The 57671-nt window shown below is 72.1% G+C and carries 41 protein-coding genes, 9 tRNA genes, 2 pseudogenes and 1 riboswitch (1 of these 53 only partly in view); of the genes and pseudogenes, 23 read left to right on the top strand and 29 right to left on the bottom strand.

Going from position 1 to position 57671, the window contains the following annotated elements; all coding sequences use genetic code 11:
• Positions 1 to 418: 418 nt before the first annotated feature.
• Complete coding sequence (locus tag BA175_RS13105; protein ID WP_069172091.1) at positions 419 to 976, bottom strand: MarR family winged helix-turn-helix transcriptional regulator; 558 nt, start codon at positions 974 to 976, stop codon at positions 419 to 421.
• A gap of 142 nt (positions 977 to 1118) precedes the next feature.
• On the opposite strand from BA175_RS13105, the gene BA175_RS13110 reads away from it, so the two are divergent.
• Complete coding sequence (locus BA175_RS13110; protein ID WP_069171464.1) at positions 1119 to 2417, top strand: MFS transporter; 1299 nt, start codon at positions 1119 to 1121, stop codon at positions 2415 to 2417.
• Positions 2418 to 2436: 19 nt separating this feature from the next.
• Here the strand turns inward: BA175_RS13110 and BA175_RS13115 are convergent, their stop codons facing one another.
• Together BA175_RS13115 and BA175_RS13120 are read right to left on the bottom strand one after the other, a co-directional pair.
• A complete protein-coding gene (locus BA175_RS13115) occupies positions 2437 to 4089 on the bottom strand; it encodes an ATP-binding SpoIIE family protein phosphatase (RefSeq protein ID WP_069171465.1) in 1653 nt (550 codons plus the stop codon).
• A gap of 332 nt (positions 4090 to 4421) precedes the next feature.
• On the bottom strand, positions 4422 to 5912 hold the full coding sequence (locus BA175_RS13120; protein ID WP_254667860.1) for an NAD(P)/FAD-dependent oxidoreductase: 1491 nt from the start codon (positions 5910 to 5912) through the stop codon (positions 4422 to 4424).
• Between the two features lie 333 nt (positions 5913 to 6245).
• Here BA175_RS13120 and BA175_RS13125 point away from each other — a divergent pair, with 333 nt between their 5' ends.
• Together BA175_RS13125 and BA175_RS13130 are read left to right on the top strand one after the other, a co-directional pair.
• Entirely contained in the window at positions 6246 to 7046 is an 801-nt protein-coding gene (locus tag BA175_RS13125; RefSeq protein ID WP_069171466.1) for a TetR/AcrR family transcriptional regulator, read from the top strand.
• Positions 7047 to 7528: 482 nt separating this feature from the next.
• Positions 7529 to 9538 carry a sigma-70 family RNA polymerase sigma factor gene (locus BA175_RS13130; protein WP_069171467.1) on the top strand — a complete coding sequence of 670 codons (2010 nt, stop codon included), beginning with the start codon at positions 7529 to 7531 and terminating at the stop codon, positions 9536 to 9538.
• Between the two features lie 284 nt (positions 9539 to 9822).
• Here BA175_RS13130 and BA175_RS13135 read toward each other — a convergent pair whose 3' ends face one another.
• Positions 9823 to 11934 (bottom strand): asparagine synthase-related protein, encoded by a 2112-nt coding sequence (locus tag BA175_RS13135; protein WP_107407557.1) that lies wholly within the window; start codon positions 11932 to 11934, stop codon positions 9823 to 9825.
• A gap of 1097 nt (positions 11935 to 13031) precedes the next feature.
• Here BA175_RS13135 and BA175_RS13140 point away from each other — a divergent pair.
• The 4 genes from BA175_RS13140 to BA175_RS13155 all read left to right on the top strand — a co-directional run bounded on the left by BA175_RS13140 (position 13032) and on the right by BA175_RS13155 (position 18348).
• A complete protein-coding gene (locus BA175_RS13140; RefSeq protein ID WP_069171469.1) occupies positions 13032 to 14537 on the top strand; it encodes a sporulation protein in 1506 nt (501 codons plus the stop codon).
• Positions 14538 to 14658: 121 nt separating this feature from the next.
• Positions 14659 to 15915 (top strand): L-2-hydroxyglutarate oxidase, encoded by a 1257-nt coding sequence (lhgO, locus tag BA175_RS13145; protein WP_069171470.1) that lies wholly within the window; start codon positions 14659 to 14661, stop codon positions 15913 to 15915.
• Positions 15908 to 16741: a tRNA (guanosine(46)-N7)-methyltransferase TrmB gene (gene trmB, locus BA175_RS13150; protein WP_069171471.1), complete on the top strand. Its 834-nt coding sequence runs from the start codon at positions 15908 to 15910 to the stop codon at positions 16739 to 16741. The genes lhgO and trmB overlap by 8 nt, the downstream gene beginning before the upstream one ends.
• A 149-nt stretch (positions 16742 to 16890) precedes the next feature.
• Positions 16891 to 18348, top strand: a complete 1458-nt coding sequence (locus tag BA175_RS13155) for a PrsW family intramembrane metalloprotease (RefSeq protein WP_069171472.1) — start codon at positions 16891 to 16893, stop codon at positions 18346 to 18348.
• A gap of 435 nt (positions 18349 to 18783) precedes the next feature.
• Here the strand turns inward: BA175_RS13155 and BA175_RS13160 are convergent, their stop codons facing one another.
• From BA175_RS13160 to BA175_RS13175, 4 genes are all read right to left on the bottom strand, one after another.
• Entirely contained in the window at positions 18784 to 19824 is a 1041-nt protein-coding gene (locus BA175_RS13160) for a M23 family metallopeptidase (RefSeq protein ID WP_069171473.1), read from the bottom strand.
• Between the two features lie 11 nt (positions 19825 to 19835).
• Positions 19836 to 19988: riboswitch (cyclic di-AMP (ydaO/yuaA leader) on the bottom strand.
• Between the two features lie 234 nt (positions 19989 to 20222).
• Positions 20223 to 21380: a PP2C family protein-serine/threonine phosphatase gene (locus BA175_RS13165; RefSeq protein WP_069171474.1), complete on the bottom strand. Its 1158-nt coding sequence runs from the start codon at positions 21378 to 21380 to the stop codon at positions 20223 to 20225.
• Positions 21381 to 21514: 134 nt separating this feature from the next.
• Positions 21515 to 22261: a MerR family transcriptional regulator gene (locus tag BA175_RS13170; RefSeq protein ID WP_069171475.1), complete on the bottom strand. Its 747-nt coding sequence runs from the start codon at positions 22259 to 22261 to the stop codon at positions 21515 to 21517.
• A 132-nt stretch (positions 22262 to 22393) separates the two neighbouring features.
• Positions 22394 to 22467: transfer RNA gene (locus BA175_RS13175), tRNA-Met, on the bottom strand.
• Between the two features lie 645 nt (positions 22468 to 23112).
• Between BA175_RS13175 and BA175_RS31135 the strand changes: the two genes are divergently transcribed.
• The 3 genes from BA175_RS31135 to arr all read left to right on the top strand — a co-directional run bounded on the left by BA175_RS31135 (position 23113) and on the right by arr (position 24267).
• Positions 23113 to 23262 (top strand): hypothetical protein, encoded by a 150-nt coding sequence (locus BA175_RS31135; RefSeq protein ID WP_175420816.1) that lies wholly within the window; start codon positions 23113 to 23115, stop codon positions 23260 to 23262.
• A 164-nt stretch (positions 23263 to 23426) separates the two neighbouring features.
• Positions 23427 to 23648 (top strand): hypothetical protein, encoded by a 222-nt coding sequence (locus BA175_RS13180; protein ID WP_069171476.1) that lies wholly within the window; start codon positions 23427 to 23429, stop codon positions 23646 to 23648.
• Positions 23649 to 23856: 208 nt separating this feature from the next.
• Positions 23857 to 24267, top strand: coding sequence for an NAD(+)--rifampin ADP-ribosyltransferase (gene arr / locus BA175_RS13185; protein WP_069171477.1), 411 nt, complete (start codon positions 23857 to 23859; stop codon positions 24265 to 24267).
• Between the two features lie 98 nt (positions 24268 to 24365).
• Here the strand turns inward: arr and BA175_RS13190 are convergent.
• From BA175_RS13190 to BA175_RS13210, 4 genes are all read right to left on the bottom strand, one after another.
• Positions 24366 to 24439 (bottom strand) — tRNA-Lys (locus tag BA175_RS13190).
• A gap of 94 nt (positions 24440 to 24533) precedes the next feature.
• Entirely contained in the window at positions 24534 to 26072 is a 1539-nt protein-coding gene (locus BA175_RS13195; RefSeq protein ID WP_079159523.1) for an amino acid permease, read from the bottom strand.
• 102 nt (positions 26073 to 26174) lie between these two features.
• The gene (locus tag BA175_RS13200; RefSeq protein WP_175420817.1) at positions 26175 to 28400 is read right to left on the bottom strand and encodes a DEAD/DEAH box helicase; all 2226 of its coding nucleotides are present in this window, start codon (positions 28398 to 28400) and stop codon (positions 26175 to 26177) included.
• A 930-nt stretch (positions 28401 to 29330) separates the two neighbouring features.
• Positions 29331 to 29684 carry a metallopeptidase family protein gene (locus BA175_RS13210; RefSeq protein ID WP_069171480.1) on the bottom strand — a complete coding sequence of 118 codons (354 nt, stop codon included), beginning with the start codon at positions 29682 to 29684 and terminating at the stop codon, positions 29331 to 29333.
• 111 nt (positions 29685 to 29795) lie between these two features.
• On the opposite strand from BA175_RS13210, the gene BA175_RS13215 reads away from it, so the two are divergent.
• The 4 genes from BA175_RS13215 to BA175_RS13230 all read left to right on the top strand — a co-directional run bounded on the left by BA175_RS13215 (position 29796) and on the right by BA175_RS13230 (position 31703).
• A complete protein-coding gene (locus tag BA175_RS13215) occupies positions 29796 to 31337 on the top strand; it encodes a metallophosphoesterase family protein (RefSeq protein WP_069171481.1) in 1542 nt (513 codons plus the stop codon).
• Between the two features lie 80 nt (positions 31338 to 31417).
• A tRNA-Glu gene (locus BA175_RS13220) sits at positions 31418 to 31490 on the top strand.
• A 39-nt stretch (positions 31491 to 31529) separates the two neighbouring features.
• Positions 31530 to 31604: transfer RNA gene (locus tag BA175_RS13225), tRNA-Asp, on the top strand.
• Positions 31605 to 31626: 22 nt separating this feature from the next.
• A tRNA-Phe gene (locus BA175_RS13230) sits at positions 31627 to 31703 on the top strand.
• A gap of 37 nt (positions 31704 to 31740) precedes the next feature.
• Here BA175_RS13230 and BA175_RS13235 read toward each other — a convergent pair.
• Genes BA175_RS13235 through BA175_RS13245 form a run of 3 tightly spaced genes read right to left on the bottom strand, consistent with a single transcriptional unit; the run spans position 31741 to position 33805 of the window.
• Positions 31741 to 32637 (bottom strand): cytochrome c biogenesis CcdA family protein, encoded by an 897-nt coding sequence (locus BA175_RS13235; protein ID WP_069171482.1) that lies wholly within the window; start codon positions 32635 to 32637, stop codon positions 31741 to 31743.
• Positions 32634 to 33404, bottom strand: coding sequence for a thioredoxin domain-containing protein (locus BA175_RS13240; protein ID WP_069171483.1), 771 nt, complete (start codon positions 33402 to 33404; stop codon positions 32634 to 32636). Before BA175_RS13240 ends, BA175_RS13235 begins: the two co-directional genes overlap by 4 nt.
• A 56-nt stretch (positions 33405 to 33460) precedes the next feature.
• Positions 33461 to 33805, bottom strand: a complete 345-nt coding sequence (locus BA175_RS13245) for a hypothetical protein (RefSeq protein WP_069171484.1) — start codon at positions 33803 to 33805, stop codon at positions 33461 to 33463.
• Positions 33806 to 34276: 471 nt separating this feature from the next.
• Between BA175_RS13245 and hrpA the strand changes: the two genes are divergently transcribed.
• From hrpA to BA175_RS13260, 3 genes are all read left to right on the top strand, one after another.
• On the top strand, positions 34277 to 38224 hold the full coding sequence (hrpA, locus tag BA175_RS13250; RefSeq protein ID WP_069171485.1) for an ATP-dependent RNA helicase HrpA: 3948 nt from the start codon (positions 34277 to 34279) through the stop codon (positions 38222 to 38224).
• 205 nt (positions 38225 to 38429) lie between these two features.
• Positions 38430 to 38504 (top strand) — tRNA-Asp (locus BA175_RS13255).
• A 137-nt stretch (positions 38505 to 38641) separates the two neighbouring features.
• A complete protein-coding gene (locus BA175_RS13260) occupies positions 38642 to 39013 on the top strand; it encodes a DUF6274 family protein (RefSeq protein ID WP_069172094.1) in 372 nt (123 codons plus the stop codon).
• Positions 39014 to 39601: 588 nt separating this feature from the next.
• Here the strand turns inward: BA175_RS13260 and bldC are convergent.
• Positions 39602 to 39808 (bottom strand): developmental transcriptional regulator BldC, encoded by a 207-nt coding sequence (gene bldC, locus BA175_RS13265; RefSeq protein WP_003949541.1) that lies wholly within the window; start codon positions 39806 to 39808, stop codon positions 39602 to 39604.
• A gap of 875 nt (positions 39809 to 40683) precedes the next feature.
• The gene (locus BA175_RS13270; RefSeq protein WP_069171486.1) at positions 40684 to 41529 is read right to left on the bottom strand and encodes a hypothetical protein; all 846 of its coding nucleotides are present in this window, start codon (positions 41527 to 41529) and stop codon (positions 40684 to 40686) included.
• Between the two features lie 176 nt (positions 41530 to 41705).
• On the opposite strand from BA175_RS13270, the gene BA175_RS13275 reads away from it, so the two are divergent.
• Both BA175_RS13275 and BA175_RS13280 read left to right on the top strand, forming a co-directional pair.
• Positions 41706 to 42797 (top strand): Leu/Phe/Val dehydrogenase, encoded by a 1092-nt coding sequence (locus BA175_RS13275; protein ID WP_079159524.1) that lies wholly within the window; start codon positions 41706 to 41708, stop codon positions 42795 to 42797.
• A 446-nt stretch (positions 42798 to 43243) separates the two neighbouring features.
• Entirely contained in the window at positions 43244 to 43501 is a 258-nt protein-coding gene (locus BA175_RS13280) for a DUF3073 domain-containing protein (RefSeq protein WP_069171487.1), read from the top strand.
• Between the two features lie 134 nt (positions 43502 to 43635).
• Here BA175_RS13280 and purM read toward each other — a convergent pair whose 3' ends face one another.
• The 10 genes and pseudogenes from purM to purS form a co-directional block, all read right to left on the bottom strand.
• Positions 43636 to 44709 (bottom strand): phosphoribosylformylglycinamidine cyclo-ligase, encoded by a 1074-nt coding sequence (gene purM, locus BA175_RS13285; protein WP_069171488.1) that lies wholly within the window; start codon positions 44707 to 44709, stop codon positions 43636 to 43638.
• 60 nt (positions 44710 to 44769) lie between these two features.
• The gene (purF, locus tag BA175_RS13290; RefSeq protein ID WP_069171489.1) at positions 44770 to 46296 is read right to left on the bottom strand and encodes an amidophosphoribosyltransferase; all 1527 of its coding nucleotides are present in this window, start codon (positions 46294 to 46296) and stop codon (positions 44770 to 44772) included.
• A 761-nt stretch (positions 46297 to 47057) separates the two neighbouring features.
• Positions 47058 to 47894, bottom strand: a complete 837-nt coding sequence (locus tag BA175_RS13295; protein ID WP_069171490.1) for an META domain-containing protein — start codon at positions 47892 to 47894, stop codon at positions 47058 to 47060.
• A gap of 37 nt (positions 47895 to 47931) precedes the next feature.
• Positions 47932 to 48729: a maleylpyruvate isomerase family mycothiol-dependent enzyme gene (locus BA175_RS13300; protein ID WP_069171491.1), complete on the bottom strand. Its 798-nt coding sequence runs from the start codon at positions 48727 to 48729 to the stop codon at positions 47932 to 47934.
• Positions 48730 to 48952: 223 nt separating this feature from the next.
• Positions 48953 to 49291, bottom strand: a pseudogene (locus BA175_RS13305) (M23 family metallopeptidase); the annotation flags it as partial.
• Between the two features lie 162 nt (positions 49292 to 49453).
• A pseudogene (locus tag BA175_RS13310) lies at positions 49454 to 49941 on the bottom strand (M23 family peptidase); the annotation flags it as partial.
• Positions 49942 to 49981: 40 nt separating this feature from the next.
• The gene (locus BA175_RS13315; RefSeq protein WP_069171492.1) at positions 49982 to 50506 is read right to left on the bottom strand and encodes an ArsR/SmtB family transcription factor; all 525 of its coding nucleotides are present in this window, start codon (positions 50504 to 50506) and stop codon (positions 49982 to 49984) included.
• Positions 50507 to 50610: 104 nt separating this feature from the next.
• Complete coding sequence (purL, locus tag BA175_RS13320) at positions 50611 to 52860, bottom strand: phosphoribosylformylglycinamidine synthase subunit PurL (RefSeq protein WP_069171493.1); 2250 nt, start codon at positions 52858 to 52860, stop codon at positions 50611 to 50613.
• Positions 52857 to 53537 carry a phosphoribosylformylglycinamidine synthase subunit PurQ gene (gene purQ / locus BA175_RS13325; RefSeq protein ID WP_069171494.1) on the bottom strand — a complete coding sequence of 227 codons (681 nt, stop codon included), beginning with the start codon at positions 53535 to 53537 and terminating at the stop codon, positions 52857 to 52859. Before purQ ends, purL begins: the two co-directional genes overlap by 4 nt.
• Entirely contained in the window at positions 53534 to 53803 is a 270-nt protein-coding gene (gene purS, locus BA175_RS13330) for a phosphoribosylformylglycinamidine synthase subunit PurS (protein WP_069171495.1), read from the bottom strand. Before purS ends, purQ begins: the two co-directional genes overlap by 4 nt.
• Before the next feature lie 366 nt (positions 53804 to 54169).
• Between purS and BA175_RS13335 the strand changes: the two genes are divergently transcribed.
• The 4 genes from BA175_RS13335 to BA175_RS13350 all read left to right on the top strand — a co-directional run bounded on the left by BA175_RS13335 (position 54170) and on the right by BA175_RS13350 (position 55453).
• Complete coding sequence (locus BA175_RS13335) at positions 54170 to 54505, top strand: histone-like nucleoid-structuring protein Lsr2 (RefSeq protein ID WP_069171496.1); 336 nt, start codon at positions 54170 to 54172, stop codon at positions 54503 to 54505.
• A 152-nt stretch (positions 54506 to 54657) separates the two neighbouring features.
• Positions 54658 to 54729 (top strand) — tRNA-Gly (locus BA175_RS13340).
• Between the two features lie 79 nt (positions 54730 to 54808).
• Positions 54809 to 54881: transfer RNA gene (locus BA175_RS13345), tRNA-Gly, on the top strand.
• A 499-nt stretch (positions 54882 to 55380) separates the two neighbouring features.
• Positions 55381 to 55453, top strand: a tRNA-Gly gene (locus tag BA175_RS13350).
• 45 nt (positions 55454 to 55498) lie between these two features.
• Here BA175_RS13350 and BA175_RS13355 read toward each other — a convergent pair.
• Together BA175_RS13355 and BA175_RS13360 are read right to left on the bottom strand one after the other, a co-directional pair.
• Positions 55499 to 56428: a phosphoribosylaminoimidazolesuccinocarboxamide synthase gene (locus BA175_RS13355; protein WP_069172096.1), complete on the bottom strand. Its 930-nt coding sequence runs from the start codon at positions 56426 to 56428 to the stop codon at positions 55499 to 55501.
• Between the two features lie 107 nt (positions 56429 to 56535).
• On the bottom strand, positions 56536 to 57671 hold the 3' portion of the coding sequence (locus tag BA175_RS13360) for a N,N-dimethylformamidase beta subunit family domain-containing protein (RefSeq protein WP_069171497.1). The gene runs 328 nt beyond the window's last position; only the last 1136 of its 1464 coding nucleotides appear in the window; its start codon lies off the right edge, out of view — the gene reads right to left on this strand; its stop codon occupies positions 56536 to 56538.

Consider the following 57671-nt stretch of genomic DNA (forward strand, 5'->3'; position numbering starts at 1 on the left):
CCGGGCGCTTCCCTTCGTTCTTGCGTTTCCGACTCTATCAGACTCTTTCGTGTCCGATTCCCGGTCGAAGCGGGCTGCTTTCCAGTTCTTCGCTTTCGCGTTTCCCTTTCCGGCGATTCCGACTCTATCAGATCCTTTCGGGCCTGATTCCCAGTCAGCGGGTTTCGTCTTCCCGGCCGTTGGGCCGTTCCGACGCTCAAACTCTAGCGGATTCTCCCGGCGGCTCATAATCGGGCCTTCGAAATGAATTTCGGCATGCCGAAATTCTCTCCGGTGGGAGGTCGTGCAGAGTTTTGGTTGCCGCATGCGCGGCGGGATCGTTCGTCGCGGATGCGTACCGACTCCGTGACAACTCGAAGAACCTTACGGATCCGGGGAAGCGGTGTCAACTCAGCCTCTCGCCCCCATCTTCGGCCGGTCAGTCCAGGTCGGTGAGCCGGCCGCCGGCGTCCGGCTGTGCGTGCTCGACGCGGCGCAGGAGCCGGATCAGGATCTCGCCCAGAGCGCCGCGCTCGTCGCCCGTCAGGTCCTGGAGGAGGTCCCCCTCGAAGGCCGTGGCCATCCGCATGGCCTCGAGCCACTTCGTACGGCCGTCGTCGGTGAGTTCGACGATGACACGCACCCGGTTGTTCTCGTCCCGGTCCCGGGTGACCAGGCCCTCGCCCGCCATCCGGTCGATGCGGTGGGTCATCGCTGCCGGGGTGAGCCCAAGACGCTTCGCGAGCTCGCCGGGGCCCATGCGGTACGGAGCGCCGGCCAGCACCAGGGTCTTGAGGACCTCCCATTCGGTGTTGCTGATACCGAGGGCGGCGAGCTGCCTGCCGTACGCCACGTTCATCCGGCGGTTCAGCCGGCCCAGGGCCGAGACCACCTGCTCGACCTGGGGGTCGAGGTCCTGGAACTCGCGCTGGTAGGCCGCGATCTGCTCGTCCAGGCCCGGTTCCGGAAGCTCGGACTGCTCGGAGGTGTCAGACATGGCGGGCAGTATCGCACGCCACCCACGGGCATCGAAGTCCTTCAAGCTGTAGTTTTCACCTTCTAATTTTAGTGCTAAAGTCTACGAGTTCGTGTTCTTCAACGTTCTTCGAGTCTTGAGGTAGGTGAGTGTGACCAGGGAGATGGGCGCAGCGCTGCGGCGGATCCAGACGGGCAGCGCGTTGAGCGCGTTCGGGCTCGGGTTCACCGTTCCGTATCTGTACGTCTACGTGGCGCAGGTGCGGGATCTTGGTGCCGGTACGGCGGGTGTCGTACTGGCAGTCTTCGCCATGGCAGCTCTGGCCGTCCTGCCGTTCACCGGCCGGGCCATCGACCGGCGCGGGCCGCTGCCCGTGCTGATCGCGGCGTCGGCCGCGGCCGCCGCGGGTGCTGCCGCGCTGGGAGTGGCGAGCAGTGTGACGACCGCCGTCCTGTCGGCCGCGGTGCTCGGCGCGGGTACCGCGGTGATGCAGCCGGCCCTGGCGACGATGCTGGTGTGGTGTTCGAGCCCCACGACCCGGACGCGCGCCTTCGCCATGCAGTTCTTCCTGCAGAACCTGGGCCTCGGTATCGGTGGTCTGGTCGGCGGGCAGCTGGTCGATGTGGACCGTCCGTCGAGCTTCACGCTGCTGTTCCTGATCGAAGCGGCGATGTTCGTGGTGCTCGGCGTCGTCGCGGCGACCGTGCGCATGCCGCACTCCCCGTCCGTCACGGACGCCAGGCCCACGGGCGAGGCGGCACCGAAGGCGGGGCTGCAGACGCTGCTGTCCCACAAGGCCATGGTCCAGCTGTGTGTGCTGGGCTTCGTGATCTTCTTCGCCTGCTACGGGCAGTTCGAGTCGGGCCTCGCGGCCTACGGCACCGAGGCCGCCGGAATCGCCCCGTCGACCCTGGGTGTCGCGCTGGCCGCCAACACGGCGGTCATCGTCGCCGCGCAGTTCGTCGTGCTCCGTCTCGTGGAGCGGCGGCGGCGCAGCCGGGTCATCGCGTGGGTCGGTCTGATCTGGGCCGTCGCCTGGATCGTGGCCGGGTACGCGGGCCTCGGACACGGCAGCCGGACCATGGCCACCGCCGCGATGATCTCGACGTACGCGCTGTTCGGGCTGGGTGAGGCGATGTTGTCGCCGACGGTGGCGCCGCTCGTCGCCGATCTTGCACCGGATTCCATGGTCGGGCAGTACAACTCGGCCTTCGCGCTGGTGAAGCAGCTGGCGCTGGCGGTCGGGCCGGCCGTGGGCGGGCCCATGGGGGCCTCGCTCCACGGTCCGTACATCGTGACGTTCGTGCTCTTCTCGCTCGGCATCACCGCGCTGGCCCTCAAGCTGGGACGGCAGCTCACTCCCGTGCAGGACAAACCGTCGCTCGCGGCCGCACCCTCACGTGTGGTGGCCGTGTCCCTGCCGGAGAGCGAGCCGGTCACGGCGCCCGCCGCCGCTCACTGAGCCGGCACTGCCGCGCGGCTCAGTCCGGGAGGGCGAATTCGCACCAGACCGCCTTCCCGCCTCCCGGGGTGCGGCGGGAGCCCCAGGACGAGGCGATCGTCGCGACGATGGAGATACCGCGGCCCGCCTCGTCCACCGGTTCCGCGCGGCGGCGGCGCGGCAGGTGGTCGTCCCCGTCGGTCACCTCGATGATCAGCCGGCGGTCCGTGCGGCGCAGCCCCAGGCGCATCGGCGGGGTGCCGTGCTGCAGCGAGTTCGCCACGAGCTCGCTCGCGGCGAGTACACCCAGGTCGCAGAGCTCCATGGGGAAACGCCAGGAGGTCAGGACGCCGGTGGCGAAGGCGCGGGCGCGGGGGGCGGCCTCGATGCCGCCGAGCAGTTCGAGGGAGGCGTTGTGGAAGAGCTCCGCGCTCGTCCCGGTACGCGCCGGGTGCTGCACGACGAGCACGGCGACGTCGTCGTCGTGCTCCGCCGTCACTCCCAGGGAGCGGATGAGCCGGTCGCAGACCACCTGGGGCGACCCCTTGGCGCCCGACAGGGCGCGCTCCAAGGAGGCGACGCCCTCGTCGATGTCCTCGCTCCGCCGTTCGACCAGGCCGTCGGTGTAGAGGACGGCGGTGGAGCCGGGTGGCAGACCGATCGTCCCGGAGGTGTGGACCCAGCCGCCCGTGCCGAGCGGCGGCCCCGTCGGGTCCTCGGCCCGGTGGACCGTCCCGTCCTCGTGGCACACGAGGATCGGCAGGTGCCCCGCGGAGGCGTAGACGAGATGCCCCTCGTTGGGGTCGTGGACCGCGTAGACGCAGGTGGCGATCTGACTGGCGTCGATCTCGGCGGCGAGGACGTCCAGGAGCTGGAGGACCTCGTGGGGCGGCAGGTCGAGGCGGGCGTAGGCGCGGACCGCGGTGCGGAGTTGGCCCATGACCGCCGCCGCGCGCACACCGCGCCCCATCACGTCACCGATGACGAGCGCGGTGCGTCCGGCGCCCAGGGTGATGACGTCGTACCAGTCGCCGCCGACCGCCGCGTCCGTGCCGCCGGGCTGGTACGTCGCCGCGATCCGCAGGTCGTCGGGCTGTTCGAGGTCCTGCGGAAGGAGGGAACGCTGGAGGGTGACGGCCGTCTGCCTGTGGCGTCGTTCGCTGGTACGGAGCCGCTCCGCCGCTTCTGCGTGGTCGGTGACATCGGTGGCGTAGAGAAGCACGCCCGCCTCGCCGTCGCCGGTGGTCAGGGGGGTGCAGGTCACGGTGTACGAGTGACCGGCAGAGACCTTGCGGGACTTGACCGTACGAGGTCTGCCGCTGCGCAGGACCTGGTCCAGGAGGGGCAGCAGGCTCAGCTCGACGAGCTCGGGCATGGCCTCGGACGCGGGGACACCGCAGGGGCGGGGGCCGAAAGCCGTCTCGTAGGCGTCGTTGACGTAGGTGATGCGGTGCTCGGGGCCGTGGAGCAGCGCGATCGGGGCGGGAAGCCGGCCGAGGATCTCGCCGGCCGGAAGGGCGTCGAGGGAGGGGCCTGCCGCCGGGGCGGAGGTGCGCGTCCCGGCCGGTGGCGTGGACGCGGTCTTCGGCCGTACGGACTCCGCGCGGGCTGCGGGTACGGAACCCTGGTCGTCCCGCGCGGCGGCTCGACGCTGTGTTCCGGGAAGGCGGGCGCTCCAGCGCGTGAAGTTCACGGAATTTCTGGCCTCGTGTGTCGGTATGGTCCGCTCGGGCGAGCTGCTTCGTCCTGCTGGCGTCGTGCCGGTCCCCCGCCGGTACTCCTGCCGGGCCGGGGCACCAGGGCTGGGTCCCGGGGAGGCGCTGTGGTCGTCGCTGCCGGTCACTGTAGGTGACCGGCGGCCGGGTGACTCTGTGCAGGTGTGGCCACACCAATGGTCACACGCCCAGTGTCGCCGACCGTACTGACAGGTGCCGTACGGGATCCGTACGGCCGTCGGCATCCAGCCGTCGTTCCGGAGGACGTGTGCGGGGGCGGGCGGCGGACGCAGACGCGCCTGGCGGCGGATCAGCCCGAGGATCTCGGCGGGCCCTCCCCCGGTGGGTTGTCCTCCGGGTGCGCCCGGTGCTCCTCGCCCCCGGTACGCCCCGGAGGCTGCTCGCTCCTGGGGCGCCCCACGGGGGCGTGGCCGCCGGCGGCGAGGGCGAACTCGGCGCGCGGGTGTTCGAGCGAGCCGAGGGAGACGATCTCCCGTTTGAACAGCCCGGCCAGGGTCCACTCGGCAAGGACTCGCGCCTTCCGGTTGAACGTCGGTACCCGGCTGAGGTGGTAGACGCGGTGCATGAGCCAGGCCGGGTATCCCTTGAGCTTGCGGCCGTAGACGTGGGCGACTCCCTTGTGCAGTCCCAGCGAGGCGACCGACCCGGCGTGGGAGTACCGGTAGTCCTCGGTCGGCCGTCCGGCGAGCGCGCGGACGATGTTCTCCGCGAGGACCTTGGCCTGACGCACCGCGTGCTGGGCGTTCGGGGCGGTTTCCGTGCCCGGCTCGGAGGAGCTGAGGTCGGGTACGGACGCGGCGTCCCCCGCGGCCCAGGCGTGCTCGGCGCCGTCCACGGAGAGCGCGGCCGTGCAGCGGATCCGGCCGCGCTCGGTGAGGGGCAGGTCGGTGGCGGCGAGGAGCGGCGCGGGTCTGACGCCCGCGGTCCACACCAGGGTCCGGGTCGGGAAGCGGGAGCCGTCGCTGAGTACGGCGATCCGGCCCTCGCAGCTCTCCAGCCGGGTGTCGAGCCGTACGTCGATGTTGCGGCCCCGCAGTTCCCTGACGGCGTACTTCCCCATGGTCTCCCCGACTTCGGGCAGGATGCGGCCCGTCGCCTCGACCAGGATCCATCGCAGGTCCGCGGGCTTGATGTTGTGGTAGTACCGCGACGTGTAGCGCGCCATGTCCTCGAGTTCGGCGAGGGCCTCGACCCCCGCGTAGCCCCCGCCGACGAAGACGAAGGTGAGGGCGGCGTCGCGGATGGCGGGGTCGCGGGTGGCGGACGCGATGTCCATCTGCTCGATGACGTGGTTGCGCAGGCCGATGGCCTCCTCGACGGTCTTGAAGCCGATGCCGAAGTCGGCGAGGCCGGGGACCGGAAGGGTGCGCGAGACGGACCCGGGCGCGACGACGATCTCGTCGTACGGGATCTCGAGGGCGCCCGTGCCGTCCTCGCCGGTGGCCAGCGTCGTGACCGTGGCGGTGCGCTTGGCGTGGTCGACGCGTTCCGCCTCGCCGATGACGATCGTGCAGTGCTTGAGGACCCGGCGCAGCGGTACGACCACGTGCCGCGGGGAGAGGGAGCCGGCGGCCGCTTCGGGGAGGAACGGCTGGTACGTCATGTACGGCTCCGGCGTGACGACCACGACCTCGGCCTCGCCGCTCCTGAGTCTGTGCCCCAGTCTCCGCTGGAGTCGCAGCGCGGTGTACATCCCGACGTAGCCGCCGCCGACGACGAGAATGCGCACCTTCGGCCGGGTGCCGGGGGCCGTCCCCCGGGAATCTGGAGCCATCACCATCCCATGACGCAACGGAGTCCGGTGTTTGTCCACAGGCCCGGCAAATTGTGTGACCGGAGCTCGTCGACGGGGCGCGGCGGCCGGATCGCCGCGGAGCGCGACAGCGGCGCAGGTCAGGTGCGGCGGGAGAGGGTGGCGCCGGGGGGCGAATCGGGGTCCAACCGGTCCTTGCTCCGATCGGGGGGCGCTCCGTGCGGAACTACCCTCTTCTGAATTGAGCCGGGCTCAACTATGTTCGTACCCCGTCGGGGTGTCGGATTCGGACGAAGATCCGCACACCGACTGACACGGCGGGGAAGTCTCCGGGGGGAGACGCCATAACCGGGGGAAGTTATGCACATTCAGGATTTGCATGGGCAGAACGCTGTGACCTCTGTTCCGGAGGGACACGGGCGGTTGGGTCCCGTGGGACTGGCCGGGGCGGTCGCCCCGGGGGGCAGCGGGGTGCGCTCGGCGCCGCTCCGTGTGGACGCGCAGCGCAATCTGGAACACGTCCTGCGCGCCGCGCGTGAGGTGTTCGGCGAGCTGGGGTACGGCGCGCCGATGGAGGACGTGGCCCGCCGCGCCCGGGTCGGGGTCGGCACCGTCTACCGCCGGTTCCCGAGCAAGGACGTACTGGTGCGTCGGATAGCCGATGAGGAGACCTCCCGGCTCACGGATCAGGCGCGTGCGGCCCTGGGACAGGAGGACGAGCCCTGGTCGGCTCTCTCCCGCTTCCTGCGGACCTCCGTGGCGTCGGGGGCGGGCCGTCTGCTGCCGCCGCAGGTGCTCCGGGTCGGGGCCGACCCGGAGGAGCAGGCCGTCGCGGCGGGTTCCTCCGAGGATGACGGCGGGACACGGGTCCCGCATCAGCGGCAGGCCGGGGAGCCGGAGTTGCGGTCGGTCGAGCAGCGTGCGGGCACCGGTGAGGTGCCTGCCGACGATCCCGGTGCGGCCGAACTGCTGGAGGTCGTGGGGCGGCTGGTCGACCGGGCGCGCGAGTCGGGGGAGTTGCGGGGCGACGTGACGGTGGCCGATGTGCTGCTGGTCATCGCCACGGCGGCACCGGCGCTGCCGGACCCCGCTCACCATGCCGCCGCTTCGGCACGCCTGCTGGACATCCTGCTGGAGGGTCTGCGCTCCCGGCCCGTGTAGGCGGGCGCCGGCCGGCCGGGGCGGGATCCACCCGGCGGCCCGGCCCGGCCCCGCCCCGGTCACGGTCAAACGTCGCAGGCCGTCGTTCACCGTCGGAGCGACGGGAACCGCCCGGGACGGCGGCTGCATCGCGTCGGTACCGCGCCGCGGTTGCCGTACCGTCCCGGCGCCGCCGCTCTCGCCCTGGCTCGGCGTGCACGGGCCGGTGCCGGCCTGTGCCGGCCTACGGGTGGGACCGTGGCCGGCCGCGTGCCGGCGGGCCGGTGGGGCCGTGGCCGAGCGCGTCATCGGCTCCCGGCCGCGACGCGGGTTCGCTCCCGGCCGCGACACGGGTTGATTCCCCGATGGAGTGACGACAAGCACCGCTGGTACAGGAAAACCCCCGGACGAGTGGTTGCCCGGCCGGAAGGTCCGCTGTCGGGAGGCTCTGTGGCACTCTTGGCCGGTATTCGGGTCCGAGGGTGCACACGGGGGCTTCCGCGATGAGCGGTGACGCGCAGCAGGGAGAACCGGCCGACGGTACCGCTGCCGCGGGCGGAGCCACGGAGACAGGCGTGCCGGCCCCGGGCCGGCGGCCCACGTCGGCGGACGGCGGACGGCCGGAGGTCCCCGCCGAGGGCGGCACCGTGCTTCCGGGCCCCTGGCCGGCGCCGGTGGAGGACCGCGCCCGCGAGGCCGACGACGGAACCGTGGAGACCGGCATCGCGTACGCCGTGCCTCTCCAGCGGGAAGGGCGCCGGGGATCCGCCGATACCGCCCCGTCCGACGCCCAGTTGATCCAGAGGATGCGTGCCGGCGACGACCGGGCGTACGAGGAGTTGTTCCGGCGCCACTCGGACGCGGTGCGCCGCTATGCCCGTACCTGTTGCCGCGACGCGCACACGGCCGACGACCTGACGGCCGAGGTCTTCGCACGGACGTTGCAGGCCGTGCGGGGCGGGAAGGGGCCCGAGGAAGCCGTCCGGGCGTACCTCATGACCGCTCTGCGGCATGTCGCCGCCGCGTGGACAAGGAGTGCCAGGCGCGAGCATCTCGTCGACGACTTCGCCGTGTTCGCCACACAGGCCACGCGTACAGCCGAGCTCTCGGAGGCCGACACCGTCGATCTCGGCGCAGATGTCCGGGCGATGCGGGAGGCGGACCGGTCGATGGCCATGCAGGCGTTCCGCAGCCTCCCGGAGCGCTGGCAGGCCGTGTTGTGGCACACCACCGTCGAGGAGGAGTCGCCGAGCGAGGTCGCGCCGCTCTTCGGCCTGACGCCCAACGCGACGGCCGTCCTGGCCGTCCGGGCCCGGGAAGGCCTCAAGCAGGCCTATCTCCAGGCCCATGTGAGCCGGGCGCTGACCTCCGGCGGTGAATGCGCCCGGTATGCCGACCGGCTCGGCGCCCACGCCAGGGGCGGTCTCCGGAGCCGGGCCGAGCGCGGACTGCGCAAACATCTCGACGCGTGCGCGAAGTGCCGTATCGCCGCCGGAGAGCTGGCCGGAGTGAACGCCGGGATCCCGGCCCTGCTCCCGGTCGCCGTCATCGGCTGGTTCGCCGCGGGCCACGCCGTCAAGGCGGCCGGCATCGCAGCCGGGGGCGCGGCCGGTGCGGCAGGTGCCGGAGCGGCCTCGGCGGCCACGGGCAGTGCCTCCTCCGGGAGCACGGCCGGTGGGGCCGCCGCCGAAGGACTCGGCGCCCCCGTGAAGGCGGGGATCGCCGCCGCGGTGGCCGTCGCGGTCGCGGCCGGGCTGGCGTGGGCCCTGGTGGGCGACGACCGCCCCGCCCCGGAGGCGAAGCCGTCGACCGTGCCATCGGTGGTGGCACCCGCCGTACCGTCGCCGGCCGCCCCGCCTGAGGAGAAGCCGCGACGCCCCGCACCGCCCGCCGCCCCGACGCCGGAACCCCCGTCCGAACCGGCCGCCGCCCCGACCCCCCGCCCCACATCACCGGCGCCGGAGCCGACCCCCGCGCCGACACGGTCCGAACCGCCCGCACCGGCCCCTCCGCCGGAACCGCGGCCCACGCCGGCTCAGCCCGCGCCTCCCGCGCCTCCCGCGCCTCCCGCGCCGGACATTTTCCAGGTGAGCGAGCTGGCGTACTCGGTCGCCGGGGACCACACCGGGCCCGAAGTGGTGCTCGGCGAGAGCACGGGCGTGTTCTGGCAGCGCTCCGGGTTGTCGATCGGCTCCACGACGTACGCGCACGGCGTGAGCACCCACGCCCGCTCGTCGGTCACCATCCGGCTCAACCGTCCGTGCACCCGGTACCGCGCGATGGTCGGAGTCGACGACATGACGAAAGGGCTCGGTGCGGTGCGCTTCTCCGTGGTCGACGGGGACGGTGCGCGGCTCTGGGGGTCCCCCGTGGTGCGGGGCGGCGACCCCGCGGTGCCGGTGGACATCTCCATCGACGGCCGCTCCTCCGTCCGGCTCGTCGTGGAGCCGGCGGAACCGTTCGGCGGGGTCGCCCTCGCCGACTGGGCCGACTCGGTGATCAGCTGTCGCTGAGCCGCGCGGTGAGGCGGGCCGGAGGCTCGCGACCGGCCTCCGTCTCGGGGCCCTGTCCCCAGGGTCGGCCCCCTGCCACCCCCGTGGTCGGCGCGGGCATCGGTCGGGCAGGCCCCGGCAGCCTCACTCGGCACCCCGCGGGCGGCCAGGCCCCGACAGCCCCCTCGGCACCACGTGCGGGTGGGACGGGGCATGCCCGGCCTGAGGGGAACGGCAAGGATTGCGTCTCGAGGATGCCCCCGAGTACCCGTGAGCGGCGCTGTGAGCGGGGCGGTGACCGGTCGTCAGGGCTGCAGCGTCCGGCGGGCCGGGACCACTCCGCCGGCTACCGCCCGTTGGCGCGGCGCCGCGGTGCCCGTCCAGCAGGTGCCCCGGCGGGTGACCAGGCGGCGGAGCCACAGCTCGGTGGAGGCCAGTTCGGCCAGTCCGTCCAAGGGGAGGGGTTCACCCTCGGAGGCCGCGCGCAGGGCCTTGCGTACGACGCGCGCCTCGATCAGGCCCGCGTCGGCCAGCAGCGGGGCGTCGAAGAGCGCCATCAGCTCCGGGAGCGCGGCCCGCAGCCCGATGCGGCCCGCCGCGGTCGAGGTGGCCTGGGAGGGGGTCCCCCAGCCGGACGGCAGGTCGTGGATCCCCGCCCCCGCGAGCACCCGGCGCAGGATCGCCGCCCTGGCCCCCGGCTGGACCCGCAGGGATTCGGGAAGGGCCCGGGCGGCCCGCACGACCTGGTTGTCGAGGAACGGGGCGTGCAGCCGCTGACTGCGGATCTCCGCCGCCTGCTCGAGGATCCGCTGGCCGGCCGCGTGCCGGGCCAGGGCCGCGCGGGCGCGGGCCTCCCCCGGCCGCTGTACGGAGGCGGGCCGGAACGCCGCCTCCTGAAGGCGGGCCGATACTTCCGCGAGTGCCTCCCCGGTGAGCCAGCGCGCGGCCGGCCCGGGGCGTGACCAGGCCAGGGAGGCGAGCGAGGCGTCCGCGGGGGTGGCCAGGTCGGGTGCGTAGCGGTTGGCGTCGGGCAGCAGACCCGCCGCCGTCTCGAGTCCGGAGCGGTAGGACGTACGGGCCAGCCTGCGGGCGGCGCGGTACACGGCGAGCGGGACGAACAGGGAGTGTGCGGAGGGCCCTTCGGCGCGGGCCAGCGCGGCGACGGGCCGCAGGAGGTGGCGTCTGCGCCGGTCCATGAGGAGGTCGGCCAGACGTGCGGGGTGCGCGTCGAGCACCTGGCGCGCGCCGTGGCCGACGAAGTGGTCGGCGCTCCCGGCGGCCAACCGGCGGCGGTGGCGTTCGGCGACGACCAGGGAGGGAGCGGGTTCGTCGGTGAGCGGGCCGTTCTCCAGTGACGCGTACGGCAGCGCCTCCTCGCCCGCCGCCACGACCACGTGGTGGAGGCGGGGATTGGACGCGATGACGCGGGCGCGCTCCATCTCGTCCTCGAGGCCCTGCGCGGTCAGGTCGTTGAAGGTGACGGCGAGCAGCCGCTCGCCGGCCCCGGTGCCGTGGCCCAGGACGGTGCCGGGCAGTCCAGGGAGCCCGGCGGCCAGCAGCGCGAGCGTGGCGGACGCGCTGCCGCCGGAGAGGTCGGCCCCGATGCCGGGTACGGGCGCTCCACGGGCCGCGCGGCGGTCGGCGGGGCCCATGCCGGGGACGGGCCCGGGGTCGGGCGGCAGGGTCTCCGGGGCGTGGCGCGGGGCGGTGAGCCGGGCCCGTACGGCTTCGACCAAGGCGTCGCGCACACCCTCCACGGCGCTCACCGGGTCGGTCTGGGGGGCCGCGACGGCGAGCGAGGCCACCGCCTCGTATCCGGTGACCTCGCGCGAGCCCTCCCGGAGGATCAGCGCGTGGCCCGGCGGGACCCGCTTCACCCCCTCGTACGGGGTGCCGTCGCCGAGGGCCTCCGGGGTCTCGGGGCAGGCGAGGAGCGCGGCGAGGTGCCCGATGTCCAGCTGGGCCTCGATGAGGTCGGCGAGCGGGAGGGCTGCGGTGGCGTACGCGGTGCCGTTGGCCCACGGGGTGTGGAAGACGGGGCGGGCTCCGGCGAGGTCCCCGGTGACGGTGATGCGGCGTCCGATCTGGACGACGGCCGTGTAACTGCCCGCCCAGGCCGTGAGATGCCGCAGCGCTCCGCCCCGCGCGGCCAGCAGGCCTACGCGGAGCTGTTCGTCGGTGGCACCGCAGCAGCCGAGGACGGCGAGCCGGGCGGTGGGCGCGCCTTCCGGCGTGGCGGCCGAGATGATGCGGATCTCGTCCGGCCGCCAGTCACCCACGGCCCAGAGCGGATCCGGGTCGCCCCACAGGAGTTGGGAGCCCACGGGGTGGACGGTGCGCTCCTCCCCGTGCCGCCCGACCGAGCCGACGGTGCCGAAGCGCGCGGCGATACTGCTCCACCCCACCAACCAACGCATCGCCGCCTCCACAGGCTGTGGACGAACCGGCGTGCCAGGACACGGGAACGCCGCTGCGGGACATGCTGCCACGACAGCGGCGCCCAGGAGGGGGTACGGGCGGCGCACACCGGATGTGCATGCGCCCCTGGCACAGACCCGGGTGCCGCACTCCGGATCTCCCGGCAAGAGGGCCGCCGGGTCGAGGAGTTGCTCCACAGTGGCCGTTCGCCGGGCCCGTCGTCGCCCGTGCTGGGGAACCGACGTAATCCGGCCATAGTCGGCCACGTTCCCGGAGCCCCGGCCGACCGACGCGATTCGGCCATTCTTCGCCCGGCCGATGACCGCGCGTTTCGCCCCGGACGGTCCGTGCGACCCCGGAAAGATCCGGCGGTCCCGCAGCTGACCACGAGGCCGGCAGGACCTCCGAGGACCCCGGCACGTCCGCCGGAGCAGGGAGCCGGGACCCTCGCGCCCCGCCCCGTGGCGGGCCGGACACGGTGGTGGCCGGCGCGTCCCCCCGGTGCGCCGGCCACCACGTCCGCCCCCTGAGCTGCCCTTCCGCGCACGGTCCGGGAGGTGTTCGTCACCTCCCGGACCGGTTCGCCGCCCGCGGGGATGGGGCGGCGATCTCCCCCAGCCCGCTGAGTCCAGTGCAGCGGGCCGACCCACGCGTCATCCATGGAAGCCGCCGCCCACCGGCCGGGGCAGAGCGCACGGCCGGGCGCACGGCCACACACCAGGTGCACGACGCCGCAGGTCGGCACGGTGGGCCTCCGGCTCCGTGCCGCGGGCGCCCGCGCCGTGCTCCCGCGCGCGACTTCGCGACCGCTGCCGCGGACGCCGCCGTGGGCCTTCCGTCGCGGCGGCCGGCGCCGAGGGCGCACTCCGCCCAGGTTGACGACTTTCCCGCCATACGGACGTCTGCCCCTTAACGGTAAGGATGCGGCGAACTACGCTGTGTTGACTGATGTTCTCAGCGGTGCGGCATATTCCACGGGGCTCGGCCAAATGCGTGTGCGGCCGGAGTGCCGGGGACCGTACCGGGGGAGAACACGGTACGAATGCCGCGCGCCTCACGGTGACGCGGCGGCCGTCTGTGTGTCGAGGGGTGACGCATGTCCAGGGAGCAACGCGGGCCGAACGAGAAGCTCGGCACGGTTCTCGCCCTCGCGGGAATCAGCAACGCCGGCCTCGCCCGGCGGGTCAACGACCTCGGAGCGCAGCGCGGCCTGACTCTTCGGTACGACAAGACGTCGGTGGCCCGCTGGGTCGCCAAGGGGATGGTGCCGCAAGGCGCGGCGCCCCACCTCATCGCCGCCGCGATAGGGGCGAAACTCGGCCGTCCGGTGCCGCTGCACGAGATCGGGCTCGCCGACGCCGATCCCGCGCCCGAGGTGGGCCTCGCCTTCCCCCGCGATGTGGGCGAGGCCGTACGGTCGGCGACCGATCTCTACCGGCTGGACCTGGCCGGACGCCGGGGAGGTGGCGGGATCTGGCAGTCGCTGGCGGGCTCCTTCTCGGTGAGCGCGTACGCCACCCCGGCCTCCCGGTGGCTCATCACGTCCGCCGACGCGTCCGTCGCACGGGACTCGACGGCCGCGCGGGCCGCGCTCCTGGGCGGCCAGGGCGCATCCGGGGCGCACGGGGGGATGCCTGGCGTACCCCTCCAGCCGGGCCCGGAGACGGTGTCCGACGCCTCGCTCCTGCGGGTCGGCCACAGCGACGTGGCCAAACTGCGCGAGGCCGCCCAGGACGCGCGCCGCTGGGACTCGAAGTACGGCGGCGGGGACTGGCGCTCCTCCATGGTCCCGGAGTGCTTACGCGTCGACGCCGCACCGCTGCTGCTGGGCTCGTACAGCGACGAGGTGGGCCGGGCCCTGTTCGGGGCCTCGGCCGAACTGACCCGGCTCGCCGGCTGGATGGCGTTCGACACCGGCCAGCAGGAAGCCGCCCAGCGCTACTACATCCAGGCGCTGCGCCTGGCCCGTGCCGCCGCCGACGTCCCGCTCGGCGGCTACGTCCTGGCGTCGATGTCCCTGCAGGCCACCTACCGGGGCTTCGCCGACGAGGGCGTGGACCTCGCCCAGGCGGCCGTCGAGCGCAACCGGGGCCTGGCCACCGCACGGACCATGAGCTTCTTCCGGCTCGTGGAGGCGCGCGCCCACGCGAAGGCGTCCGACGCAGCGGCCGCCGGTGCCGCGCTCCGGGCGGCCGAGAGCTGGCTGGAGCGCTCCCGGGCCGGGGACAGCGACCCGTCCTGGCTCGGCTTCTACTCGTACGACCGGTTCGCCGCCGACGCCGCCGAGTGCTACCGCGACCTGAAGGCCCCCCGCCAGGTGCGGCGCTTCACCGAGCAGGCGCTGTCCAGGCCCACCGAGGAGTTCGTCCGCTCGCACGGACTGCGGCTCGTCGTGTCGGCGGTCGCGGAGCTCGAGTCGGGCAACCTCGACGCGGCCTGCGCGGCGGGGACGCGCGCGGTCGAGGTGGCGGGACGCATCTCCTCGGCGCGCACCACCGAGTACGTACGCGACCTGCTCCACCGTCTCGAACCGTACGGGGACGAGCCCCGCGTGGCGGAGCTGAGGGAACGGGCGCGTCCGCTCCTGGTCTCCCCCGCGTAGCAGGAGCCGCTACGCCCCGATATGCCCGAACGGGGCGGTGGACAGGCCGCCACGCCCCGCTCCTCCGGGTTTGAGCCCGCTGTCAGTGGGTCAGTGCACTATCGGGGTGGGAGGTGGCGTGATGATGACGCACGCGGCGTACGACTGCGACGTTCTGGTGATCGGTGGCGGGATCGTCGGTCTGTCGACCGCGTACGCCGTCACGCGCTCCGCGCCGGGCACCCGGGTCACGGTCCTGGAGAAGGAGTGGGGCCCCGCCCGCCACCAGACCGGACGCAACAGCGGAGTGGTGCACAGCGGCATCTACTACCCCCCGGGTTCGCTCAAGGCGCGGTATGCCACGCGCGGCGGTGCCGAGCTGGCCGGCTTCTGTGCGGAGCACGGCATCCCGTACGCCGTGACGGGCAAGCTGATCGTGGCCACGGAGAGCGGCGAGCTGCACCGGCTGCACGCCCTGGCGCAGCGCGGCCGGGCGCACGGCCTGCCGGTCCGGGAGCTCGGTCCCGTCCAGATCGCGGGGTACGAACCGCGGGTGCGCGGCCGTGCGGCGATCCGGGTCGCTACGACCGGGGTGTGCGACTTCCCGGCGGTGGCCGCCCGGCTGGCCGCCGAGGTGGGTGAGGCCGGCGGCGAGGTGCGGTACGGCGCGGAGGTCGTCGCCGTGGACCGGCGCGCCTGGGGCGTGGCGGTGCGGACGGCCGACGGCCGGGTGGTCCGTGCCCGGGTCCTGGTGAACTGCGCGGGGCTGCACTGCGACCGGGTGGCACGACTCGCGGGTGACGACCCGGGCGTGCGGATCGTGCCGTTCCGCGGCGAGTACTACGAGCTGGCCCGCCCCGAGCTGGTGCGGGGGCTGGTCTATCCGGTGCCGGATCCGGCCTTCCCCTTCCTCGGGGTGCACCTGACCCGGGGTGTCGACGGCACGGTCCACGTCGGGCCGAACGCGGTGCCGGCGCTGGCCCGCGAGGGGTACAGCTGGCCGGTCGTCCACCCACGGGAGCTGGCCGCGACGGTGAGCTGGCCCGGTTCCTGGCGGATCGCCCGGCGCCACTGGCGGTACGCGGCGGACGAGATGCGCAGATCTCTCTCGAAGCGGGCGTTCACCCGGGCCGTCCAGCGGCTGCTTCCCGAGGTCACGGAGGACGATCTGCGGCCGTCCCCGGCGGGTGTCAGGGCGCAGGCGGTGCTGAGCGACGGCACGCTCGTGGACGACTTCCTGATCCGGGAGGCCACGCACACCGTGCACGTGCTGAACGCCCCGTCGCCCGCTGCCACCGCTTCGCTGCCCATCGGGAGGGAGGTGGCGCGACGGGCCCTGCAGCGGGCGCGCGCGACGGGATGGACGCCGCCCGCCGTAGAATCGGGGCATTGTGTCTGATCCCTTGAACCCCACGCCCGAGACGCCCGAGACGCCCGGCCCCGCAGGCACCGACGCCGACGCCCTGCGCGAAGCCTCGTTCGAGCGTCAGCGCAGGCTGCGCCAGGAGCCGCGCTTCCCGGGCGGGCCCGCCGCCGACCCGGCGGGCTCCCACCACGAGCGCCGGATCCGCAGCTTCCAGCCGCGCCGCAGCCGGGTGACCGCCGGCCAGGAGGACGCCCTGCAGCGGCTGTGGCCTCTCTGGGGCCTGGACATCGACGGCCGCGGTGTCCTGGACCTGCCCGCCCTGTTCGACGGCCTTCCGGTGATCCTGGAGATCGGCTTCGGCATGGGCGAGGCCACCGCGCTGATGGCGGCCGACGATCCCGCAACCGGCATTCTGGCCGTCGACGTGCACACCCCCGGTCAGGGCAATCTCCTCGGCCTCGCGGAGCGTGCGGGGCTGTCCAACATCCGTGTCGCCAACGGTGACGCGATCATCCTGCTCCGCGAGATGCTGGAGCCGGCGTCGCTGGACGGGCTGCGGGTGTACTTCCCCGACCCCTGGCCCAAGAAGCGGCACCACAAGCGACGGCTGATCCAGCCGGAGTTCCTCGACCTGGTGGCGCGGCGGCTGAAGCCGGGGGCGGTCATCCACTGCGCGACGGACTGGGAGCCGTACGCGGAGCAGATGCTCGAGGTCCTGACCGCGCACCCGCTGTTCGAGAACACCCATGCGGACGGCGGCTACGCGCCCCGGCCCGCCTTCCGGCCCCTGACCCGTTTCGAGGGCCAGGGTCTGGACAAGGGCCACGTCGTGCGCGACGTCCTGTTCCGCCGCCTCTGACTCCCGCCCGGCATCCGCCCGGATCTCGCCCGGCACCCGGTCGCAGGACCTTCGCCCGGCTCGTTCCGGGCATCCCCGACCAGCCACCGACCGGCGCCCGGCCGGCACACGCATGGCCGGGTGTCAGTCCCTCTCGCTAGGGTCATCAGGTGTCCGAACAGCACCAGCAGCCGGACGTCCCTGTGCTCGAGGAGCAGCGGCTCGACGAGTTCCTGGGCGCCGTACCCGAGCGAGGCCAATGGCGTTACCGGCCCCGGCGCGTCGGCATGGTCTGGCGCAGCAGGACGTTCCGCGCCGGCGCGGTGATCACCGTGCTCGCACTGTGCGGGCTGATGATCCTGGCGTTGGTCCGCGAACAGACCGGCACCCAGGGCTTCGTGGTGGGGCTCGGCCTGGCCGTGCTGCCCGTCCCCGTGCTCATGTCGGCTTTCCGCTGGCTGGACCGGGTGGAGCCGGGGCCCTGGCGGAACCTGCTGTTCGCCTTCGCCTGGGGCGCGTGCGCGGCCGCCCTCGTCGCGATCACCGCGAACACGTTCGCGACCCGCTGGATAGCGACGGCCACCGCCGACCCGGCGAGCGCGGACACCCTGGGCGCCACCGTCATCGCCCCGGTCGTCGAGGAGAGCGCCAAGGCCGCCGCAGTCCTGCTGATCTTCCTCTTCCGGAGACGGGAATTCGGCGGCGTCGTCGACGGGATCGTGGTCGCCGGGTTCGCCGCTACCGGGTTCGCGTTCACCGAGAACATCCTCTACCTGGGCAACGCCTTCGGCGAGGACCAGCAGCTGGGGACCACGGGGTTCCCCTCGGTGACGGCCGGGACCTTCTTCGTACGGGCGGTCATGTCACCGTTCGCGCACCCCCTGTTCACGGTGCTGACCGGCATCGGCTTCGGGATCGCCGCCGTCGGCGGCAGGCGGCACCCGGTGCGCCGGATCGTGCTGCCGGTGCTCGGGCTCCTCCTCGCCATGGGCCTGCACGCCCTGTGGAACGGCTCGTCGGCCCTCGGCGCGTACGGCTTCTACGTGGTGTACGGCGCGGTCATGGTCCCGGCCTTCGGCCTGGTGACCTGGCTGGCGATCTGGTCACGCCAGCGGGAGCTCCGTACGCTCGCCGGCGAGTTGCCCGTCTACGCGGCGGCGGGCTGGCTCACCCCCGCCGAGCCGGTCGCCCTGGCGTCGATGCGGGCGCGGGGCATGGCCCGTGACATGGCCAGGCACTGGAACAGCCACCCGGACCGTGCCCGGGGCAGGGCCGCGGCCCGCGCGGTCGCCGAGTACGAGCTGTTCGCGACCTCGCTGGCGATGCTGCGCCGCAGGGCCCGCCACGACGGGGCGGGCCATGAGTTCGCCGCACGGGAGCAGGAGTTGCTGCACCATCTGTGGCAGCGCCGGGAGGTCGCGGGCCCGGCCCTGACGTACGCGGCCCATGCGACGGGCCGGATACGCGCCCACCGGATGCCTCCGCCCGGCCCGTTTCCCCACCAACGGCCCTCCGCCGGGACGTATCCGCAGCAGCTCCCGCCGCCGCACCGGCACTACGGCGGCCACAACCCCTATCTGCAGACCGGCGGTCAGCGGCCGGAGGGTGAGCACCCGCCGCCCCGGTAGGCCTGGCGGAGTCCCCGGCCCGCACAAGGCTGACGCGGCCGCACACCCGGCAGACGCCGGGCCGGCACCCGCGGCCCCGAACCGGCGGACGGGCACCCCCACGGGCGGATCGACGGTGGCGCGGACCGGCGGAAGCCGAGCCGGCACCCGCGGCTCCGGACCGGTCGGCACCCGCGCGGCCGCACACCCGGCAGACGCCGGGCCGGCACCCGCGGCCCCGAACCGGCGGGCGGGCACCCCCACGGGCGGGTCGACGCAGGCGCGGACCGGCGCAGGCGCGGACCGGCGGACGCCGAGCCGGCACCTGCGGCCCCCGGACCGACCGACCTGCCGGCAGCCGCGCGGCCGCGCCGTACGCAGACCGGCGGCCCTGACGTCGGGGGGTGTGCGTCAGGGCCGCCGGGGTTCGGGTGCGCCGTACGCCGGCGCGTGCGGTCAGATCGACAGGCCCTTGCTGCGCAGCCAGCTCATGGGGTCGATGCCCGAGCCGTCCGCGGTGTGGACCTCGAGGTGGAGGTGCGGGCCCGTCACGTTGCCGGTGGCGCCGACGCGTCCGATGGTGTCGCCGGTGTTGACCGTCTGACCGGCCGTGACGTCCATCGAGGACTGGTGGCAGTACCAGACCTCCGTACCGTCCTCGAGCTCGAGGACCGTGCGGTAGCCGTACGAGCCGGACCAGCCGGCCGACTTCACCGTTCCGCCGTGGACCGCCTTGACCGGCGTACCGGTCGGTGCGGCGAAGTCCAGCCCGGTGTGGTAGCCGGAGGACCACATCGAACCGGCCTGACCGTAGGTCGACGTGATCGTGTACGAGGAGGTGGGGATGGCGTAACTGGCGGCGAGCTTGGCGAGGCGCTCGGCCTCGGCCTTCTTCCTCGCAGCCTCCTCCGCGGCCTTCTTCTCGGCCGCGGCCTCGGCCTCGGCCTTGCTCTGCTGCTTCGCGGCCTGGGCTGCGGCCTCCTCGGCTGCGGCCTTCTCCTCCGCGGCCCGTGCCTCGGCATCGGCTCCGGCCTGCTGCTGCTCGGCCTGCTGGAGGATGCGCGCCCGCAGGGCTTCACCCGCGTCGGTGGTTCCCCCCTCGGCCTCGGCTGCGGTGATGCCGGCCGTGGTCAGCGGGGCCGACGCGGCCACGGTCTCGTGGTCCGCCTCGGCCTCGTCGGACATGAAAGCGCCCATGCCGGGAAGGGACTTGGCATCGGGAAGCTTGTCCGCGAGGGAATCGGGAAGAGAGATGGAGACGGGCGGCTTGCTCTGCGCGGTGGCCATGCCACCCGCGCCGACGGCCGCGATGACACCGACGCCGAGGACGGTGGAGCTACGGGCGAGACCTCGCTGCTTGGCTACGCGGTGCCTGCCGCGCACGGGGCGGACGGACTCCTCGGTGGGATTCCACTCGCCCCACGTCCTCTCCTCGCCACCGGACGAGGCGGTCATGAAGGGTGACGGGGCCTCGGGGGCAGGGTGATTCGACGCCACGTGGGCGCACTCCTTTCCTTCCTTCTCGCCTACCGGGTTAGCTGACGGGTTCGGAGCAGGAAGGTCTCCTACGGGTCCCTTCGTCTCTCACGAGACGCAGGTGCCCGATTCACCCCATGTAGGTGGTTCCCCGGTTCCCTTGCGGAATTCGGCGCTCGCGCACGGTGCCGCCTCTGGCGACGACTGGGACAACCGCGCTGCGTTATCGAACGTTAATAGAGACCAGGGCCCGATTCCAAGCCGTTCCAAGTGATCATTCACGCCTCCGGCCTGCACGTTCATGGGTGAAACGGTCGCAAACGGGCGAGTTGAGCACCCTCTCACGGGTAGGCAATTTCTGACGGTGTGTCAAATGTTATGCGGAGCGGCGTCCTTCGGTCACGGACAGTCGCAGGCGGTCATCCCTCGCCCCTGCCCACGATCTTCACCGTGGTCCGCCGCTCCGGCTGCCCCCGGGCGGGACGCCCGACCGCCAGGAGCGCCATGTCGTCCGTCGACCGGCCCCCGGTGTGCAGCCGTACGTCATCGGTGAGCGCGGAGAGCAACTCGTCGGGTCCGGGGAAGATCCGGCCGCGCAGCCGTTCCGCGGGGTCGTAGAAGGCACCGTCCGCGTTCCGGGCCTCGGAGAGCCCGTCCGTGAACACCAGGAGCGTCGCCCCGGGGGGCATGGCCCACTCGTCCGACCGGTCCGGCCACACGCCCAGCCCCATCCCGATCGGCAGCGCGGGAGCACTGGGCGACAGCACGTCGAGCGCCCCGTCGCCGTGGAGCAGGATCGGCTCGGGGTGACCGCGGTTGACGATGCGCACCGTGTCCGCACCTGCCGGGATCTCGGCGAGTACGGCGGTGACGAACCCCTCCATCGAGTCCAGCCCGCCACGCCGCGTGCCCTCCCGCGCCAGCGCACGCTCCAGCCTCTGGGCCACGCCCTCCAGCGACAGCTCCTGCTCGGCCGCCTCCCGGAACGCCCCGATCACCACGGCCACCGCCCCCACGGCCTCCAGCCCCTTGCCACGCACATCCCCCACGACCAGCCGGACCCCGTGCGGCGTGTCCGCGACGGCGAACAGGTCGCCGCCGACGAACTCGTCCGCCTGGGCCGCCTCGTACCGCGCCGCGACCAGCAGCCCGCCGATGCGGTCGTCCGGCGCCGGGAGCACCGCACGCATCGCGGTGGCCGCGATGACGCGGGCCGAGGCCAGCTGTTCGTTGCTGCGCCGCACGACGGCGTTGATGACGAGGGCGAGCCCGGAGACGGTGATCAGGGTGAGCAGGTCGGTGAGCGGCACGACCCTGGCGAGCGTGCCGTCGGAGAGCCGGATGGCGAGGACGACGAGGACCGCGGCGACCCCGGTGCGGACCGTGCTGGCCATCGAGAAGAAGGGGGCGGCGAGAAGCGGGGCGGCGGCGAAGAACGGGACGGCCGTGACCGCGGCCGGCGTCACGGTGTCGAAGACGACCCCGACCACGATCATCAGGGTCGGCAGCCAGCGCACGAGCCGTCGCGCCCGGGGTGTACCGAACGCCGCCCCGGCCCGCTTTTCCCGCTTCCCCACCTGTGTACTCCTGCCCGGTCCGCCCACGGCTGCGGACGGTACCGCGCCCCACCCGGGCCGGCCGGAGCCGCGCCGTGCGGCACGCAGCCGTCGGCCGAAGGGAGGAGCACGCCGGAGCCCCGGCCCTCCGGAGGTCAGTCGGAGAGCCGGTGCCACGCGTACATCGTCAGTGCATCCCGTACGAGGACGGCGGTACCGTCCCCGTAGCGATCGTAGTTCTTTCCGAAGCGCGCGTCGGCGACATACATCTCCCCGATGCCGATGACGTACGACCGGGTGACCGCCGTCGACAGCGAGAGCCACTCGACGTGCCGCCGGGCGATGTCCTGCACCACCTCGCTGCCCGCGTCCGCCCCGGCCGCGCGGGCTTGTCCGTAGTCCCGGGCGATGGTGTCGTGCGCGTCCTGGAATCCGGTCCGGTCGGCGGGGCTGAGCCCGCGCCACCACCGGGCGCTCCGCTCGTACGCCTCCCGGCCCCAGCGCCGGGTGACCTCCGCCTCGTGCACCGTGTGGTCGAAGCCGTCGAACACTTCCTCGGCCATGAGTTCCTTCCCCTCCTCGGTCCTGCGGAGAGTGGTCCGCACCGAGGCGATCTGCCGCCCGATGCGCTCCCGTTCCTCCTCCAGCAGGCGCAGATGGGCCCTGAGCGCCACCGCGGTGTCCCGCTGCCCCTCCAGTACGTCCCTGATGGCGGGCAGCGACAGCCCGAGCTCCCGCAGCAGCAAGATGCGCTGCAGCCGGACGAGGGCGTCCTGGTCGTAGTACCGGTAGCCGTTGGACCCGATCCGGCTGGGCGTGAGGAGACCGAGATCTCCGTAGTGCCGGAGGGTGCGGCTCGTGGTGCCGGCTCTTCCGGCGATTTCCTGGATGGACCACTCCATGCCGGAAACGCTAGATCTTCACGTAGCGTCAAGGTCCAGCGCGCCGGGCAGAATCTCTTGCCGCCGAGCAGGTGCTTACAGGCAGACGACGGAGGCCCGGATCCTTGGAAGGATCCGGGCCTCCGTCTTCAGTAGCGGGGACAGGATTTGAACCTGCGACCTCTGGGTTATGAGCCCAGCGAGCTACCGAGCTGCTCCACCCCGCGTCGTTGTGATGACAACTCTACGGCATCCGCGAGGCTCTGCCGACCACGTACGGCCGCCACTCCGTCGAACGACCTGCCGTCCGGACCTCCGCCCGCCAGGCGTTTCGCCCCAACACCGCATATATAAAAGGCCGTTGATGTGCGCGGGAGGTATTCAAGGGCGGGTGCAGCTTCTCCCACGATCGTGCACGAGGCCTGTCGTGGGAGCCCTCGGGACGAACCCACCGCTCGGACCCGCCCCCTCCCCCGCGTCCCCCTTCGCCTCTGCGGATCGCTCTCGCGGGCGGAGCGTTCGGCGCGGTGAGGGACGGGCCGCCCACCTGGTCAGCGCCGCGCCGACGCGGCCTCGGGAGACCGAGCAGACGTACGATCCGCACGACCTCTTCCACGCGATCCCGCGCGTCGAACCCGCCCCACCGCACCGACCTTCGGGCCGGGCGGCGTAATACCGGGGGAAAGCCGTGCTGGGAGGGTTACAGTCTGCATGCACCGCATGATGATCCGGCCGCCCGCGAGGCGGCGCGGCACCGGTTGCGGCACATCGTCGCCGTACCGGTCGGGACCCTTCCGGTCATTCCACCGGCGGCCCGGTCGCGGGGCTCTTCACCACACCTACCTACGTCACACCTACGTACAGGACACTCGATGACCGACATGCCCGCATCCACGACGCAGCGGCACACCGACGGCTCGGCCGCGGCCACGGAGACGGGCGCGGCCCCGCTTCCCACGCCCCAGTACGCGGGGCTGTTCGTCGAGCCCGACCTGCCGCCGTTCACCGACGAGACGGAGTGACCGGGGACGTGCGACCGGCGGTCGGCGCGCGGCCTGCGGGCGCGTCACCCGGAGACCTGTGACGGGGGACGTGTGACCGGCCCGGGGGCGACGGGCGCGTCGCCGGCCCCGGACCAGCCGGCCCCCACGGGTGACCGGGCGGCCCGCACGGTCGTTGGAAGGCCATGCGCATCCGTATCGGCGTGGTCGTCCTCGCAGTGGCCCTGCTCGTCGCCGCCTTCCTGTCCAGCATCCCGAGCGAGGCCGAGACGGAAGAGGCCTGCCGGCGGGCACTCGACAACACCTCGACGGTCACCGACCGGCCCGACGCCTGCCAGGACGTGTCGGCACGGACGTACCGCACGTTCCTCCTCATGTACGAGCTGAGGGAGGAGGGCCTGGACTGAGGGTCGGCCGCATTTCCCGCTGGATCAGCGCGCGGCGTCAGCCACGGGTACGGGACACGCGGGAGGCCGGTGGCCACGCCCGGCGCACTCGCCGTGCCCTGTACGGCACCCGGCAGGACGACCTGCTCCTGCGGTGGGGTGCGGTCACCGCGTTCCCACCGTCCTGGACTGCCCACCGTCAGGACTGCGCGGTGGGTAACCTGACCTGATGGACAAGGCGTTGGACGACGGGCCGTTCTTCCACGGCACCAAGGCCGAGCTGCGGGCCGGAGATCACCTCACTGCGGGTTTCCGGTCCAACTACCGGCCCGACATCGTGATGAACCACATCTACTTCACCGCGTTGCGCGACGGCGCGGGCCTGGCCGCCGAACTCGCCGCCGGCGACGGCACCCCCCGCGTGTATCTCGTCGAACCGACCGGAAGCTTCGAGAACGACCCCAACGTCACCGACAAGAAGTTCCCCGGCAATCCCACCCGCTCCTACCGCAGCAGGGAACCGCTCCGGATCGTCGGCGAGGTCACCGACTGGACGCGGCAGACACCCGAAGCACTCCAGGCGTGGCGCGACCGGCTGGCCGCCATGCGTCTCGACGGCCGGGCCGAGATCATCAACTGAGGCTGCCGCCCCTCCCGAACGACGGAGCGCCCCTTCCGGCCGAAACAGGAAAGGGCGCTCAGTACCAGGTCGGCGGGGGTGCGTCCCGCCGTGATCGGTAGGCCGTGTGGGACTCGAACCCACAACCAACGGATTAAAAGTCCGCTGCTCTGACCAATTGAGCTAACGGCCCCTGATGGATCACCCCCCGAGCATAGCTGCCCCGAGCCCGGCAGCCGATCGGGTATCGGGTGCCGGGCCGTGGCGCGCCGGGGCCGGGGCGGGTCTCAGGAGGTGGACGGGCGGTCCGGGGTGTCCGGTTTCAGGAACCAGTGGCGGGCCGACGCCAGCCACCAGGTGGCGGCGAAGCCGAGGACGACCAGGACGGCCAGCGGGGCGTAGTTGAACGTCTCCCAGGTGACGGGGGCCACCTGAGGCAGCATGAACAGGACCGTGATCACCGCGACCCAGGTCACCGCGACGATGCCGATGGGCCGGGACCAGCGGCCCAGGTGCCAGGGGCCCGGGGTGAAGTCGTCGCCCCGCAGCAGCCGGAGCAGGGTGGGGATGACGTAGGCGATGTAGAGGCCGATGACGGCGATGGACGTGACGGCGGCGTACGCGGTGACGTTGATCAGGTACGGCAGGCCCAGCGCCAGTGCGCCGAGTGCGGCCAGCCAGACCGCCGCGACGGGGGTGCGGGTACGGGGGCTGACCGTGTGCCAGATACGGGAGAACGGCAGGGCGCCGTCGCGGGAGAAGGCGTAGATCATGCGGCTGTTGGCCGTCACCGACGCCATACCGCAGAACAGCTGGGCGCCGATGACGACGAGCAGCAGCAGTGTGCCCGTCGTGGCGCCGAGCGCGTCCAGCAGGATCTGGGCGGGCGGGGCCCCGGTCGGGGAGGCGAGGGCGCCCTCGTAGGACTGGATGGCGAAGGTGAAACCGAGGAGCAGGACGAAGCCGGCGATCCAGGAGGTCCAGATGGACCGCACGATCCCGCGCGGGCCCGCCACGGCCGCGTCGTGGGTCTCCTCCGTCATGTGGGCGGAGGCGTCGTACCCGGTGAAGGTGTACTGCGCCATCAGCAGGCCGATCATCACCACGTAGAAGCCGCTGCCCCAGCCCGTGTTGTTGACGAACTCGGTGAAGACGAACGACGCCGACCGGTGCGAGTCGGGCACGAAGGTCAGCGCGCCGACGATGACCGCGACACCGACGACGTGCCACCACACGCTGACGTTGTTGAGCACGGCGACGATGCCGACGCCGAAGGTGTTCAGCAGGCCGTGCAGCACCAGGATCGCCGCGAAGAGCAGGATCGTACGGCCCGGAGTGACCTCGAAGCCGAACTGGAGGTTCAGGTACGCCCCGAGGAAGGACGCCGCCCCGAAGTCGATCCCCGCGGTGACGGCCACCTGACCGAGCACGTTGAACCAGCCGGCGAACCAGGCCCACGCCGCCGCCGAGCGCGGTGGGGCGAGGCGGTGGGCCCAGAAGTACAGTCCGGCGGACGTCGGGTACGCCGAACAGATCTCCGCCATCGCCAGGCCGACGAACAGCGTCATCAGGCCCACGCCGACCCATCCCCAGGTGATGAGGACCGGACCGCCGGTGTTCATGCCGAACAGATACAGCGTCAGGCAGCCCGAGAGCACCGAGATGATCGTGAACGAGACCGCGTAGTTGGAGAACGCGGACATCCGGCGTGCGAGGACCTGGGTGTAACCGAGCTGCGCCAGCCGCTCCTCGTCGGAGGTGGGTACGGGTGAGCCCCGGAGGGCATCGGGCGGAGGGTCCGCCGCCACGGCTTCGTCGTTTGTCATGCCCCCAGCGATGCCCGGGCAGGGACGCCGGAAACGCCGCGGGGCCCGCACGCCACCGAAGTGTCGTACGGGCCCCGCGGGCCGACCGGCGGTCAGCCGGTCTCAGCCGTTGCGCTTCCAGCGCGGCTTGTCGTCGCGACGGCCGAAGGTACCGGTGCCGGTACCCGTGCCGGTGCCACCGCGGTGGTCGTCACGACGGCCGGTGGGACGGTCGCCGCCACCGGAGCGGAAGCCGCCCGTGGGGCGGTCGTCGCGGCGGTCACGGTTGAACGGGCGGTCACTGCCGCCGGAGCGGAAGCCACCGGACGGACGGTCGTCGCGGCGGTCACGGTTGAACGCCGGGCGGTCGTTGTCACGGCGCTCGAACGAACGGCCACCGCGGTCGTCACGACGGTCGCCACCACCGGGACGGAAGCCACCGGACGGACGGTCGTCGCGGCGGTCACGGTTGAACGCCGGGCGGTCGTTGTCACGGCGCTCGAACGAACGGCCACCGCGGTCGTCACGACGGTCGCCACCACCGGAGCGGAAGCCACCGGACGGACGGTCGTTGCTGCTGCGGAACGACGGGCGGTCGTTGCTGCCGCGGTAACCCGAGCCACCGGACGGACGGCCGCTGCGCTCGCCGACCCGGTCGTTGCCACCGCGGTAACCCCCGCGGTCGCCGCCACGGTCGTCCCGGCGGTTGAAGTTGCCCCGGTCGTCACGGCGGTCGTCGCGCGCGGCGGGCTGCTCCGGGACGGACACCGCGGCGATGAGCGCGGCCTCGGCCTCGGCGGTGACCTCGGCCACCGCCGCCTCCGGGTCGTCGCCCCGCTCGCGGGCGGCACGGGCGACCAGGCGGTCGGCCTCCTCGCGCAGCTCGACGGCACGGCGCTGGACGCGCTCCAGCTGCTTGGTGAGGTCGGCCGCCTCGCGCTCGGCCTGCTTGGCCGCGTTGTTCGCGGAGTCGGCCTGGACCTCGGTCAGCGAGCGGGCACCGGTGATCTCGGCGACCTCCGGCTCGAAGACGCCCGCGCCCTGCACGATGTGACGCGAGGCGTCGACGCCCGCGTCCTCCATGAGACGGAAGATCTGACGGCGCTGGTGCGGCAGCGCGAGGGAGACGACGACACCGGACTTGCCGGCGCGGGCGGTACGGCCCGAGCGGTGCAGGTAGTCCTTGTGGTCGCCGGCCGGGTCCACGTTCAGGACGAGGTCGATGCCGTCGACGTGGATGCCGCGCGCGGCGACGTCGGTGGCGACCAGGGCGTTGACGTAGCCCTTCTTGAAGTCCTCGAGCACCCGGGTACGGGCGCCCTGCGTCATGCCGCCGTGCAGCGCGTCCGCCTTCACGCCGGACTCGATGAGCTGCTCGGCGATACGGTCGGCGCCCAGCTGGGTGCGGACGAAGATGATCGTGCGGCCCTTGCGGGCGGCGATCGCGGCCGTGACCGGCGCCTTGTCCTTCGGCTTCACGACGAGGACGTGGTGCGACATGGTCGTGACGTTGCCCTGGGCACTGTCGACCTCGTGGGTCACCGGGTTGTGCAGGTACCGCTTGACGAGCGTGCCGATCTCGTTCTCCATGGTGGCGGAGAAGAGCATGCGCTGGCCGCCGCCGGGGATCTGGTCGAGCAGCTCGGTGACCTCGGGCAGGAAGCCCAGGTCGGACATCTGGTCAGCCTCGTCGAGGACCGCGACCTGGACGTTCTCCAGGGAGCAGGCGCCCCGGTTGATGATGTCGCGCAGCCGGCCCGGCGTGGCGACGAGGACGTCGACACCGCGCTCCAGCGCGTAGATCTGGTTGCCCATCGACGTACCGCCGCAGACGACCTTCATCTTCAGGCCGAGCACGTCGCCGTAGGGCTGCAGGGCGTCCGCGACCTGCATCGCGAGCTCACGCGTCGGGGTGAGGATGATCGCGCGGGGCTTCTTCTTCTCGGTGTGGCCGCCGGCCAGCGTGGCCAGTGTCGGCAGACCGAAGGAGAGCGTCTTGCCGGAGCCGGTACGGCCGCGGCCCAGGATGTCCTTGCCGGCCAGGGCGTCCGGGATGGTCGCCGCCTGGATCGGGAAGGGGGCGGTCACACCGTTCTGCGCGAGCTTGCGGACGATGCCCTCGGGCAGTCCGAGCGAGGCGAACGTGAGGGTCGGCTCGGCGTCCTCGGCCTCGGGGGCCTCGGTGCCGACGGCGTCACCGGTGCTGCCGGCGCTCTCGGCGGCGAGGGTCTCCGCGACCGTCTCGGGGGCGGCGGCCGCGACGGCCTCGGCGATCTCGATGACGGCGCTCGTCTCGGCGGCCTCGACGTTCTCGGGCAGGACGGTGTGGTCAGAACTGGAAATTGACATGCGAAATGCGAAACCTTCCGGAGTCTCGGCACGCGCCCATAACTCCGTGTTTTCGCAATGTCGACCGCCTCAATGCGGTCCAGCCACGGCAAGGGAGAGTACGCGCCACACGGCGCTCTTCTGTGTCGGCGCCGGGCAATGGGATCAAACGATCTACTACCATACGCACTCTCCCCCCGTTCGTGCAAACCGGGTCCGCCGGGACGCGCCTCACACCGGCGCGACCTGCGGCGATGCCGCGGGAGTCGCCCACGCCTCGACCCGCTCCGAGGACCCCGCCGCATCACCGCGGAACTGCGCGGCCGGCGAGGCCGAGGGCGGCTCGGGAGGCGGCTGCGAGGGCTCCGGGGAGACCGGCGGCGGGGACGGGGGCGGCTCGGGGGACGACGGCGGGGGCGGCGGCTCGCCGGGACCCGGGACGCTCGGTTCCGGGAGGGGCGGCTGTCCGCCCCGGGTCTCCTCCGGCTGCCCCGGGGCGGGCGGAGGGAGGCTGCCCGCCGGAGTGGCCGGGGGGCCGTCGTGGGACGCGGTCGGCTCCGGTCGGCGCGGGGCGTCACGCTCCGACTGCGCCTCCGCGCGGCCGCCGCCGGACCCGGCCCGCCCGGGACCGCGCACGGTCGCGCCGTCCGGGTGGGCGGACTCACCCCGGGGCCCGGAGGGACGGGGCGGGGCCGGCTGCCCGGCGTCGTGCCCGACACTCATGCAGCCGGTGGACACGGCGATCGTCAGCGCGGTGACGGCTGCCCGGCGGACGCGGGCGGACAAGTGGCGCACGGAACGGCACCTCCGGGGGCGGGGAGACTGCGGAACGAGGGAGAGAGCGATGTGTCCAACTCCCGCGCACCCGCGGGGGACACGCCCCGGCACAACTCCCGCACATGCCTGCGGTCCGTCAGGCCCTCGGTCGCGCGACCCGCCGTCCCGGTCGCCTCAGCCGTACCCCAGCGCGTGCAGACGCTCGTCGTCGATGCCGAAGTGGTGGGCGATCTCGTGCACGACGGTGATCTCGGTCTCGGCGACCACGTCCTCCCGCGTCTCACACATACGCAGGGTCGGCCCCCGGTAGATCGTGATCCGGTCCGGCAGCACCCCGGCGTACCACTCGCCGCGCTCGGTGAGCGGCGTCCCTTCGTAGAGTCCCAGCAGTTCCCGGTCCTCCGCGTCCTCCGGTTCCTCCTCGACGAACACCGCGACGTTGTCCATCAGCCGCATCAGCTCCGGCGGGACCCGGTCGAGGGCCAGGCTCACCAGCTCTTCGAACTCCTCGCGCGTCATCTCCAGCACTCCGCCATTGTCCCGTACGCGACGCCTGAGCGAGTGGCCGTACGTGCCACCCCCGGCTCACGCCTTCCCGAACGTCCGCATGGCCCCCGCCCGGGTGGGCATACGCGCCCAATGGCCCGCGATCCGATCCGCGCCGCACGCGTCCGCGTCCGGCACCTCCACCGCTCCGGCCCCCGCTCCGGCGCGCCGGGCGGCTCCCTCGCCGCCGCCCCCGCGCACCCGTACGCACGCGCGCTCGGCCTGCTCGCGGTCGTCGTGCTGGGGGCGTGGCTGGGCCTGCTGGCCGTCGGCAGCGTGCGTACGCCGGTGGGGCCCATGGACACCACGATGACCCTGCGGCCCTCGCTGACCGGCGGCACCAAGATCAACGTGGCCCCTCTCGGCGCGCTCCAACTGGACTCCCACACCGCCCCCGTCCGGCTCGACGTGGACGTCGACCAGCTGGATCCCGAGCGCTCGCAGGCCCTGGTCAAGCACCCCGAACGGCTCTCCGGGCTCCAGGGCGAGGTGACGGGCGACGTCGCCTCCGGCACCCGCGAACTCGCCGTGCGCTCCTGTGTGGCCGTCGTCTCCGGCGCCACCGCCCTGGGACTCGCCGTCTACCGCCGCCCGCGCCGCGCCCTGGCGGCCGGCGGGCTCGCACTGGCCCTCCTGGCCGCCTCGGGCGTCAGCGCGTACGCCACCTGGAACCCGAAGTCCGTCCTGGAGCCGAAGTTCTCCGGGCTGCTCTCCAGCGCCCCCTCGGTCGTCGGCGACGCGCGCTCGATCGTCACCGACTTCGACGTCTACCAGCAGGAGCTGGCGCGGCTCGTCACCAACGTCACCAAGCTGTACGACGCCACGTCCACGCTCCCCGTGTACCGGCCCGACCCGGCGACCATCCGGGTCCTGCACGTCTCCGACATCCATCTCAACCCGGCTTCCTGGCACATCATCAGCTCGCTCGTGAAGCAGTACGAGATCGACGTGATCATCGACTCCGGCGACACGATGGACCACGGCACGGCCGCCGAGAACGGCTTCCTGGACCCCGTGCAGGACCTCGGCGCCCCCTACGTGTGGGTGCGGGGCAACCACGACTCCGAGGTCACCCAGGCCTATCTGGACGAGCTCGGCAACGTGCACGTCCTCGACCGGGGAAGCGCGGTGGACGTCGCCGGGCTGCGCATCGCCGGCACCGGTGACCCGCAGTTCACCCCGGACCGTTCGCGCACCCCGGGAGGGAAGGCCTCCGAGCAACTGGCGGGCATGCGCCTCGCGTCCGCGCTGCGTGACCAGAAGCGGGCCGGCACCCCGGTCGACATAGCGGTGGCCCACGACCCGGACGCCGCCCGCGAGACGGACGGAACGGTTCCCCTCGTCCTGTCCGGCCACGTGCACCACCGGGTGAACGAGCTGCTGAAGTTCGGTACGCGGCTGAAGGTCGAGGGCTCCACCGGCGGTGGAGGCCTGCGTGCCGTGCAGAACGAGAAGCCGGAGAAGGTGCGGGCCTCGGTCCTCTACCTGGACCGCTCCACCCGGCGCCTGCAGGCCTGGGACGAGATCACCCTGGGCGGTCTCGGACTGACGACCGCCGAGGTCGGCCGCCATCTGCCGGAGGAGAAGCCGACGGGCCGCTCCCCCTCGCCGACCGGCTCCCCGACCTCCCCGTAAACCGTTTTGGCGATACCTCCTGCCATCACATATGCTTCTCACGTCCCCGACGCGCTGGAAAGCGCGCAGGTGGGCCCTTAGCCCTCATCGTCTAGTGGCCCAGGACGCCGCCCTTTCAAGGCGGTAGCACGGGTTCGAATCCCGTTGGGGGCACGCTTTACCGTGTGCGAGACTTGTCTCGCACATTAGCTTGGTCCTGTGGAGCAGTTTGGAGTGCTCGCCACCCTGTCAAGGTGGAGGCCGCGGGTTCAAATCCCGTCAGGACCGCTGCAGCCCTTGTGAGCTGCGTGGCTGGGTAGCTCAGTTGGTACGAGCGATCGCCTGAAAAGCGATAGGTCGCCGGTTCGATCCCGGCCCCAGCCACCACCCGAAGGCCCCGTCCACGGACGGGGCCTTCGCCGTGTCAGGCCACTTCCTCCTCCCGCTCCTCCTGTGCGCGAGCCGTCGTCCCCGCCCCGTCCTCCCGAGCGCGGAGCCCGCCGGACCTACGCCGCCATTCCTGCGCCCCGAGGCCCAGGAGCACCACGGCCACCACAGCCGTGAGCGCGACCGCGTCCGGTACCCGCGCGCCGATCCGCTGGGCCCACTGCTCGACGGCGAACGACGCGTCGACGTCCAGCAGTCCGGGCAGCGCCGTGGTCCCGTCGTACGCGAGGAAGAGCGCCCCGAGCCCGACGAAGAGAAGGCCGGAGAGCAGCGACGTGGTGTGGAGCTCGAAGCGGCCGGCCCGCAGGGTCCGGCCGCGCAGCCAGGCCCGGCGGCCGAGGTCGAAGCGCTCCCAGAGCAGGGCGAGCACGAACAGCGGCAGGGCCATGCCCAGGGCGTAGACGGCGAGCAGCAGGCCGCCGTAGACCGGACTGCCGCTGACGGCCGCCACCGTGAGGACGCTGCCGAGGATGGGGCCCGCGCAGAAGCCGGCCAGTCCGTAGACGGCGCCCAGAGCGTAGACGGAGAGAGCGGTCGTGGGGCGGATCCGGCCGCTGAGGGCCGCCATCCGGCGGGAGGCGAAACCCCTTCCCGCGATCTGGGCGAGACCGAGCCCGATGATCAGCCAGCCGGCGCCGAGGACGAGGGCGTCGCGGTGCCCGTAGAAGATCCGTCCGGCGTACGAGCCCGCCGCACCCAGCGGGACGAGGGTGGTGGCGAGGCCGGCGTAGAAGACGCCGGTGCGGGCCAGCAGCCGGGAGGCGGAGTCGACGGAGTACGCGAAGAAGGCCGGGAGCAGGAGGGCGCTGCACGGGCTGACCAGGGCGAGCAGGCCGCCGAGCAGGGCCGCGACGTAGCCGATGTCGGGCGTCACCGCGCCTCCTCGCCCGCGCTGCCCACGTTGGCCGCCTCGGCCGCGGCCGCCTCGATGGCCTGGGTGAAGACGGCCGTGGGCTGGGCCCCGGCCAGGGGGCGTCCGTTGACGAGGAACGACGGGGTGGAGGTGGCGCCGATCCCGTACGCCTGCTCCTGGTCGCGGCCGATCGCTTCCGCGGCCTGAGGGCTTTCCGTGTCGCGTGCGAAGCGGTCGAGGTCCTTGACCCCGGCCTCCTTCGCGAGGGCCCTGAGCCGGGCCTCGCCGAAGCCCTTCTCCTTGGCGCCGTCGGCGTAGGCGGCCCGGTGGAAGGCCCAGAAGCGGTCCTGCTGTCCGGCGGCCCAGGAGGCACGGGCGGCGGCCTCCGACTCCTCGCCGAAGAGGGGGAAGTTACGCCACTCGATGCGCAGGGTGCCGTTCCGGACGTACTTCTCGACGAGCGCGGGTTCGGTGTCCCGGGCGAACTTCCCGCAGTAACCGCACTGGAAGTCGGCGTACTCGATGAGGACGACGGGGGCGTCCGTGCGGCCCTGGGCCAGCTTGTCCCCGGCCTCGCGCCTGGCGAGCTTCGCCAGTTCCGGGTAGACGTCGTCGTCCGGCGCGGCGGACCCGGCGACGGCGGCGGGTGTGTCGGACGCCGGGACGTCGGGGGCGGTGGCGCGGTACGAGACGAAGCCGAGGAGGCCGGCGGCGAGGACGACGACGGCGCCGAGGGCGAGCGGCTTCTTCGAGGAGGACCGGGACGAGGGACGGGTGGGCATGGGCATGTGGTGCTCCGTGCTGAGGAGGGTGGATGCTGCGGTGGCGGGGGAGGCGTGGCGGCCTACACCCTCAGCACGGACAGTTCTACGGGCGTGGGTGCGGCGGGCCGGGGACCGTGCACGGGGAGACACGCCGGCAGCGGAGCCGGCCCCCGGCCGGCGGCGGCGGGCAGGCCCCACGGGGCGGGCCCCGGCGCCTGGTCCTGAGCGGTACGCGTCCGGGCCGGCAGGGCGGGACCGGTGCCGTCGTGGTCTCCGGTGCGGTCGCAGCCGGGTATGCCGGCGTCCCCTGCGGTGGCCACCACCCCCGTGGCCGGGGTGCCGCCCGCGGCGGCCGCCGGTGCGCAGAGCAGCCCCAGCACGACCGCGAGCACGGCCAGCAGGCTGCACCACTGCGTACGGGACACGGGACCGCCTTGCGCGCGGGGAACGTTGATCAGTTGCCCGGAATGGTACGTGCTGTGATCCCGTGCGCCCGCTCGGTGACTGCCGTCACGGCCGAGCCGCAGGCCCCGGGGCCGGGCTGCGGCACCTCGCCGCGCCGGGCCCCCGGGAACACCCGGACCCGGACGAGCCTCCCCGCGCCGGACCGCAGACCCCGGTCCGACGCCGGCCGTCTCCACGCCGGGACCGCACCACCTCCCGCCCCAGCCCTCACCGCACCAGGGTCACACCACGGCCACCCGGCCCCCGCCCCCACCGCGCCGGGACCGCACCACCACTCGGCCGGACCGTGCAGACCACCGCGGCCCCGCCGCGGCCCCCGCCCGGCGCGCACGCAGGACAGGTCCGACCGCGTGAGCCCGCCGGCACCGTGACGCACCCCGCGTGAAATACGTTCGCCACTCCTCGCGCCCGGGTGAGATCCTGGGGTCCGTATGTCTACTTCCTTCGCCGATCTCCAGACCACGCTCGGGCAGCTCTCGCTCCGCGACGCGCAGCGGCTCGGCCGCCGTCTCGAGGGCACCCGCCGCATCCGCAAGCCCGAGGCCAGGCAGTCCGTGCTGGACGAGATCGCCGCGGAGGCCGGCAAGGCGGCCGAACGCCTCGCCGGGCGCGCCGGGCGGATGCCGGCTCTGTCGTACCCGGAACAGCTTCCGGTCAGCCAGAAGAAGGACGAGATCCTGGAGGCGATACGCGACCACCAGGTCGTGATCGTCGCGGGCGAGACCGGCTCCGGCAAGACCACGCAGATCCCCAAGATCTGCATGGAGCTGGGGCGCGGGGTCCGGGGCATGATCGGGCACACCCAGCCCCGCCGGATCGCCGCCCGTACGGTCGCCGAGCGGATCGCCGAGGAGCTGGACACCCCGCTGGGCGAGGCCGTCGGCTGGAAGGTCCGCTTCACCGACCAGGTGAACCCGGACGCGACCTTCGTGAAGCTGATGACGGACGGCATCCTGCTGGCCGAGATCCAGACGGACCGCGAGCTCCTCGCCTACGACACGATCATCATCGACGAGGCCCACGAGCGGTCGCTGAACATCGACTTCCTGCTGGGCTACCTCGCCCGGCTGCTGCCCAGGCGCCCCGACCTCAAGGTCGTCATCACGTCGGCGACCATCGACCCGGGGCGCTTCGCCAGACACTTCGGCGAGGCGCCCGTCGTGGAGGTCAGCGGGCGTACGTATCCGGTGGAGGTGCGCTACCGGCCGCTCCTGGAGGAGGACAGCGAGGACTCCGACCGCGACCAGATCACCGCGATCTGCGAGGCGGTGGACGAGCTCGGCTCCGAAGGCCCCGGAGACGTGCTGGTCTTCCTCTCCGGGGAGCGCGAGATCCGCGACACGGCGGACGCGCTGAACAAGCGCGGTCTCAGGAACACCGAGGTCCTCCCCCTCTACGCGCGCCTCTCGCACGCCGAGCAGCACCGCGTGTTCCAGCGCCACACCGGACGCAGGATCGTGCTGGCGACGAACGTCGCGGAGACCTCGCTGACCGTCCCCGGCATCAAGTACGTGATCGACCCGGGCACCGCCCGCATCTCCCGCTACAGCCACCGCACCAAGGTCCAGCGGCTGCCGATCGAGCGCATCTCCCAGGCCAGCGCCAACCAGCGCAAGGGCCGCTGCGGCCGCACCTCGGACGGTATCTGCATCCGGCTGTACTCCGAGGACGACTTCCTGACCCGTCCGGAGTTCACCGACCCCGAGATCCTGCGGACGAACCTGGCCTCCGTCATCCTCCAGATGACCGCGGCCGGCCTGGGCGACATCGAGAAGTTCCCCTTCATCGATCCGCCGGACCACCGCAACATCCGGGACGGCATCCAGCTGCTCCAGGAGCTCGGCGCGCTCGAGACGGCCGAGAAGACCCCGCAGGAGGGGAAGCGGGCCCAGCGCCTCACCCCGCTGGGCCGCAAGCTCTCCCAGCTGCCGGTGGACCCGCGCCTGGCCCGCATGGTCGTGGAGGCGGACCGCAACGGCTGCGTCCGCGAGGTCATGGTCATCGCCGCCGCGCTCTCCATCCAGGACCCGCGCGAGCGGCCCGCGGAGAAGCAGACCCAGGCCGACCAGCACCACGCCCGCTTCAAGGACGAGACGTCCGACTTCCTGGCGTTCCTGAACCTGTGGCGCTACGTCCGGGAGCAGCAGAAGGAGCGGGGCTCCTCCAGCTTCCGCCGTATGTGCAAGCAGGAGTACCTCAACTTCCTGCGCATCCGCGAGTGGCAGGACATCTACGCGCAGCTGCGCACGGTCGCCAAGCAGATGGGCATGCATCTCGAGGACTCCTCGGCGGACCTGGCCGCGCCCGAGCAGTCGGTGCACACCTCCCTGCTGGCGGGACTGCTGTCGCACATCGGGCTGAAGGACACCGAGAAGAACGAGTACCTGGGCGCCCGCAGTGCGAAGTTCGCGATCTTCCCCGGGTCCGCGCTCTTCAAGAAGCAGCCGCGTTTCGTGATGTCGGCCGAGCTCGTGGAGACCTCCCGTCTCTGGGCGCGGGTGAACGCCAAGGTCGAGCCGGAGTGGATCGAACCGCTGGCGCAGCACCTGCTGAAGCGGACCTACAGCGAGCCGCACTGGGAGAAGGACCAGGCGGCGGTCATGGCGTACGAGCGGGTCACTCTCTACGGAGTACCGATCGTCGCCCAGCGCAAGATCAATTTCGGCCGGATCGACCCGGAGGCGTCGCGGGATCTCTTCATCCGGAACGCCCTGGTCGAGGGTGACTGGCGCACCCCTCACCAGTTCTTCCATGACAATCGCAAACTCCTCGGCGAGGTCGAGGAGTTGGAGCACCGTGCCCGGCGCCGCGACATCCTGGTGGACGACGAGACGCTCTTCGATTTCTACGATCAGCGGATTCCGGAGCACATCGTCTCCGGGGCGCACTTCGACTCCTGGTGGAAGCACAAGCGCCGCGACGAGCCCGACGCGCTCGACTTCGAGCGCTCGATGCTCATCAACGAGAAGGCCGGGGCCGTCACCAAGGACGACTACCCGGACTCCTGGCGCCAGGGAAGGCTCAAGTTCCGGGTGACGTACCAGTTCGAGCCGGGCGCGGACGCCGACGGCGTGACCGTCCACATCCCGCTCCAGGTGCTCAACCAGGTCACCACGGAGGGTTTCGACTGGCAGATCCCGGGGTTGCGCGAAGAGGTGGTCACCGAGCTCATCCGCTCGCTGCCCAAGCCGATCCGCCGGCACTACGTCCCCGCCCCGAACTACGCGGCGAAGTTCCTCGACCGGGCCGTCCCGCTGCAGGAGCCGCTGCCGTTCACCCTCGCCCGGGAACTCCAGCGGATGGTCGGTGTTCCGGTCACGGCGGAGGACTTCGACCTGTCCCGCGTGCCGGACCATCTGAAGATCACCTTCCGGATCGTCGACGAACGGCGTCGCAAGGTCGCCGAGGACAAGGACCTGGAGGCGCTGAAGGTCCGGCTGCGCCCCAAGGCCCGCAAGGCGCTTTCCGAGGCCGCGGCGGCCACCGCCGGGCCCTCGGGCGGGTCCGTCGAGCGTTCGGGCCTCACGGACTGGACGATCGGCACCCTGAACCGGGTCTTCGAGACCCGGCGGGCCGGCCAGCCCGTGAAGGCCTACCCGGCCCTCGTGGACCAGGGTGAGAGCGTTGCCGTACGGCTCTTCGACACGGAGGCCGAGCAGCAGCAGGCGATGTGGCGGGGTACCCGGAAGCTGATCCTGCTCAACATCCCGGTCAATCCGGCGAAGTTCGCCTCGGACACGCTCACCAACCAGCAGAAGCTGGCACTGTCGCGCAATCCGCACGGCTCCGTCCAGGCGCTCTTCGACGACTGCGCGACGGCGGCGGCGGACCGGCTGATCGCCGCGCACGGCGGTCCGGCGTGGGACGAGGCGTCGTTCCGCGCGCTGTACGAGAAGGTCCGCGCGGACCTGGTGGACCTGACCGTCCGCACGATCGGGCAGGTGCAGCAGATCCTGGCGGCCTGGCAGGCGTGCGAGCGCCGGCTGAAGGCCACGAACAGCCTGGTCCTGATCAACAACGTCACGGACGTCCGCGATCACCTCGCCCGTCTCGTACCGCCCGGATTCGTCACCGCGACCGGACTGCGCAGGCTGCCCGACCTGATGCGCTATCTGGTCGCGGAGGACCGCCGTCTCCAGCAGATGCCGACGAACGTCCAGCGCGACACCACGCGCATGGAGAAGGTCCACGAGATGCAGGACGAGTACGCCTGGCTGCTGGAGCAGCTGCCGCAGGGGCGGCCCGTCCCGCAGGAGGTGCTGGACATCCGGTGGATGATCGAGGAGCTCCGGGTGAGCTACTTCGCCCACGCCCTGGGGACGGCACAGCCGGTCTCGGACAAGCGGATCGTGAAGGCGATCGACGCGGCCGCACCGTGATCCGGCCCGGCGGCACCCCTCCTCGGAGCCGGCGTGCGACGGTTCTCCGTACGGCCGCCGTACGGGGAACCGGGCCACCGCAGGGCTGTTGCCGGACCTCCGCGGGGCTGTAGCGCTCCCGCCACCCAGAGTGAGTTCGACCTGGCCCTCGCACCTCCTGTACAGTCTGTCTTCGCAGCCAGCCGCAAGGCAGCAGCGAAAACCTGGTCCTGTGGAGCAGTTTGGAGTGCTCGCCACCCTGTCAAGGTGGAGGCCGCGGGTTCAAATCCCGTCAGGACCGCAGTAGACGAAAGCCCGGATCCCCTGGATCCGGGCTTTCGTGCGTCTTGACGGCCGGATCCGACACGGGTAACCCGTAGGACAGAGGCCGCCCTGGTTCCGGTGCGGGACGGCCGGGTCCTCCGGGAGGTCGCCCGCATGCCTGCACCCACGGCACGGCACAAGACCCGCGCGCTGCTGCGCGCCCACCTGGCGGCCGCGTCCGGCTACCGCCACCTCACCCGCAACTGCCCGGTCTGCCATCGCCTCCAGGCGCTCGCCATGGAGCCCCTGACGCCCCCTCAGCCGCCGTACGTGCACTCCGGGCCGCGCAACGCGCCGGACCCGCCTTCGGCCCCCTGGACGCCCGTCGGTGCGGCGGAAGGACCGGCCGAGGCGACCGCCCGCCCACCCCGCGCCACCGCCGAGGGCGGGGACGAGCCCCCACGGGGGCACGAGGACCGGAAAGGGGACCGGAACGACCACCCCGCCCCCCGCCCGCCCGGCGGCCGAAGCCCCTCCACGACATGACGGACAGCCGCAGTCGTACGCCTCCGAGGGGTGGAAGGCTCAGGGAGGAGGGGTCCCGCCGGTGTGACGGGAGTCACCGAATTGGTTTTGCCAGGGGGGCACTTTACGCACTTCCTACAACGGGCGAATTTAATATGTGCAATTGCACTCCTTCGGGAGCACATCCCGGACCGTTCCCACCGAGCCCTCCCACGCCGCCGGGCCCCGGACGAACAGCCCCGAACAGGCACGCCCACACCCGCACACGGGCCGCCGGGAAACCGACCCGTCGGCCTGTTGTCGGCCCGTCGGAGCACCGGGGGCCGGCTACGGAACGGCAACGCGGCGGGCACCGGCCCACGCGGCGGCAGACAGCCTCCGGAAGGGGAGCCGGACCCGAGCGGGCGCCGGACATCCACGAGGGGAGGCCCTGGGGCACAAAAAAGATCGCGCTGGACCCGGCGGAGTCCAGCGCGATCGAACGACGCACCCGTGAGTCACAGGTATGACGCCCGTTGGGGCGGGCGTCCGTCATGTGGAGCTATGAGTGGGTACCGGGGGCTGGGGGGCCCTTCGGCAGCCCTGTGATGCTGCGGCGACAGGGGTGTGTCAGGCCTCGCTGCGCTGCTGCGGAATACCCGCAAGCAGTGCGCGGACCTCTGCCTCGCGGTACCGGCGATGCCCACCGAGCGTGCGGATGGACGTGAGCTTGCCAGCCTTGGCCCAACGGGTGACCGTCTTCGGGTCCACGCGGAACATCGTGGCAACCTCAGCCGGGGTCAGCAGCGGCTCGGCATCAGGGGTGCGAGCGGTCATGAGCGGCCTCCTCGGGAGAACCGAACCTTCTCGGTTCTTTCCTCTAAATTCTGCACCTTGACCCGCGTTGCCCGAAATGACGGACGCGGGCCGAGTCGGTTATAGGACGAACGGCTTGTCCTCGGCACTACAACTACACCATCCGTCCAGCCACGTCGGCCAAACCGATGGAATTGCCCTCCCAGGTGTTCATCAGCGACGGAAGCCGATGGACCATGCCATAGCGGACAGTCACGCTCCAGTGACGATCAGTCACAGAGCGATCAGGAGTCGTCAGAAGTCGTCAGACCCCCCATAGCGTGCAATGCTGAGCATTCCACCCATAGTTGGGCGGACAGAGTCTCCCCAGGACCCCTTGTCCTATTTTGGCATGAGGAGTAGGGAAGGACGCAAGGGCCCCGTTAGTGCTATCCATCACGCTTGAGGCAAAGGCCCGGTTCGGGACGTAGGTCCCGAACTCCGCCGGTCCACCTCCGGCCCCACCTGTTACACGCGTCACACAGGGCGTTCGGTTCACTGACCGTCAGTTCCCCTCAGGACATCTCCGTTCACCTCCACCCGAGCCTTCCGCCGCCCCGCGGGTTCTCCCGGGGCCCTCCCCCCGGGGGACCGAAACCCGCCGGGAGCTCTCGGCGCCCTGGATGCCGGACACCGTGCAGGATGTCTCTTCCCTCCCGATCGCCTGTCTATGCGACGGTTACGGGCACTTCACACTGCTTTCCCGCCGGAACCCGTCCCCGATGTCCCCGGGGACCGGCACGCGGCTCGGACACGGTGCACCTCAGACGCAGGAACCTCCGTGTCCCGACTCCCGGGGACGCCCAGCCACCGCGGCGAGGGGCGTGGCCGTCGCCGCGCGCCCGCCGGGGACGCCCTCAGTTGGCCGACTGCCGGTCCCGTACGGCCCGCCACCGCTCGGCGAGACGCCCGTACGCCACCCCCGCCGCGTCGGTGTCCCCGGACCGAAGTGCCGTGATGCCCTCGGCGACGTCCGCCGCCGAGCGGTCCCCCGCCAGCTGGTCGCCGGACAGCGCGTACACCAGGCCGCCGTAGTCCAGCTCGACCATGGCGTGCGGATGGAACTCCTCCAGCCAGCGCCCCACGTCCACCAGCCCCTCCGCGAGGGGCCCCTCGTCGACCGTCTCCCGCAGCGTCTTGAGCGCCCGCGCCAGCCGGCGCCGCGCCTGCACCATCGGCGTGCGGTAGCGCAGCAGGGGGCGGACCCCCTCCCCGTCCCGCGCCACGTACTCGCGCTCCTCGTCGTCGAACAGGACGAACCAGCGGACCGGGACGTGCCACACCGTGGTCCGGATCCAGGGACGGGCGTCCGGGTTCCGCTCCGCCCAGCGCTCGTAGTCCGCGGCCGCCTGACCCCGCACCACCGGCGGGAGCACCGCGTCCAGCACAGTGGCCGGAAACAGACCCCCCAGTTCGTCCAGCGCCATCCAGCCCCGCATCCGCGTCCGCCAGGGGCAGACGCACACGACCCCGTCCACGTCCGCGACGAAGGCGTCCCCGCTCTCGTGCACGGGCACGCCCACGGGCGGAGTGGGCACCAAGTCGGCCAGTGACCGCCGCAGTTCGTCCTGGGCGGTAGGCAGGTCGGTCCGCCGGGCGTAGCGCGCCCAGTGGGCGCGCTCGGGCTCGGGGAAGGCCGCGAGCGGCTCGTACACCCGCAGGTAGGACGCGTAAGGGACAACCACAGAGGACACCACCGGCATGCGGCAGATCGTGCCACGCCTGTACTCCGCAGGGGGGTGATCCCGGGCACTCCGAGGGATCTACGGGCCCGTAGGACTTACAGTCTTGCCCAGTCGGACCGGCCGTGCCGGCCGGTCCGAGGCCCTCCCCACCTTCAGGAGGGTCTTCCGCCGCTTCGTACTTGGGAGTCACCACAGTGACCGATGTGACCGGCGTGCCTGGCGATGTACTGCGAACCCTGTTCCACTCGGATCAGGGGGGTCACGAGCAGGTCGTGATCTGCCAGGACCGTGCCACCGGCCTCAAGGCCGTCATCGCCCTCCACTCCACCGCCCTGGGCCCCGCCCTCGGCGGCACCCGCTTCTACCCCTACGCCACCGAGGCCGAGGCCGTCGAGGACGCGCTGAACCTGTCGCGCGGCATGTCCTACAAGAACGCCCTGGCCGGCCTCGACCACGGCGGTGGCAAGGCCGTGATCATCGGCGACCCCGCGCTCATCAAGACGGACGAACTGCTGCTCGCCTACGGCCGGTTCGTGGCCTCGCTCGGCGGACGCTACGTGACCGCCTGTGACGTCGGCACCTATGTCGCCGACATGGACGTCGTCGCCCGGGAGTGCCGCTGGACCACCGGCCGCTCGCCCGAGAACGGCGGTGCCGGCGACTCCTCCGTGCTGACCGCCTTCGGTGTCTTCCAGGGGATGCGCGCCTCCGCCCAGCACCTGTGGGGCGACCCGACCCTGCGAGGCCGCAAGGTCGGTGTCGCCGGCGTCGGCAAGGTGGGCCGCCACCTGGTCGAGCACCTGCTCAGCGACGGCGCCCACGTCGTGGTGACGGACGTCAGCGAGGAGTCCGTACGCCGGATCACCGAACTGCACCCGGAGGTCGCCGTCGCCGCGGACACGGACGCGCTGATCCGCACGGAGGGCCTCGACATCTACGCCCCGTGCGCGCTCGGCGGTGCGCTGAACGACACGACGGTCCCCGTACTGACCGCGAAGGTGGTGTGCGGCGCGGCCAACAACCAGCTCGCCCACCCCGGTGTGGAGAAGGACCTTGCCGACCGCTCGGTCCTGTACGCACCGGACTACGTGGTGAACGCCGGTGGCGTGATCCAGGTCGCGGACGAGCTCCACGGTTTCGACTTCGACCGGTGCCGCGCCAAGGCCGCGAGGATCTTCGACACCACGCTGGCCATATTCGCACGTGCGAAGGCCGACGGTATCCCGCCGGCCGCCGCCGCGGACCGGATCGCCGAACAGCGGATGGCCGAGGCCCGCGGCCGCTGAGGCGTCACCGCCGACGGATCCCCCGCGGGACACCACCGGTCCGGGCGCCGGTCACCGGGCCGTCGCCCGGGCCGGGCCCGGACCGGTGACCGGCACGCCCCCGGCTCCCCACGCCCGCCCGGCCCCACCCCGCCGGACGGGCGTGGGGAGCCGGGACGGAGGCCTGGGAGGGTCCGTCGAGGGCCGGGAGCGCGAGGGGAGACAAGACTCACTCCGGTCGGCGGGTCGGCCGCCGGCAAGAGGTTAAACTCGCTGTTGACCAGCGAGGACGGGCTCCTCCACGGTCCTGCGGCAAGGCACGTGATGCGGGCGGCGTACCGTATGGCCGAGGAAGCAGGTACCGTTAAAGCCACGGGCGCGGTCTCTCAGCCGAGAGTCCGTCCCGAAACATGAACGCGTGTCAAGACTCTGGGGCCGTCGAGCCCCGTCACCGAGGGGGTCGAGCCATGGGGCGCGGCCGGGCAAAGGCCAAGCAGACCAAGGTCGCCCGCCAGCTGAAGTACAGCAGCGGCGGGACTGACCTGTCGCGTCTGGCCAATGAGCTGGGCGCATCGCCTTCGAGTCAGCCACCGAACGCTGAGCCGTTCGAGGACGACGACGAGGAAGATGACCCGTACGCACAGTACGCGGATCTGTACAACGACGACGAGGACGCGGACGAGGACGGCCGGTCCGGTCCGTCGTCACAGCGCCGCGGCGCTTGACCTCGCGCTGACACATCAACCCGGTCCGGGCCTGCCCGGACCGGGTTCTGTGCTGTCCAGGTCCGGACGGGTGGTGCGGGGCCGCGTCCGCCGGCCCCGGTAGGTACCGGGCCGACGGACGCGACGTCAGCTCGTCACCGGGCGTAGTCGCCGGTCAGGGCGGCGCCCGTGGCGTGGTCACCGCGGTCGGTGATCTCACCGGCGACCCAGGAGTCCACCCCCCGGTCGGCCAGCGTCGTCAGCGCCACGTCGACGGAGTCGGCGGGCACGATCGCGATCATGCCGACACCCATGTTGAGCGTCTTCTCCAGCTCCAGCCGTTCGACCTTCCCGGCCTTGCCGACCAGGTCGAACACGGCACCGGGCGTCCAGGTGGACCGGTCGACGGTGGCGTGCAGCCCGTCCGGTACGACGCGGGCCAGGTTGTTGGCCAGCCCACCGCCCGTGACGTGACTGAAGCCGTGCACCTCGGTCGTACGCGTCAGGGCCAGGCAGTCGAGGGAGTAGATCCGCGTGGGCTCGAGAAGCTCCTCCCCGAGCGTCCTGCCGAACTCCTCGACCTGCCGGTCCAGGGACCAGCCGGCCCGGTCGAAGACCACATGGCGCACCAGCGAGTACCCGTTGGAGTGAAGACCGGAGGACGCCATCGCGATCACGGCGTCACCCTTACGGATACGGTCCGGGCCGAGCAGCCGGTCGGCCTCGACCACGCCCGTACCGGCGCCCGCCACATCGAAGTCGTCCGGGCCGAGCAGGCCCGGGTGCTCCGCCGTCTCGCCGCCGACCAGGGCGCAGCCCGCCAGGACGCAGCCCTCGGCGATGCCCTTCACGATGGACGCGACGCGCTCGGGGTGCACCTTGCCGACACAGATGTAGTCGGTCATGAAGAGCGGCTCGGCACCGCAGACGACCAGGTCGTCGACGACCATGCCCACCAGGTCGTGGCCGATGGTGTCGTACACGCCCATCTGCCGGGCCAGATCGACCTTGGTACCGACACCGTCGGTGGCGGAGGCGAGCAGCGGGCGCTCGTAGCGCTTGAGCGCCGAGGCGTCGAAGAGGCCGGCGAAGCCGCCCAGGCCGCCGAGGCCCGCGACCTCGGGGCGCTGCGTCTTCTTCACCCACTCCTTCATCAGCTCGACGGCGCGGTCACCGGCTTCGATGTCGACGCCCGCCGCCGCGTAGGAAGCACCTGTTGTCTCAGACATTGCCCGGGATCTTTCGTGTGGGAGTACGGGGCTGGTGGGGACGGAGCCGGCCGGTCCGCGTCACGGACGGCGCAGCGCGTCGGCCGCCGCGGTCCCGGCGGGGCCGGCCGCCAGCTCGGTCTCCAGCAGCTGCTTGCCCAGCAGCTCCGGGTCGGGGAGCTCCATCGGGTATTCGCCGTCGAAGCAGGCGCGGCAGAGGTTGGGTTTGGCGATCGTCGTCGCCTCGACCATCGCGTCCAGCGAGATGTACGCGAGCGAGTCCGCACCCATGGAGGTGGCGATCTCGTCGACCGTCATGCCGTTGGCGATCAGCTCGGCACGCGTCGCGAAGTCGATGCCGAAGAAGCAGGGCCACTTCACGGGCGGGGACGAGATCCGGATGTGGATCTCGGCGGCGCCGGCCTCGCGGAGCATGCGGACCAGGGCGCGCTGGGTGTTGCCGCGGACGATCGAGTCGTCGACGACCACCAGGCGCTTGCCCTTGATGACTTCCTTGAGCGGGTTCAGCTTGAGGCGGATGCCGAGCTGGCGGATGGTCTGCGACGGCTGGATGAACGTCCGGCCGACGTAGGCGTTCTTGACCAGTCCGGCCCCGAACGGGATACCGCTCGCCTCGGCGTACCCGATGGCCGCGGGGGTGCCCGATTCCGGCGTCGCTATGACCAGGTCGGCCTCGACCGGCGCTTCGGCGGCGAGCTTCCGGCCCATCTCCACGCGGGAGAGGTAGACGTTCCGGCCGGCGATGTCGGTGTCGGGGCGGGCCAGGTAGACGTACTCGAAGACGCAGCCCTTGGGCTTCGCTTCTGCGAATCGAGAGGTGCGCAGGCCGTTCTCGTCGATGGCGATGAGCTCGCCCGGCTCGATCTCACGCACGTAGCTGGCGCCGCAGATGTCGAGGGCGGCGGACTCGGAGGCCACCACCCAGCCGCGCTCCAGCCGGCCGAGGACCAGGGGGCGGATGCCCTGCGGGTCACGGGCCGCGTAGAGCGTGTGCTCGTCCATGAAGACGAGCGAGAAGGCGCCCTTGACCTCGGGAAGCACCTTCGCGGCGGCTTCCTCGACGGTGAGCGGCTTGTCCTCCTCGTCCCGCTGGCCGGCGAGCAGAGCGGTCACCAGGTCGGTGTCGTTCGTCGCGGCGACCCGGGTGGTCCGGCCGTCCTTGCGGGGAAGGTCGGCCACCATCTCGGCGAGCTGGGCCGTGTTCACCAGGTTGCCGTTGTGTCCCAGGGCGATCGAGCCGTGCGCGGTGGCACGGAACGTCGGCTGCGCGTTCTCCCACACCGAGGCACCGGTGGTGGAGTAACGGGCATGACCGACCGCGATATGGCCCTGGAGCGAACCCAGAGACGTTTCGTCGAAGACCTGCGAGACCAGTCCCATGTCCTTGAAGACCAGGATCTGGGACCCGTTGCTCACTGCGATGCCCGCGGACTCCTGTCCACGGTGCTGCAGGGCATACAGTCCGAAATAGGTGAGCTTGGCGACCTCTTCGCCCGGAGCCCAGACACCGAAGACGCCGCAAGCGTCCTGGGGGCCTTTCTCTCCGGGGAGCAGGTCGTGGTTGAGTCGTCCATCACCACGAGGCACGCCACCGAGTGTAGGCGAGATCGACCACCGGTCCGAATTGGGTGGCCGCCCGGCGGGCGCCCCGGCCGGCAGGGCGGAGCGCTTCTCCCGGCGGTCCGGCCCGGCACCGGCACGTCACCCGGAGTGATCGCGGTCGGGTTCCCGAACGCCGTCCTCGGGAGGGTGAGGGCCCCCGGCGCCCGGCGGAAAGGCGTTACCGGCGGGTCGGGCCCGCCGGTGGCCGCGCTCCCGGAACGGCTCGCTCGTGGCACTCCGTGAGCCGGAACGTCCGGCAGCGGGGACGGCGGCGGCCCACCCGCTCCGTGGCGAGCCTCACACCGCGCGGCCGCGGGCGGAAGGCCTGCGGGCCACTCCCCGCCCCTGCTCCCGTACCGGCGAAAAGGACGGAACGCGCAGAACGGCTGTCACGGCGTGACCGGTCGGAACGTAGCGGACGGGTGGAAAGGGCGGAACGGCGACGAGATGCGCGAGCGCCCCGGCTGCGGACCGGGCCGGTTGGCGCAGGCGCTGCTCAGCCGCTGCACCGGGGTGGACGTGTCGGTGCGGGCGCCGGCCGTCGCCCCGCACGGGGTCGGGCTGGACCGCGGCCGGTGCCGCGCCGTCCGCGGAAGGCACGCACGCCGTCCCGGCACCGAGTTCGTCTGCGGCGGCGGCCAGGAACGACGCGCTTCCACCCTCCGCGCAGGGGCGGCCACGCACCCGCCTGTTCGTGTACTGGCGGGCTCCCGGCGTTCACGGCATGCGGGCGATCCGGTCCGCGGTCAGTCCTCGTCCGCCGGGGCGGACGCGTGGAGCCCCTCGCCGTTCGCCGCCTCGACCGACAGCGAGCGGTGGTCGATCCCGTACGTCGTCCTCCCCTCCAGGACGCGGAGCAGCGCACGCTCCAGTTCCATCTGCGGCCCCGGGCACATCTTCCGGGTGGAGGCGAGCGGTCCGAAGGTGATCGTGGAGCCGGAGACCGTCGCCCGGCCGTGGAAGGAGTTGCAGCCGAGGCCTCCCCGTACGGTGCCGTCCTCGCCGAAGGTGAGGTGCGCCGCGCCGTCCGTGCCCGGGGGCAGGGAGGTGGCGGTGCTCCCGGAGGTCAGCCCGGTCACCTTCCAGGCGGTGCCGGTGAGCGGAGCCGGTGGCTGCTCGACGAGGGCGACGGAGTCGCCCCGTGCCGTGGTCAGGGCCAGCGTCCTACGCTCGCCGCTGCCCGCCGTGTCGGCCTGGAGCTCACCGCGGAAGGCACGGCCCAGGGCCTCCTCGAAGCGCTGGACGTCCCTCTCGCAGCCCATCTCGGTGGTGGTGGCCGGGCCGACGGTGACCTTGGCGCCGTCGACGCGGGCCTCGGCGGTGAACCGGTTGCAGCCCAGACTTCCGGTGGCCCTCCCCTTCGTGTCGATCACGAGATGGGCGCCGGCCGGTGCGGGCGTCTTCCTCCCGTCGACGGTCAGGGAGGAGACCGTCCAGTGGACACCGGTCAGGGGCGGCTCCGTCCGTACGGTGCCGCTGCCGCCCCCGGATGCGCCGGATCCCGCTCCGGATCCGGACTCCGTACCGCAGGCGGCCAGGGTGAGGAGGGCCAGGACGCTGACGACGATCCGTGGTGTGTGCATGGCGATGGGACGGGCCGGCCGGGCGATCCGGTTCCCCTCAGCGCATCAGCGGGAGCAGCGGGCCGAGGTCGGCCCGCTCCCCACCGGCGCTGACCTGCGCCGCTTCCAGCGCCTGCGCCCACCCCGTACGGCCGGTCGCCAGCCGGGCCCAGGTGAGCGGGTCCGTCTCCACCACGTTGGGCGGTGTGCCCCGGGTGTGCTTGGGACCGCCGATGCACTGGACGACGGCGAACGGCGGGACGCGTACCTCGACGGAGCCGCCGGGCGCCCGGTCCGCGAGCGCGTCGGCGAGCAGCCGGGTGCAGGTGGCGAGGGCCTGACGGTCGTACGGGATGTCGAGGCCGGTCGCCCGGTGCAGATCGTCGGTGTGGACGACGAGTTCGACGGTGCGGGTGACCAGGAAGTCACCCAGCCGCATCGTCCCCGCCCGGGTCGTCACCAGCCGGTCACCGGCCGCGGGGACCAGCTCCGCGAACCGGGCGGCGGTCTCCGCGTACAGCGCGCCCAGGTCGGGCCGGTCCGTGGCCAGGTCCTGGGTGTGGCCGGCGATCTCCGCCGCGTCCCCGGCGGTGGAGAACGGCCACTCCAGCAGGGTGACCTCCGGCTTGGGACCGCCGGCCGGCTCCGGCAGCTCCATGGCCCGGCTGACCCGCTCCAGGGCCGTCGTGATGTGCGCCGCGAGGTCGCGTACGGTCCACTCCCCCAGCCCGGGCAGGGTCAGCTGCTCGGGCGTCAGGGCGGCGACGCCGTCCTTCACGTGGGCGAACTGGGCCAGGACCGCGGTCCGGACCTTGGAGACGTCGTAGGCGCGCGGGCGCTTCTTGGCCGGGGGCATGGGGGCGAGACTAGCTCGATCGTTGCCCCCGGGTCCGGACAGTCGGTCGTGGTCGGTCGCTCGTACGAGTAACCGCCCTACGTGCGGGCGGCGTTCGGCCGAGCAGGGGAGCCGGCCGAGGAACACGCGAGCTCGGCACGGAGGCCGTGCGGATGAGCCTGTCGCGTCCTGCTGTCCGGCAGGCGCCGCCGGACGGAGGGGACGTCCGGGACACGCCCTGGCGTCAGCCGGTGCCGGCGGGCTCCCCCGCCGTGAAGGTCTCCCCTCCGGCCGGCACACCGACCCCCCGCCAGGTGAACGGGATCCCCCGCGCCACGCCGAGGTCAGGGTGGTCCATCAGCTGGAAGTGCAGGTGCGGCTCGGTGGAGTTGCCGGAGTTGCCGCAGCGCGCGAGCTGCCGGCCGGCCCGGACGGTGTCCCCCGCCTTCACCAGGAGGGAGCTGCGCCGGAGATGGGCGTACGCGGCGTAGACACCGTCCCCGAGGTCGAGGACGACGTGGTTGCCGACGACCCTGCGCGCGCCGGCCAGGTCCCGGACGGTTGCCTCGGCCAGCAGGAGGTAAGGCCTGTCCCGCACTTCCCGGTGGATCAGCGTGCGGCGTCAGATGCGGGGCATCGCAAGGCGGAGGGACGTCCGCATACTGGATGTATGGGGACGTTCCGACAACGCGGCGAGGTGCCGTAGCTGTCGTCGCACGCCCGCCGGGAACTGCGGGACAGGCCTTAGGCCAGCGCAGGGCCGGAATCACGGCTGGGGTGGTCGCGCTGCCCGTCGCTCGCGTGCACCACCGTGGCGTCCGCCACGGCGACGACGGGAGCGCCGAAGGCCGGGAAGTCGCGGTTCGGGCGGGCGACCGGCCACAGCCACCGGAACGCCGGGCGGCTCCCCTCCTCCGGATCGGCGACGAGGTCGATCGCGTACGTCTGCCCGTAGCCCTGGGTGCCGTGGCTGAGCATCCTGTCGGCGGGACTGTTGCGCGCGGTCCAGCGGCCGGTCACGGGCGGTCCGGTCTCCACGGCGGGCCGGGCCTTCGCCAGGCCGGCCCGGCTGCGGCGGTTCACCAGGACCCCGATGGCCACGGCGGCCGCCGCGGGGACGAAGGCCGCCCCGTACGGAAACGGCGGATCGCCGAGGAGGCTCACCGGCACCAGGGCCAGGAAGGCGAGCCAGCAGCAGCGGTACAGCAGCATCGCGGCCTTACGTACGGGCATGGTGTCCCTCCTTGCTCTCGGCGTCCACGGCGTACGGGTCTCAGGGCCGGGCGGCCGTGAGCACCACCAGCAGCGGCACGACCCGCGCACCCGGCACCTCGTACCGCCCCCGGCCCGCCGTCTGCAGCCAGCCCGCGGCCGTGAGCAGACGCAGATGGTGGTAGATCTGGCCGGTGGTGCCCGTCTCGTCCAGCCCGGCCAGCTCCGCGGCGGTGCGGCGGCCGCCGAGGATCTCGCGGAGTAACCGCAGCCGCACCGGGTGGCCGAGGGCGGCCAGGGGCTCGGCGGCCTCCGACCAGTCCGGGCGGTCCTCGTCCGCACCCAGCAGCCCCGCGGTGAGAGCGCCGTACTGCCACTCGTACCGCTCGCCGGCCGGAAGCCGGACGGCGCCGGTGAACAGCACCCCGCCGTCGGCGGCGGCGTCCCCGACCCTGTCGAGCTGGTCCTTCAGCCCGTCCAGCGCCCAGAAGTCGCCGTCCCCCAGCTCGGGGGCTCCTCGGTCCCCGGCCGATTCCAGTGCCGCGATCCGGCGCTCCAGCTCGGCCACACGTTCCTCGAGCTCCATGACCACCACCTTACGTAGTTACGTAATGTTCATCAACAGGTAGCGCGCCGCACGTCGAAGCCCCCGCCAGGTCGACCCGGGCGGGGGCTTCGGAGCAGGCGGAACTAGGCGAACAGACCCTTCAGGGTCCCCTCGTGCGCCGTGCGCAGCTCACCCAGCGCGATGCTGAACTCGCCCTGGACCTCGATCTCCTCGCCGTCCACGACACCGATGCGGGTGACGGGCAGGGCCCGCGCCCCGCACATGTCGGTGAAGCGGAGCTCCTCGCTGCGGGGAACCGAGACGACCGCGCGCCCCGCCGACTCCGAGAAGAGGAAGGTGAAGGCGTCGAGACCGTCCGGCACGACCAGCCGGGCACCCTTCCCGCCCCGCAGGCAGGACTCGGTGACCGCCTGGATCAGACCGCCGTCGGAGAGGTCGTGCGCCGCGTCGATCATGCCGTCGCGCGAGGCCGAGATCAGGATCTCGCCGAGCAGCTTCTCGCGGCTCAGGTCGACCTTGGGGGGCATGCCGCCGAGGTGCCGGTGGATCACCTCGGACCACGCCGAGCCGCCGAACTCCTCGTGCGTGTCACCGAGCAGGTAGAGGAGCTGGCCCTCCTTCGCGAAGGCGACCGGCGTACGGCGGGTGACGTCGTCGATCACACCGAGCACGGCGACGACCGGCGTCGGGTGGATCGCCGTCTCACCGGTCTGGTTGTACAGCGAGACGTTGCCGCCGGTGACCGGGGTGCCCAGCTCCAGGCAGCCGTCCGCGAGGCCGCGGGTGGCCTCGGCGAACTGCCACATGACGTCCGGGTCCTCGGGCGAACCGAAGTTGAGGCAGTCCGAGATGGCGAGCGGCCTGGCACCGGACGCGGCGACGTTGCGGTACGACTCCGCCAGCGCGAGCTGCGCGCCCGTGTACGGGTCGAGCTTCGCGTAGCGGCCGTTGCCGTCGGTCGCCATGGCCACGCCCAGGTTCGACTCCTCGTCGATCCGGACCATGCCGGCGTCCTCGGGCATCGCGAGCACGGTGTTGCCCTGCACGAAGCGGTCGTACTGGTCGGTGATCCAGGACTTGGAGGCCTGGTTCGGGGAGGCCACCAGTTTGAGGACCTGCTCGCGCAGCTCGGCGCCGTCCGCCGGGCGGGCCAGCTTGCCGGCGTCGTCGGCCTGCAGCGCGTCCTGACAGGAGGGCCGCGCGAACGGGCGGTGGTACGTGGGGCCCTCGTGGGCGACCGACCGCGGGGGAACGTCGACGATCTGCTCGCCGTGCCAGAAGATCTCCAGCTGCGAGCCCTCGGTCACCTCACCGATGACGGTGGCGATGACGTCCCACTTCTCGCAGATCTCCAGGAAGCGGTCCACGTGCTGCGGCTCGACGATCGCGCACATGCGCTCCTGCGACTCGCTCATGAGGATCTCCTCGGGCGAGAGCGAGGAGTCGCGCAGCGGCACGGTGTCCAGCTCGACGCGCATGCCGCCGGACCCCGCGGAGGCCAGCTCGCTCGTGGCGCAGGAGAGCCCGGCGCCGCCGAGGTCCTGGATGCCCGCGACGAGCTTCTCCTTGAAGATCTCCAGGGTGCACTCGATGAGGAGCTTCTCCTGGAACGGGTCGCCGACCTGGACGGCCGGGCGCTTCGCCGGGCCGGTCGACTCGAAGGTCTCGGAGGCCAGGACGGAGACGCCGCCGATGCCGTCGCCGCCGGTACGGGCGCCGTACAGGATGACCTTGTTGCCGGGGCCCGAGGCCTTGGCGAGGTGGATGTCCTCGTGCTTCATGACACCGATGCAGCCGGCGTTGACGAGGGGGTTGCCCTGGTAGCACTCGTCGAAGACCACCTCACCGCCGATGTTCGGCAGGCCCAGGCAGTTGCCGTAGCCGCCGATGCCCGCGACGACGCCGGGCAGGACGCGGCGGGTGTCGGGGTGGTCGGCCGCACCGAAGCGCAGCGGGTCGACGACCGCGACCGGACGGGCGCCCATGGCGAGGATGTCGCGGACGATGCCGCCGACGCCGGTGGCGGCGCCCTGGTAGGGCTCGATGTACGAGGGGTGGTTGTGCGACTCGACCTTGAAGGTGACCGCGTACCCCTGGCCGACGTCGACCACACCGGCGTTCTCGCCGATGCCGACGAGCATCGCGTCGTTGGCGGGGACCTTCTCACCGAACTGCTTGAGGTGGACCTTGCTGCTCTTGTACGAGCAGTGTTCGGACCACATCACGGAGTACATGGCGAGCTCGGCGCCGGTGGGGCGGCGGCCCAGGATCTCGCGGATCCGGGCGTACTCGTCCTCCTTGAGGCCGAGTTCCTTCCAGGGCTGCCCGGTGTCCGGGGTTTCGGCCGCGTGCTTGACCGTGTCCAGGCTCATGCGTTGACCAGCTTCTTGATGATCGAGGTGAAGAAACCGAGGCCGTCGGTGCGGCCGGTACCGACCAGCGGCTCGACGGCGTGCTCGGGGTGCGGCATCAGGCCGACGACGTTGCCCGCCGCGTTGGTGATGCCGGCGATGTCCCGCAGCGAACCGTTCGGGTTCCCGTCGAGGTAGCGGAAGGCGACGCGGCCCTCGGCCTCGAGCTCGTCGAGCGTGTGCTCGTCGGCGGTGTAGCGGCCGTCCATGTTCTTCAGCGGTACGGAGATCTCCTGGCCCGCGGAGTAGTCGGAGGTCCAGGACGTCTCCGCGTTCTCCACCCGCAGCTTCTGGTCGCGGCAGATGAAGTGGAGGTGGTTGTTGCGCAGCATGGCGCCGGGCAGCAGGTGCGCCTCGGTCAGGATCTGGAAGCCGTTGCAGATTCCGAGGACCGGCATCCCGGCCTTCGCCTCGGTGATGACCGTCTCCATCACCGGGGAGAAACGGGAGATGGCTCCGGCGCGCAGATAGTCGCCGTAGGAGAAGCCCCCTGCGAGGACCACCGCGTCGACCTGGTGCAGGCCCTTGTCGCGGTGCCAGAGGGATACGGGTTCGGCCCCGGCGAGCCGGACGGCACGCAGGGCGTCCCGGTCGTCGAGCGTGCCGGGAAAGGTGACGACTCCGATACGAGCGGTCACTTCGGCTCCTCGGACTTCTCGTCCGTCTCGATCCTGACGGTGAAGTCCTCGATGACGGTGTTGGCGAGGAAGGTCTCCGCCAGCTCGTCGATGCGGGCGAGGGCTGCGGCATCCACCGGCCCCTCGACCTCGAGCTCGAAACGCTTTCCCTGACGTACGTCCGCGATTCCGTCGAAGCCGAGACGGGGCAGTGCGCGCTGCACAGCCTGTCCCTGCGGGTCGAGGATCTCCGGCTTGAGCATGACGTCGACTACGACGCGTGCCACTGGCACTCCCGGTGGTGTGGTGCGGCTGTGTCTCCGAGGGGTTCCCCAGATCCCCGCGGGTCCACTCAGCGTACCTGGCCAGAAATTCTACGCGGGTAGATATCCGAGTACCACGATCACGCCGAGATATCGACAGCCACACCACGAAGGAAAAGACCTGGAAAAAAATCTTCACCCCGATTGCACCCGGACACGCGGATGCAATTGGCCGGGCTTCACAATGCGGCTCCCGCCGCTGTACAAATGATTAGCGGGGAAAGCAGGATTGCCCCGAAAACAGACGACACCAGTCGATCCGCATCCTCAGCGGCCGGAAGGCCGGTCGCATCCCGGACGCGACGGTGCCGTAGGAAAGGACCGATATCCGTGGCTCAGCGCGTAGTGGTTTCGCTCTCCGACGACATCGACGGGGGAGAAGCGGCGGAAACGGTCACCTTCGCCCTGGACGGGAAGTGGTACGAGATCGACCTCAATCCCGCCAATGCAAAGAAACTGCGCAAGGCCCTCGCGCCCTACATGGCGGCCGGCCGGAAGCAGACCGCCGCCGGCAGACACGGCAGGGCCCCCGTGGCGTACCACCACACCTCGGTCGCACCCGACCCCGCGGCCGTGCGCGCCTGGGCCCGCTCGCACCGCATGGAGGTGCCGGCCCGCGGCCGGATCCCCAAGAAGGTCTACGAGGCGTTCCACGCCGCCAGTTGAGGGCTACGCCCGGTATGCGCCGTTCCGGTACGACCTCGGACGGTGCCGGAACGCCGCCGCCGGAGAGCCGACTTGCACAACACCCCTGCAGGTCGGCTAGAGTCTGGAGCACGCCGAAGGGCAAGGCCGAAAAGCCGGGCCCCACGCAGCGTGCGGGTGTAGTTCAGTAGTAGAACATCCCCCTTCCAGGGGGAAGGCGCAGTGTGCAATTCCTGTCACCCGCTCTGCACTGCCTTACCGGATCACTTCGTGGATCAGGTAGAGTGGTGAACGCGCCACCGGTGAAAGCCGAGTGGTAGCAATGCGGACGTAGCTCAGTTGGTAGAGCGCAACCTTGCCAAGGTTGAGGTCGCCAGTTCGAACCTGGTCGTCCGCTCTTGTTCCAAAGGCCCCGGTCGGATATCCGACCGGGGCCTTTGACGTGCTTCCCCACCAGCGGCCCGGACGTGGTGCGGCATGAGCCGCACCACGACGTCGGGGCTGCCCCGCCCCTCGAGTGTGGCGACCTTCACAGCGCGGCTCTGCGCCTGAGGCGCCGGCGGCGCCCGGGCGTTCGTATCGAAGACAGCCGGCGGCCGGCCGGAACCGCCAGGGCGTCGTACGCGGAAACCGCGGTGCGGGGCCGGAGTTGGACGCCGAAGCGATCCGCCCCGAAGCCCCTCCCCTCCCCTCGCCGCGGCAGGCCGGGGAACGGGCGTGGGCGGGGGAGGACGTGCCCGTCGCGGAGATCGCGGAGCGGGCCTCGCTCCCGCCGCGGACGGTACGCACCCACCCGTCGTGAGCCGTCCCCCACCCGGGTACGGAGAAGCTCCGTGCTGCGGTGCGTCTCACGCGGGAGCGAGGTTGGGTATAGTAGGCACCGCGCCACGGCGCATGCGAACGTAGCTCAGCTGGTAGAGCGCAACCTTGCCAAGGTTGAGGTCGCGAGTTCGAACCTCGTCGTTCGCTCCGTACAGGAAGGCCCCGGTCATCACGACCGGGGCCTTCCTGCTGTCACCTCTGCGGTGCGGCCGACCAGCTGATGCCCGTCAGGTGGGCGTAGGCGTCCAGGTACTTGGCCCGGGTCGCGTCCACGATCTCCTGCGGCAGCGCGGGCGGCGGCTGCTCGCCGTGCCGGTCCCAGCCGGAGGCCGCCGAGGTCAGCCAGTCCCGCACGAACTGCTTGTCGTACGAGGGCTGCGGCCTGCCCGGCTCCCAGGTCTCGGCAGGCCAGAAGCGCGACGAGTCCGGGGTCAGCACCTCGTCCGCGATGATCAGCTCCTCACCGCCGTCCGCGGTGGGCGCGAAGCCGAACTCGAACTTCGTGTCGGCGAGGATGATGCCGCGCTCGCGGGCGATGTCGCGGGCCCGGCCGTAGACGGCGAGTGTGGTCTGCCGCAGCGCCGCAGCGGTCTCGGGGCCGACCTCGCGGGCGACCTCCTCGTACGAGACGTTCTCGTCGTGGTCGCCGACGGCGGCCTTGGTCGCCGGGGTGAAGATCGGCCCCGGGAGTTCGGACCCGTCGACCAGGCCCTCCGGAAGGCCGAGACCGCAGACCGTGCGCGTCGCCTCGTACTCGGCGAGGCCCGAACCGGTCAGGTAACCGCGCGCCACGCACTCGACGGGGACCATGCGCAGGGAGCGGCAGACGAGGGTCCGCCCGGCCCAGTCGGCGGGGGCCCCGGCGGGGAGCTCCGTGGACAGGACGTGGTTCGGGACGAGATCGGCGAGCTGGTCGAACCACCACAGCGACAGCTGGGTGAGGACCCTGCCCTTGTCCGGGATCTCGGTGGGCAGGACCCAGTCGTACGCGGAGATACGGTCACTGGCGACCATGACCAGGTCACCCGCCTCGTTCCGGTACAGGTCGCGCACCTTGCCGGTGTGCAGGTGGGTGAGCCCCGGCACCTGCACGGGCTCGGGCTTTTCTACGAAACCGGACACGCTGCCTCCGCGTAGGTTGATCCAGGAGTCGGTCCGATTGTCCCGCATGGAGCCGGTCCGCGCCGCCAGGGGTGGCCTGCGGCGGACGCCGCCGGTGTCCGGCTCCCTCAGTCCCGCTTGCAGATCCGGTCGAGCAGGTTGGCCGTGGCCCGCTGGATACGGGGGTCGACGTGGCCGGGCCGGTCCAGGGCCGGGGACCACGCGAAGGTGCCCGAGGCGAAGACGAGGGCTCCCGAAGGGGCTCGGTACAGCGAGGTCTCCTGGTGCCGGGTGGCTCCGTCGCCGTCCTGGTAGGGGGAGTGGGCGAGCAGGAGGCGGTTGTCGTGCTCGGGCAGCGTCGTACGCGGGAAGTACCGGTCGGCCTCACCGGCGACCAGCCCGTCGATCTCGTCGCCCTCGGCCGCCCCGGTCGCCTCCCAGAGCCAGTGACCGGCGTTGCGTACGACCAGGGGATGGGGCTCGGGGACCCGTCCCGCGTACTGGATGCCGAGGAGCTGCTGTTCGGCGCGGTCGACCTCGCGCCAGAGCGCGGACTTCCCGGGGCCCCGGCGCTTGTGGCAGGTGAGGAGGCGGTCGGGGACGCCCGGGGCGGACGGGGAGAGGCCGACCTGCCAGTACATGGTGTTCGCGGAGAGGAAGACGAGCGACGTGCCGGTGTCCCGGGCGAGCTCGGCGGTGCGGCGCATGGGCAGCGACCAGTACTCGTCGTGGCCGGGGAAGACCAGGCCCCGGTAGCGGCTGGGATCGACGCGCCCCGCGTGCAGGTCCCGGGCGTCGGCGTACGCCAGGTCGTAGCCGTAGCGCTCGGCCCAGCGGATGAAGTCGTACGCGTGGCCGACGTGGAGCGGGAGGCCCGCGCCCGCGTAGGGGCGGTCGAAGGAGATGGTGGCGGCCGCGTCCTCCTCGCCCAGCAACCGCCCCCGCTCGTCCCAGGCGTGGTAGAGGCTTGCGCCGGTACGGCCGTCCTCCGGATAGAGGTTGTAAGCCTGCCAGGTGATGTCGGGGAGCAGGAGCAGCAGGTCCGCCGGGTGGTCGTCGCGAACCGTGAAGGGGATGTGCGAGCGGTATCCGTCGGCGGTGGTGAGGACGGCGACGTACGCGCCGACCGACCAGTAGCCGGGGATCTGCAGGCGCCAGGAGAGCCACCAGTGGTGGCAGGAGACGGTCCGCTCGGCGGTGAGCGGTGCCGGCTGGACGATGCCGGACAGACGGGGGCTCGTGGTGATCTTCGCGGCGCCGTCGC

Origin of the sequence: Streptomyces griseus (assembly GCF_001715295.1) — a bacterium.
GTDB classification, from domain to species: domain Bacteria; phylum Actinomycetota; class Actinomycetes; order Streptomycetales; family Streptomycetaceae; genus Streptomyces; species Streptomyces griseus_G.

What these genes read in the sequence shown, in the direction of transcription:
- BA175_RS13105 (WP_069172091.1), bottom strand. Translation starts at nt 976, where the DNA reads ATGTCTGACACCTCCGAGCAGTCCGAGCTTCCGGAACCGGGCCTGGAC.
- BA175_RS13110 (WP_069171464.1), top strand. Translation starts at nt 1,119, where the DNA reads ATGGGCGCAGCGCTGCGGCGGATCCAGACGGGCAGCGCGTTGAGCGCG.
- BA175_RS13120 (WP_254667860.1), bottom strand. Translation starts at nt 5,912, where the DNA reads ATGGTGATGGCTCCAGATTCCCGGGGGACGGCCCCCGGCACCCGGCCG.
- BA175_RS13125 (WP_069171466.1), top strand. Translation starts at nt 6,246, where the DNA reads ATGCACATTCAGGATTTGCATGGGCAGAACGCTGTGACCTCTGTTCCG.
- BA175_RS13130 (WP_069171467.1), top strand. Translation starts at nt 7,529, where the DNA reads ATGAGCGGTGACGCGCAGCAGGGAGAACCGGCCGACGGTACCGCTGCC.
- BA175_RS13135 (WP_107407557.1), bottom strand. Translation starts at nt 11,934, where the DNA reads ATGCGTTGGTTGGTGGGGTGGAGCAGTATCGCCGCGCGCTTCGGCACC.
- BA175_RS13140 (WP_069171469.1), top strand. Translation starts at nt 13,032, where the DNA reads ATGTCCAGGGAGCAACGCGGGCCGAACGAGAAGCTCGGCACGGTTCTC.
- lhgO (WP_069171470.1), top strand. Translation starts at nt 14,659, where the DNA reads ATGATGACGCACGCGGCGTACGACTGCGACGTTCTGGTGATCGGTGGC.
- BA175_RS13170 (WP_069171475.1), bottom strand. Translation starts at nt 22,261, where the DNA reads ATGGAGTGGTCCATCCAGGAAATCGCCGGAAGAGCCGGCACCACGAGC.
- BA175_RS31135 (WP_175420816.1), top strand. Translation starts at nt 23,113, where the DNA reads ATGACCGACATGCCCGCATCCACGACGCAGCGGCACACCGACGGCTCG.
- BA175_RS13180 (WP_069171476.1), top strand. Translation starts at nt 23,427, where the DNA reads ATGCGCATCCGTATCGGCGTGGTCGTCCTCGCAGTGGCCCTGCTCGTC.
- arr (WP_069171477.1), top strand. Translation starts at nt 23,857, where the DNA reads ATGGACAAGGCGTTGGACGACGGGCCGTTCTTCCACGGCACCAAGGCC.
- BA175_RS13195 (WP_079159523.1), bottom strand. Translation starts at nt 26,072, where the DNA reads ATGACAAACGACGAAGCCGTGGCGGCGGACCCTCCGCCCGATGCCCTC.
- BA175_RS13200 (WP_175420817.1), bottom strand. Translation starts at nt 28,400, where the DNA reads ATGTCAATTTCCAGTTCTGACCACACCGTCCTGCCCGAGAACGTCGAG.
- BA175_RS13215 (WP_069171481.1), top strand. Translation starts at nt 29,796, where the DNA reads ATGGCCCGCGATCCGATCCGCGCCGCACGCGTCCGCGTCCGGCACCTC.
- BA175_RS13240 (WP_069171483.1), bottom strand. Translation starts at nt 33,404, where the DNA reads ATGCCCATGCCCACCCGTCCCTCGTCCCGGTCCTCCTCGAAGAAGCCG.
- hrpA (WP_069171485.1), top strand. Translation starts at nt 34,277, where the DNA reads ATGTCTACTTCCTTCGCCGATCTCCAGACCACGCTCGGGCAGCTCTCG.
- BA175_RS13260 (WP_069172094.1), top strand. Translation starts at nt 38,642, where the DNA reads ATGCCTGCACCCACGGCACGGCACAAGACCCGCGCGCTGCTGCGCGCC.
- bldC (WP_003949541.1), bottom strand. Translation starts at nt 39,808, where the DNA reads ATGACCGCTCGCACCCCTGATGCCGAGCCGCTGCTGACCCCGGCTGAG.
- BA175_RS13270 (WP_069171486.1), bottom strand. Translation starts at nt 41,529, where the DNA reads ATGCCGGTGGTGTCCTCTGTGGTTGTCCCTTACGCGTCCTACCTGCGG.
- BA175_RS13280 (WP_069171487.1), top strand. Translation starts at nt 43,244, where the DNA reads ATGGGGCGCGGCCGGGCAAAGGCCAAGCAGACCAAGGTCGCCCGCCAG.
- purM (WP_069171488.1), bottom strand. Translation starts at nt 44,709, where the DNA reads ATGTCTGAGACAACAGGTGCTTCCTACGCGGCGGCGGGCGTCGACATC.
- BA175_RS13295 (WP_069171490.1), bottom strand. Translation starts at nt 47,894, where the DNA reads ATGCACACACCACGGATCGTCGTCAGCGTCCTGGCCCTCCTCACCCTG.
- BA175_RS13300 (WP_069171491.1), bottom strand. Translation starts at nt 48,729, where the DNA reads ATGCCCCCGGCCAAGAAGCGCCCGCGCGCCTACGACGTCTCCAAGGTC.
- BA175_RS13315 (WP_069171492.1), bottom strand. Translation starts at nt 50,506, where the DNA reads ATGGAGCTCGAGGAACGTGTGGCCGAGCTGGAGCGCCGGATCGCGGCA.
- purL (WP_069171493.1), bottom strand. Translation starts at nt 52,860, where the DNA reads ATGAGCCTGGACACGGTCAAGCACGCGGCCGAAACCCCGGACACCGGG.